Origin of the sequence: Serratia sp. CY56464 (genome assembly GCF_052168435.1) — a bacterium.
Taxonomy (GTDB): domain Bacteria; phylum Pseudomonadota; class Gammaproteobacteria; order Enterobacterales; family Enterobacteriaceae; genus Serratia; species Serratia marcescens.
The window spans coordinates 840,800-896,535 of sequence record NZ_JBJNMV010000001.1; the positions used below are offsets into that span (position 1 = coordinate 840,800).

General features: G+C 58.1%; 55 protein-coding genes and 1 pseudogene (2 of these 56 running past the window's edge). 34 read left to right on the top strand and 22 right to left on the bottom strand.

Annotated elements, in window-relative coordinates:
* A protein-coding gene (gene mdtH / locus ACJ8KE_RS04195; protein ID WP_016927420.1) for a multidrug efflux MFS transporter MdtH crosses the window boundary here: on the bottom strand, positions 1 to 726 show its 5' portion. It extends 480 nt beyond the left edge of the window; only the first 726 of its 1,206 coding nucleotides appear in the window; it begins with the start codon at positions 724 to 726; its stop codon lies beyond the left edge, outside the window.
* Positions 727 to 1,072: 346 nt separating this feature from the next.
* Here mdtH and rimJ point away from each other — a divergent pair, with 346 nt between their 5' ends.
* The 4 genes and pseudogenes from rimJ (at position 1,073) to murJ (ending at position 4,867) form a co-directional block, all read left to right on the top strand.
* Positions 1,073 to 1,657, top strand: a complete 585-nt coding sequence (rimJ, locus tag ACJ8KE_RS04200; RefSeq protein ID WP_028127485.1) for a ribosomal protein S5-alanine N-acetyltransferase — start codon at positions 1,073 to 1,075, stop codon at positions 1,655 to 1,657.
* 9 nt (positions 1,658 to 1,666) lie between these two features.
* Positions 1,667 to 2,312, top strand: a pseudogene (locus ACJ8KE_RS04205) (YceH family protein).
* On the top strand, positions 2,305 to 3,225 hold the full coding sequence (locus ACJ8KE_RS04210) for a Gfo/Idh/MocA family protein (protein ID WP_097101884.1): 921 nt from the start codon (positions 2,305 to 2,307) through the stop codon (positions 3,223 to 3,225). Before ACJ8KE_RS04205 ends, ACJ8KE_RS04210 begins: the two are co-directional and overlap by 8 nt.
* 106 nt (positions 3,226 to 3,331) lie before the next feature.
* Positions 3,332 to 4,867 carry a murein biosynthesis integral membrane protein MurJ gene (gene murJ / locus ACJ8KE_RS04215; protein WP_033640094.1) on the top strand — a complete coding sequence of 512 codons (1,536 nt, stop codon included), beginning with the start codon at positions 3,332 to 3,334 and terminating at the stop codon, positions 4,865 to 4,867.
* Between the two features lie 62 nt (positions 4,868 to 4,929).
* Here the strand turns inward: murJ and argS are convergent, their stop codons facing one another.
* Positions 4,930 to 6,660 carry an arginine--tRNA ligase gene (gene argS / locus ACJ8KE_RS04220; RefSeq protein WP_016927425.1) on the bottom strand — a complete coding sequence of 577 codons (1,731 nt, stop codon included), beginning with the start codon at positions 6,658 to 6,660 and terminating at the stop codon, positions 4,930 to 4,932.
* A gap of 828 nt (positions 6,661 to 7,488) precedes the next feature.
* Here argS and ACJ8KE_RS04225 point away from each other — a divergent pair.
* Positions 7,489 to 8,055 (top strand): VOC family protein, encoded by a 567-nt coding sequence (locus tag ACJ8KE_RS04225; protein ID WP_079451480.1) that lies wholly within the window; start codon positions 7,489 to 7,491, stop codon positions 8,053 to 8,055.
* On the opposite strand, the gene ACJ8KE_RS04230 is transcribed toward ACJ8KE_RS04225, so the two are convergent.
* Positions 8,052 to 9,200 (bottom strand): MalY/PatB family protein, encoded by a 1,149-nt coding sequence (locus ACJ8KE_RS04230; RefSeq protein WP_016927428.1) that lies wholly within the window; start codon positions 9,198 to 9,200, stop codon positions 8,052 to 8,054. The genes ACJ8KE_RS04225 and ACJ8KE_RS04230 overlap by 4 nt on opposite strands.
* Before the next feature lie 101 nt (positions 9,201 to 9,301).
* On the opposite strand from ACJ8KE_RS04230, the gene cutC reads away from it, so the two are divergent.
* The 3 genes from cutC to ACJ8KE_RS04245 all read left to right on the top strand — a co-directional run bounded on the left by cutC (position 9,302) and on the right by ACJ8KE_RS04245 (position 12,735).
* Positions 9,302 to 10,060: a copper homeostasis protein CutC gene (cutC, locus tag ACJ8KE_RS04235; protein ID WP_004932400.1), complete on the top strand. Its 759-nt coding sequence runs from the start codon at positions 9,302 to 9,304 to the stop codon at positions 10,058 to 10,060.
* 429 nt (positions 10,061 to 10,489) lie between these two features.
* Positions 10,490 to 10,894 carry a hypothetical protein gene (locus ACJ8KE_RS04240; RefSeq protein WP_028127482.1) on the top strand — a complete coding sequence of 135 codons (405 nt, stop codon included), beginning with the start codon at positions 10,490 to 10,492 and terminating at the stop codon, positions 10,892 to 10,894.
* The gene (locus ACJ8KE_RS04245) at positions 10,891 to 12,735 is read left to right on the top strand and encodes an FKBP-type peptidyl-prolyl cis-trans isomerase N-terminal domain-containing protein (protein WP_284065318.1); all 1,845 of its coding nucleotides are present in this window, start codon (positions 10,891 to 10,893) and stop codon (positions 12,733 to 12,735) included. Before ACJ8KE_RS04240 ends, ACJ8KE_RS04245 begins: the two co-directional genes overlap by 4 nt.
* Positions 12,736 to 12,772: 37 nt before the next feature.
* Here the strand turns inward: ACJ8KE_RS04245 and cmoB are convergent, their stop codons facing one another.
* The 5 genes from cmoB to ACJ8KE_RS04270 form a co-directional block, all read right to left on the bottom strand.
* On the bottom strand, positions 12,773 to 13,744 hold the full coding sequence (cmoB, locus tag ACJ8KE_RS04250) for a tRNA 5-methoxyuridine(34)/uridine 5-oxyacetic acid(34) synthase CmoB (RefSeq protein WP_033640100.1): 972 nt from the start codon (positions 13,742 to 13,744) through the stop codon (positions 12,773 to 12,775).
* Positions 13,741 to 14,484, bottom strand: coding sequence for a carboxy-S-adenosyl-L-methionine synthase CmoA (gene cmoA, locus ACJ8KE_RS04255; protein ID WP_033640101.1), 744 nt, complete (start codon positions 14,482 to 14,484; stop codon positions 13,741 to 13,743). The genes cmoB and cmoA overlap by 4 nt, the downstream gene beginning before the upstream one ends.
* 102 nt (positions 14,485 to 14,586) lie before the next feature.
* Positions 14,587 to 14,982 (bottom strand): MAPEG family protein, encoded by a 396-nt coding sequence (locus ACJ8KE_RS04260; RefSeq protein WP_004932387.1) that lies wholly within the window; start codon positions 14,980 to 14,982, stop codon positions 14,587 to 14,589.
* A gap of 102 nt (positions 14,983 to 15,084) precedes the next feature.
* Positions 15,085 to 15,900, bottom strand: a complete 816-nt coding sequence (locus ACJ8KE_RS04265) for a DUF72 domain-containing protein (RefSeq protein WP_110147580.1) — start codon at positions 15,898 to 15,900, stop codon at positions 15,085 to 15,087.
* A 53-nt stretch (positions 15,901 to 15,953) separates the two neighbouring features.
* Complete coding sequence (locus ACJ8KE_RS04270; RefSeq protein WP_306376826.1) at positions 15,954 to 16,532, bottom strand: hydrolase; 579 nt, start codon at positions 16,530 to 16,532, stop codon at positions 15,954 to 15,956.
* 254 nt (positions 16,533 to 16,786) lie between these two features.
* On the opposite strand from ACJ8KE_RS04270, the gene ACJ8KE_RS04275 reads away from it, so the two are divergent.
* From ACJ8KE_RS04275 to ruvB, 7 genes are all read left to right on the top strand, one after another.
* Positions 16,787 to 16,978: an FmdB family zinc ribbon protein gene (locus tag ACJ8KE_RS04275; RefSeq protein WP_033632845.1), complete on the top strand. Its 192-nt coding sequence runs from the start codon at positions 16,787 to 16,789 to the stop codon at positions 16,976 to 16,978.
* Between the two features lie 74 nt (positions 16,979 to 17,052).
* Positions 17,053 to 18,837 (top strand): aspartate--tRNA ligase, encoded by a 1,785-nt coding sequence (gene aspS / locus ACJ8KE_RS04280; protein ID WP_097101890.1) that lies wholly within the window; start codon positions 17,053 to 17,055, stop codon positions 18,835 to 18,837.
* On the top strand, positions 18,837 to 19,283 hold the full coding sequence (gene nudB / locus ACJ8KE_RS04285; protein WP_004932373.1) for a dihydroneopterin triphosphate diphosphatase: 447 nt from the start codon (positions 18,837 to 18,839) through the stop codon (positions 19,281 to 19,283). Before aspS ends, nudB begins: the two co-directional genes overlap by 1 nt.
* Before the next feature lie 19 nt (positions 19,284 to 19,302).
* Entirely contained in the window at positions 19,303 to 20,046 is a 744-nt protein-coding gene (locus ACJ8KE_RS04290; protein WP_004932370.1) for a YebC/PmpR family DNA-binding transcriptional regulator, read from the top strand.
* Positions 20,047 to 20,103: 57 nt separating this feature from the next.
* Positions 20,104 to 20,625, top strand: a complete 522-nt coding sequence (gene ruvC, locus ACJ8KE_RS04295) for a crossover junction endodeoxyribonuclease RuvC (RefSeq protein WP_004932367.1) — start codon at positions 20,104 to 20,106, stop codon at positions 20,623 to 20,625.
* A 112-nt stretch (positions 20,626 to 20,737) separates the two neighbouring features.
* A complete protein-coding gene (ruvA, locus tag ACJ8KE_RS04300) occupies positions 20,738 to 21,352 on the top strand; it encodes a Holliday junction branch migration protein RuvA (protein WP_016927436.1) in 615 nt (204 codons plus the stop codon).
* 19 nt (positions 21,353 to 21,371) lie between these two features.
* Positions 21,372 to 22,376, top strand: a complete 1,005-nt coding sequence (ruvB, locus tag ACJ8KE_RS04305) for a Holliday junction branch migration DNA helicase RuvB (protein WP_016927437.1) — start codon at positions 21,372 to 21,374, stop codon at positions 22,374 to 22,376.
* 61 nt (positions 22,377 to 22,437) lie between these two features.
* Here the strand turns inward: ruvB and znuB are convergent, their stop codons facing one another.
* Positions 22,438 to 23,223 carry a zinc ABC transporter permease subunit ZnuB gene (gene znuB / locus ACJ8KE_RS04310; protein ID WP_016927438.1) on the bottom strand — a complete coding sequence of 262 codons (786 nt, stop codon included), beginning with the start codon at positions 23,221 to 23,223 and terminating at the stop codon, positions 22,438 to 22,440.
* A complete protein-coding gene (gene znuC, locus ACJ8KE_RS04315) occupies positions 23,220 to 23,978 on the bottom strand; it encodes a zinc ABC transporter ATP-binding protein ZnuC (protein ID WP_004932357.1) in 759 nt (252 codons plus the stop codon). The genes znuB and znuC overlap by 4 nt, the downstream gene beginning before the upstream one ends.
* Before the next feature lie 78 nt (positions 23,979 to 24,056).
* Between znuC and znuA the strand changes: the two genes are divergently transcribed.
* From znuA to lpxM, 3 genes are all read left to right on the top strand, one after another.
* Positions 24,057 to 25,001, top strand: a complete 945-nt coding sequence (znuA, locus tag ACJ8KE_RS04320; RefSeq protein ID WP_028127478.1) for a zinc ABC transporter substrate-binding protein ZnuA — start codon at positions 24,057 to 24,059, stop codon at positions 24,999 to 25,001.
* 21 nt (positions 25,002 to 25,022) lie between these two features.
* Positions 25,023 to 26,345: a murein DD-endopeptidase MepM gene (mepM, locus tag ACJ8KE_RS04325; protein ID WP_028127477.1), complete on the top strand. Its 1,323-nt coding sequence runs from the start codon at positions 25,023 to 25,025 to the stop codon at positions 26,343 to 26,345.
* Positions 26,346 to 26,496: 151 nt separating this feature from the next.
* On the top strand, positions 26,497 to 27,465 hold the full coding sequence (gene lpxM / locus ACJ8KE_RS04330) for a lauroyl-Kdo(2)-lipid IV(A) myristoyltransferase (RefSeq protein WP_016927441.1): 969 nt from the start codon (positions 26,497 to 26,499) through the stop codon (positions 27,463 to 27,465).
* A gap of 49 nt (positions 27,466 to 27,514) precedes the next feature.
* On the opposite strand, the gene ACJ8KE_RS04335 is transcribed toward lpxM, so the two are convergent.
* The 3 genes from ACJ8KE_RS04335 to ACJ8KE_RS04345 all read right to left on the bottom strand — a co-directional run bounded on the left by ACJ8KE_RS04335 (position 27,515) and on the right by ACJ8KE_RS04345 (position 30,986).
* A complete protein-coding gene (locus ACJ8KE_RS04335) occupies positions 27,515 to 28,396 on the bottom strand; it encodes a leucine-rich repeat domain-containing protein (protein ID WP_016927442.1) in 882 nt (293 codons plus the stop codon).
* A gap of 85 nt (positions 28,397 to 28,481) precedes the next feature.
* Positions 28,482 to 29,924: a pyruvate kinase gene (pyk, locus tag ACJ8KE_RS04340; RefSeq protein ID WP_004932339.1), complete on the bottom strand. Its 1,443-nt coding sequence runs from the start codon at positions 29,922 to 29,924 to the stop codon at positions 28,482 to 28,484.
* A gap of 189 nt (positions 29,925 to 30,113) precedes the next feature.
* Complete coding sequence (locus tag ACJ8KE_RS04345; RefSeq protein ID WP_016927443.1) at positions 30,114 to 30,986, bottom strand: MurR/RpiR family transcriptional regulator; 873 nt, start codon at positions 30,984 to 30,986, stop codon at positions 30,114 to 30,116.
* 447 nt (positions 30,987 to 31,433) lie between these two features.
* Here ACJ8KE_RS04345 and zwf point away from each other — a divergent pair, with 447 nt between their 5' ends.
* The 4 genes from zwf (at position 31,434) to mdtI (ending at position 34,938) form a co-directional block, all read left to right on the top strand.
* Positions 31,434 to 32,909 (top strand): glucose-6-phosphate dehydrogenase, encoded by a 1,476-nt coding sequence (gene zwf / locus ACJ8KE_RS04350; protein ID WP_028127476.1) that lies wholly within the window; start codon positions 31,434 to 31,436, stop codon positions 32,907 to 32,909.
* A 150-nt stretch (positions 32,910 to 33,059) separates the two neighbouring features.
* Positions 33,060 to 33,701 carry a bifunctional 4-hydroxy-2-oxoglutarate aldolase/2-dehydro-3-deoxy-phosphogluconate aldolase gene (locus ACJ8KE_RS04355; RefSeq protein WP_197789173.1) on the top strand — a complete coding sequence of 214 codons (642 nt, stop codon included), beginning with the start codon at positions 33,060 to 33,062 and terminating at the stop codon, positions 33,699 to 33,701.
* A 552-nt stretch (positions 33,702 to 34,253) separates the two neighbouring features.
* Entirely contained in the window at positions 34,254 to 34,622 is a 369-nt protein-coding gene (gene mdtJ, locus ACJ8KE_RS04360) for a multidrug/spermidine efflux SMR transporter subunit MdtJ (protein WP_004932327.1), read from the top strand.
* Positions 34,609 to 34,938 (top strand): multidrug/spermidine efflux SMR transporter subunit MdtI, encoded by a 330-nt coding sequence (mdtI, locus tag ACJ8KE_RS04365; RefSeq protein WP_004932324.1) that lies wholly within the window; start codon positions 34,609 to 34,611, stop codon positions 34,936 to 34,938. The genes mdtJ and mdtI overlap by 14 nt, the downstream gene beginning before the upstream one ends.
* Before the next feature lie 61 nt (positions 34,939 to 34,999).
* Here the strand turns inward: mdtI and ACJ8KE_RS04370 are convergent, their stop codons facing one another.
* Positions 35,000 to 35,344 carry a RidA family protein gene (locus ACJ8KE_RS04370; RefSeq protein ID WP_015378124.1) on the bottom strand — a complete coding sequence of 115 codons (345 nt, stop codon included), beginning with the start codon at positions 35,342 to 35,344 and terminating at the stop codon, positions 35,000 to 35,002.
* Between the two features lie 133 nt (positions 35,345 to 35,477).
* Between ACJ8KE_RS04370 and ACJ8KE_RS04375 the strand changes: the two genes are divergently transcribed.
* The 5 genes from ACJ8KE_RS04375 (at position 35,478) to rnd (ending at position 41,967) form a co-directional block, all read left to right on the top strand.
* Positions 35,478 to 37,394 (top strand): ATP-dependent DNA helicase, encoded by a 1,917-nt coding sequence (locus ACJ8KE_RS04375; protein WP_239441918.1) that lies wholly within the window; start codon positions 35,478 to 35,480, stop codon positions 37,392 to 37,394.
* A 79-nt stretch (positions 37,395 to 37,473) separates the two neighbouring features.
* Positions 37,474 to 38,175 (top strand): tRNA (adenosine(37)-N6)-threonylcarbamoyltransferase complex dimerization subunit type 1 TsaB, encoded by a 702-nt coding sequence (gene tsaB / locus ACJ8KE_RS04380; RefSeq protein WP_049299182.1) that lies wholly within the window; start codon positions 37,474 to 37,476, stop codon positions 38,173 to 38,175.
* Between the two features lie 100 nt (positions 38,176 to 38,275).
* Positions 38,276 to 38,866 carry a Slp family lipoprotein gene (locus ACJ8KE_RS04385; protein WP_016927449.1) on the top strand — a complete coding sequence of 197 codons (591 nt, stop codon included), beginning with the start codon at positions 38,276 to 38,278 and terminating at the stop codon, positions 38,864 to 38,866.
* A gap of 209 nt (positions 38,867 to 39,075) precedes the next feature.
* Entirely contained in the window at positions 39,076 to 40,764 is a 1,689-nt protein-coding gene (gene fadD / locus ACJ8KE_RS04390) for a long-chain-fatty-acid--CoA ligase FadD (protein ID WP_016927450.1), read from the top strand.
* Between the two features lie 81 nt (positions 40,765 to 40,845).
* Complete coding sequence (rnd, locus tag ACJ8KE_RS04395; RefSeq protein ID WP_016927451.1) at positions 40,846 to 41,967, top strand: ribonuclease D; 1,122 nt, start codon at positions 40,846 to 40,848, stop codon at positions 41,965 to 41,967.
* A gap of 237 nt (positions 41,968 to 42,204) precedes the next feature.
* On the opposite strand, the gene minE is transcribed toward rnd, so the two are convergent.
* Genes minE through minC form a run of 3 tightly spaced genes read right to left on the bottom strand, consistent with a single transcriptional unit; the run spans position 42,205 to position 44,011 of the window.
* Entirely contained in the window at positions 42,205 to 42,474 is a 270-nt protein-coding gene (minE, locus tag ACJ8KE_RS04400) for a cell division topological specificity factor MinE (protein WP_004932303.1), read from the bottom strand.
* 3 nt (positions 42,475 to 42,477) lie between these two features.
* Entirely contained in the window at positions 42,478 to 43,290 is an 813-nt protein-coding gene (gene minD, locus ACJ8KE_RS04405; RefSeq protein WP_016927452.1) for a septum site-determining protein MinD, read from the bottom strand.
* A 25-nt stretch (positions 43,291 to 43,315) separates the two neighbouring features.
* The gene (gene minC / locus ACJ8KE_RS04410) at positions 43,316 to 44,011 is read right to left on the bottom strand and encodes a septum site-determining protein MinC (RefSeq protein WP_004932297.1); all 696 of its coding nucleotides are present in this window, start codon (positions 44,009 to 44,011) and stop codon (positions 43,316 to 43,318) included.
* Positions 44,012 to 44,147: 136 nt separating this feature from the next.
* Here minC and ACJ8KE_RS04415 point away from each other — a divergent pair, with 136 nt between their 5' ends.
* From ACJ8KE_RS04415 to ACJ8KE_RS04430, 4 genes are all read left to right on the top strand, one after another.
* Positions 44,148 to 44,420 carry a YcgL domain-containing protein gene (locus ACJ8KE_RS04415; protein WP_004932294.1) on the top strand — a complete coding sequence of 91 codons (273 nt, stop codon included), beginning with the start codon at positions 44,148 to 44,150 and terminating at the stop codon, positions 44,418 to 44,420.
* Between the two features lie 28 nt (positions 44,421 to 44,448).
* Positions 44,449 to 45,471 (top strand): lytic murein transglycosylase, encoded by a 1,023-nt coding sequence (locus ACJ8KE_RS04420; protein ID WP_049299183.1) that lies wholly within the window; start codon positions 44,449 to 44,451, stop codon positions 45,469 to 45,471.
* A 58-nt stretch (positions 45,472 to 45,529) separates the two neighbouring features.
* On the top strand, positions 45,530 to 46,186 hold the full coding sequence (locus tag ACJ8KE_RS04425; RefSeq protein ID WP_016927455.1) for a fumarylacetoacetate hydrolase family protein: 657 nt from the start codon (positions 45,530 to 45,532) through the stop codon (positions 46,184 to 46,186).
* A 122-nt stretch (positions 46,187 to 46,308) separates the two neighbouring features.
* Positions 46,309 to 46,755, top strand: a complete 447-nt coding sequence (locus ACJ8KE_RS04430) for a YcgN family cysteine cluster protein (RefSeq protein WP_004932284.1) — start codon at positions 46,309 to 46,311, stop codon at positions 46,753 to 46,755.
* Positions 46,756 to 46,868: 113 nt separating this feature from the next.
* On the opposite strand, the gene ACJ8KE_RS04435 is transcribed toward ACJ8KE_RS04430, so the two are convergent.
* The 3 genes from ACJ8KE_RS04435 to nhaB form a co-directional block, all read right to left on the bottom strand.
* On the bottom strand, positions 46,869 to 47,630 hold the full coding sequence (locus ACJ8KE_RS04435; protein WP_079451429.1) for an aspartyl/asparaginyl beta-hydroxylase domain-containing protein: 762 nt from the start codon (positions 47,628 to 47,630) through the stop codon (positions 46,869 to 46,871).
* Between the two features lie 702 nt (positions 47,631 to 48,332).
* The gene (gene dsbB / locus ACJ8KE_RS04440) at positions 48,333 to 48,863 is read right to left on the bottom strand and encodes a disulfide bond formation protein DsbB (protein WP_033640107.1); all 531 of its coding nucleotides are present in this window, start codon (positions 48,861 to 48,863) and stop codon (positions 48,333 to 48,335) included.
* 120 nt (positions 48,864 to 48,983) lie between these two features.
* Positions 48,984 to 50,549 carry a sodium/proton antiporter NhaB gene (nhaB, locus tag ACJ8KE_RS04445; RefSeq protein ID WP_016927458.1) on the bottom strand — a complete coding sequence of 522 codons (1,566 nt, stop codon included), beginning with the start codon at positions 50,547 to 50,549 and terminating at the stop codon, positions 48,984 to 48,986.
* Positions 50,550 to 50,792: 243 nt separating this feature from the next.
* Between nhaB and fadR the strand changes: the two genes are divergently transcribed.
* Complete coding sequence (fadR, locus tag ACJ8KE_RS04450) at positions 50,793 to 51,512, top strand: fatty acid metabolism transcriptional regulator FadR (RefSeq protein ID WP_025303107.1); 720 nt, start codon at positions 50,793 to 50,795, stop codon at positions 51,510 to 51,512.
* Between the two features lie 57 nt (positions 51,513 to 51,569).
* Here fadR and ACJ8KE_RS04455 read toward each other — a convergent pair whose 3' ends face one another.
* Positions 51,570 to 53,108: a SpoVR family protein gene (locus ACJ8KE_RS04455; protein ID WP_079451427.1), complete on the bottom strand. Its 1,539-nt coding sequence runs from the start codon at positions 53,106 to 53,108 to the stop codon at positions 51,570 to 51,572.
* 297 nt (positions 53,109 to 53,405) lie between these two features.
* Between ACJ8KE_RS04455 and zinT the strand changes: the two genes are divergently transcribed.
* The gene (zinT, locus tag ACJ8KE_RS04460; protein WP_016927461.1) at positions 53,406 to 54,056 is read left to right on the top strand and encodes a metal-binding protein ZinT; all 651 of its coding nucleotides are present in this window, start codon (positions 53,406 to 53,408) and stop codon (positions 54,054 to 54,056) included.
* Between the two features lie 46 nt (positions 54,057 to 54,102).
* On the opposite strand, the gene ACJ8KE_RS04465 is transcribed toward zinT, so the two are convergent.
* Positions 54,103 to 54,420, bottom strand: coding sequence for an antibiotic biosynthesis monooxygenase family protein (locus ACJ8KE_RS04465; RefSeq protein ID WP_016927462.1), 318 nt, complete (start codon positions 54,418 to 54,420; stop codon positions 54,103 to 54,105).
* A gap of 539 nt (positions 54,421 to 54,959) precedes the next feature.
* Here ACJ8KE_RS04465 and ACJ8KE_RS04470 point away from each other — a divergent pair.
* Positions 54,960 to 55,736 carry the 5' portion of a D-amino acid dehydrogenase gene (locus ACJ8KE_RS04470; RefSeq protein WP_028127472.1) on the top strand. It continues 528 nt past the right edge of the window, so 777 of the gene's 1,305 nt are visible here — the first part of the coding sequence; the start codon lies at positions 54,960 to 54,962; the stop codon falls past the right edge of the window.

Genomic DNA, 55,736 nt, shown 5'->3' on the forward strand with positions numbered 1-55,736 from the left:
CGGTGAGCCGGCGATTTCGTTAACCACGATCGGCATCATCAGCATCACCTGTACCGCCAACATGTAATAACCGGTCAGCGTCAGGACATAGGTGAGGAAGCGGCGATCGCGCACGACCCGCAGCATGCCTTCCTTCATCGGTATACGCACGGTAGAGATGCGGTAAGCCGGCAGTAGCCAAGCGTTCCAGCCAGCGGCGAGCACGAAGATCGCCGCCCCCACCCAGCAGACAAAGTGGAAATCGTACTGCAGCAGCCAACTGCCGAGCAGCGCGCCGACCACCGCACCCGCGCTGTCCTGCATCATCAGCAGCGAGAAAAAACGGCCGCGTTCATGCGGGCGGGTCAACTTGATTACCAAAGCGGTGCGCGGCGGATCGAATAACGTGCCGCCCAGGGCGGACAGCGCGCAGGAGAACCACAGGATCCAAGGCTCATCCGCCATCGCCATGGTAGCGAAACCGGCGGCGCGCAGCAGCATGCCGGTGACGATCATCGGCTTGGCGCCGAAGCGATCGGCGATGGCGCCGCCAAAGATGCCGAGCCCTTGTTGCAGCAGTTGGCGCAAACCCAGCGCGATGCCGACGATCAGCGCCGCCCATCCTAATTGATCGACAAAGCGGATCGAAATAAGCGGGAACACGACAAAGAAGCCTAAAACCACCAGCAGGTTGTCGAGCAACAGAAAATATTTACCCAAGCTGCGCGCTTGCGACACCAGAGACATGCATCACCATGAGCAATTAAGAGAGAGGGGGAAGGCAACCCCACCATTCTCTACCCAATTGCCGGACGGCGACAGGGGCGGAGTAGATAATATTTTTTTATCGTCAAGGTGTTACCTGCGCTGCAAAATAGGCGGAAAAACACCGTAAAACGCGTATTCGGTGATTTACTGAGCGACCGGGATTTTACCTCGAGGGCGGGCTACGGTTATATTGAATGCAGGGAAGTGCGGTTCTGAGGCGCTATTGGCTAAATAAAGTCATGGCATTAGATCGGCGCCGGATAATTAACCATGCGACTTCCCAATAAATACTTCTTATCGAACCGTTTTGACTGCGGGGGAAATGATGTTCGGCTACCGCTCTGCATCGCCAAAAGTACGTCTTACTACCGACCGGATGGTGGTCCGTTTAGTGCATGAACGGGACGCCTATCGTCTGGCGGATTATTATGCCGAGAACCGAGCCTTTCTCAAACCCTGGGAGCCGGTGCGCGACGAAAGCCACTGTTATCCTTCCGGCTGGCAGGCGCGTCTGGGCATGATCGCTGAAATGCAAAAGCAGGGCAGCGCCTACTATTTTATCCTGCTCGATCCGCAAGAGCAGGAAGTTCGCGGCGTGGCGAACTTCAGCAACGTGCTGCGCGGTTCGTTTCACGCCTGTTTCCTCGGTTATTCGCTGGGGGAGAAATGGCAGGGACAGGGGCTGATGTTCGAAGCCTTGCAGTCCGCCATCCGCTATATGCTGCGCCAACAGCGCATGCACCGCATCATGGCCAACTATATGCCGCACAACCAGCGCAGCGGCGCATTGCTGACGCGTCTGGGATTCGAACGCGAAGGTTACGCCAAGGATTACCTGCTGATCGACGGCCAGTGGCAAGACCACGTTTTGACGGCATACACCAATAAAGAGTGGCTCCCCCCACGTTGAGGCCAAACGATGAAATATGAATTGAACGCCAGAGAGGCTCGGGTTATCGGCTGCCTGTTGGAAAAACAGGTCACGACCCCGGATCAATACCCGCTTTCGCTGAATGCCATTACGCTGGCATGTAACCAAAAAACCAACCGTGAACCGGTGATGGATCTGAGCGAAAGCGAAGTGCAGCAGCTCCTCGATCTGTTGCTGCGCAAACATTTCCTGCGCACCCTCAGCGGGTTCGGCAACCGGGTAGTGAAGTACGAACAGCGGTTTTGCAACTCCGAGTTCGGCCAACTGAAACTTTCGCCCGCCGAACTGGCGGTGATCGCCACCTTACTGCTGCGCGGCGCGCAAACGCCCGGAGAGCTGCGCACCCGTACCAATCGGATGCACGAGTTCAGCGATGTCAGCGAGGTCGAACAGGTGTTGCAACAGCTGGCCACGCGAGAAGATGGCCCGTTCGTGGTGCGCCTGGCGCGTGAGCCGGGCAAGCGCGAAAGCCGATTCATGCATCTGTAGCGGCCAGATTGATGAAGCGCCGCCCGCGGCGTTCGAATCCGAGGACGACGGCGAACTGAGCGCCAGGGTTAGCGCATTGGAAAGCGAAGTGGCGGAACTGAAACGGCAGTTGCAACACCTGTTGGTGAGGGATGCGAATGACTAAATTGCGTGTAGGCGTGGTGGGATTGGGCAGTATCGCGCAGAAGGCTTACCTGCCAATCCTCGGTCAGGCGGCGGATTGGACTCTGGTGGGCGGTTTTTCGCCCAATCAGCAAAAAGCGAAGCCGCTGTGCGACAGCTACCGCATGGCCTGTTTCTCTCGGTTGGACAGCCTGGCCGAACAGTGCGACGCGGTCTTTGTTCACAGCAGCACCGCCAGCCATTTTTCGGTCATTGGCGAGCTGCTGAACCGCGGCGTGCACGTTTACGTCGATAAACCGCTGGCGGAGACGCTGGAGCAGGGCGAGCAGTTGCTTGAGTTGGCCGAGCGGCGGGGCAAAACGCTGATGGTGGGGTTCAACCGCCGTTTCGCACCGCTTTACCGGCAGCTCAAGCAGCAAATGAATCAGCCGGCCTCCATTCGCATGGATAAACATCGGGCGGACAGCGTCGGCCCGCACGATCTGCGTTTTACCCTATTGGATGATTACCTGCACGTGGTGGACACGGCGCTGTGGCTGGCGGGCGGAGGCGAGCAACTGCTGAGCGGCAGCGTGCGCGCCAACGCCGCAGGCGAAATGCTGTACGCCGAGCACCACTTCGCCTGCGGCGACACGCAGGTGACGACCAGTATGCATCGCCGCGGCGGCAGCCAGCGCGAAAGCGTGCAGGCGGTGACCGACGGCGCGCTGTATCAGTTGACCGATATGCGCCACTGGCTGCGTGAAGATGCGCAGGGCGAGTTGGAACAACCGGTGCCGGGCTGGCAAAGTACGCTGGTGCAACGCGGCTTCGACGGTGCGGTGCGGCATTTCCTTGATGCCGTCGCCAATCAGAGCGCGCCGGAAACCGGCGGCGAACAGGCGCTGCTTGCCCAGCGGGTGGTCGAGCGTTTGCTACGGGATAACTCTATGTAACATATGGCGGTAGCTATTCTTTTCCGGATGCGTAAACTGAGCCGATTGTTTCACTGACGCCTGCTGTTGCAGGCGTTGATATTTACGGTACCTATCAGACAACCACATGAACCTACTCAAATCCTTGGCTGCCGTCAGCTCGATGACGATGTTTTCGCGGGTGTTGGGCTTTGCCCGCGATGCGATCGTCGCGCGGGTGTTCGGGGCCGGCATGGCAACGGACGCCTTCTTCGTGGCGTTCAAACTCCCGAATCTGTTACGCCGTATCTTTGCCGAAGGCGCGTTTTCGCAGGCCTTCGTGCCGATCTTGGCCGAATACAAGAGCCAGCAGGGTGAAGAAGCGACGCGCACCTTTATCGCCTATGTCTCCGGGCTGCTGACGCTGGTACTGGCGGTGGTGACGGTACTGGGGATGTTGGCCGCGCCCTGGGTTATCTATCTCACCGCGCCGGGCTTTACCGATACGCCCGACAAGTTTGCCCTGACGTCGGCGCTGCTGCGCATCACGTTCCCCTATATTCTGTTGATCTCGCTGGCGTCGCTGGTGGGGGCGATCCTCAATACCTGGAACCGCTTCTCGATCCCGGCCTTTGCGCCAACGCTGCTTAACGTCAGCATGATTGGCTTCGCGCTGTTCGCCGCGCCGTATTTCCACCCGCCGGTGCTGGCGCTGGCCTGGGCGGTGGTAGTGGGCGGCGTGCTGCAACTGGGCTACCAGCTGCCGCACCTGCGCAAGATCGGCATGCTGGTGCTGCCGCGCCTCAAATTGGGCGATGCCGGAGTCTGGCGGGTAATGCGTCAGATGGGGCCGGCGATCCTTGGGGTGTCGGTCAGCCAAATCTCGCTGATCATCAACACTATCTTCGCATCGTTCCTGGTATCCGGCTCGGTGTCCTGGATGTACTATGCCGACCGCCTGATGGAATTTCCTTCCGGCGTGTTGGGTGTGGCATTAGGCACCATCCTGCTGCCGTCGCTGGCCAAAAGTTTCTCAAGCGGCAACCACGACGAGTATTCGCGCCTGATGGATTGGGGGCTGCGCCTGTGTTTCCTGCTGGCGCTGCCGAGCGCCATCGCGCTGGGCATATTGGCCAAACCGTTGACCGTCTCGCTGTTCCAGTACGGCAAGTTCAGCGCCTTTGACGCGGCGATGACGCAGCGCGCGCTGGTGGCTTATTCGGTGGGGCTGATGGGGCTGATCGTGGTTAAAGTGCTGGCGCCGGGCTTCTATTCGCGGCAGGACATCAAAACGCCGGTCAAGATCGCTATCATCACGCTGATCATGACGCAGGTGATGAACCTGGCGTTTATTGGTCCGCTGAAGCATGCCGGCCTGGCGCTGTCGATCGGCTTGGCGGCTTGCCTGAACGCCTCGCTGCTGTATTGGCAGCTGCGCAAGCAGAAGATTTTCCAGCCACAGCCGGGTTGGGCGCTGTTCCTCACTAAGCTGGTGATCGCCGTGCTGGCGATGTCGGCGGTGCTGATTGGCGTGATGTGGCTGATGCCGGCTTGGGATCAGGGCAATATGCTGGAACGTTTGCTGCGTTTGGCTGCGGTGGTGGTGGCCGGTGTGGTGGCCTACTTTGGCGTGTTGGCCGGGTTGGGCTTCCGCCCGCGTGATTTTGCACGCCGCGTCGCCTGAGCCGAATGCAAGAACAAAAAAAGGTCGCCTTGGCGACCTTTTTACTTTCCGCGCGGTGCGGCTTACATGCGTTCGACGGTTTCGATGCCCAGCGTATCCAGCCCGGTTTTCAGCGTTTTAGAGGTCAGCAGCGCCAGCTTCAGGCGGCTCTGACGGGTTTCTTCGCTGTCGGCGTTCAGGATCTGGCAGTGCTCGTAGAAGCTGGAGAACAAGCCGGCCAGATCATACAGGTAGCTGCACATGACGTGAGGCGTGCCTTCACGTGCAACGGTGGTGAGCACCTCTTCGAACTGCAGCAAGCGGGTAGCCAGCGCAATTTCACGCTCTTCGGTCAGCGTCAGCGGCAGTGTCAGGCTGCTTTCGTCGATCCCGGCGCGCTTGAATACCGATGCCACACGGGTATAGGCGTATTGCATATAAGGCGCGGTATTGCCCTCGAAGGCCAGCATGTTGTCCCAGTCGAAGACATAGTCGGTGGTGCGGCTTTTCGACAGATCGGCGTATTTCACCGCGCCGATGCCGACCACGCGGGCCACGGTCTTCATTTCATCTTGCGGCATGTCCGGGTTTTTGCCGGCGATCAGCTGTTCGGCGCGTTCGATGGCTTCATCCAGCAGATCGGAGAGCTTCACCGTGCCGCCCGAGCGGGTTTTGAACGGCTTGCCGTCTTTGCCCAGCATCATGCCGAACATGTGGTGCTCCAGCGAGACGGACTCCGGCACGTAACCGGCCTTGCGCACGATGGTCCAGGCCTGCATCAGGTGCTGATGCTGGCGGGAGTCGATGTAATACAGAACGCGGTTGGCGCCCAGAGTTTCGTAGCGATACTTGGCGCAGGCGATATCGGTGGTGGTGTAGAGGTAGCCGCCATCCTTTTTCTGGATGATGACGCCCATCGGGTCGCCGTCCTTGTTCTGGTATTCGTCGAGGAACACCACGGTGGCGCCTTCGCTTTCCACCGCCAGCCCTTTGGCTTTCAGATCGGCGACGATGCCCGGCAGCATCGCGTTATACAGGCTTTCGCCCATCACGTCGTCTTCGGTCAGCGTGACGTTCAGGCGGTTATAGGTCAGCTGGTTTTGCGCCATGGTGATGTCGACCAGCTTGCGCCACATTTTCAGGCAGTACTGATCGCCGCCCTGCAGCTTCACGACGTAAGCGCGCGCGCGCTCGGCGAACTCGGCGTCTTCGTCGTAGTGTTTCTTGGCTTCGCGATAGAACTGTTCCAAATCGGACAGGCCCATATCGCTGGCGTTTTCGTTCTGCATTTTTTCCAGGTAGGCAATCAACATGCCGAACTGAGTGCCCCAGTCGCCGACATGGTTGGCGCGAATCACTTTATGGCCCAAAAACTCCTGGGTACGCGCCGCGGCGTCGCCGATGATGGTGGAGCGCAGGTGGCCGACGTGCATCTCTTTCGCCACGTTCGGCGCGGAATAGTCGATAACGATGGTTTGCGGTTCAACCGGCGCAATGCCCAGCTTCGGTGCGTTCAGCACCTGATCGGCCTGGCGGGCGACCCAATCGCTGTTCAGGAAAATGTTGATAAAGCCGGGACCGGCGATTTCCACTTTACCGGCGACGTCGCCGAGATCCAGCAGTTGCACCACTTTTTCCGCCAGCTGACGGGGCGGCATGCCCAGCTTTTTGGCGACTGACATCACGCCGTTGGCCTGGTAATCGCCAAACTGCGCCTTGGCGGAAGGGCGGACCTGCGCTTCGCAATCGGCTGGCGCGCCAGCGGCGATCAGCGCCTGGCTGACTTTATCTGAAAGAAGAACCTGAATATTCACCGGGTTACCTTAATGACGAACGAGGGGCTGAAGCCAGCCCCTGCGGGATTCAACGGTGGCGGGCGCGATGGGCGACCGCCACAAAACAGCCTGTAATTGTAACCGATCTGACGAAGCCCGTCAGCAGTTGGCGCGGCCGCTGCGATGAAACAGTTGTCGGGTGCGGCGCGTTGATTGCCGGAAGGTGAAAGCAGAATGACCTGAACAGAATGTACGAAGGGGAGAGTTGCGAAGCTAGCGTTTTTTATTGCGGCGACCGGCATCCAGCGTGTTGACGCTGCGTGATTTGAAATGACGGTAGATGGCGTATACGGCGATAATTATCAACACCAAGGATATCGTCAGCAATAACATAATGATCATCTCGAATTTAAATTTCCTCCAAAGTAGCGGAGTTGTCTTGGTGAATCAATTGTCTGGGGGTAAATTAAGATAATCCTTAGCTTCCCATCAATTAATGGGGTTTATTTTCTTTTTTTACAATAGGTTGTGCTTATGGTTTTATGTGACTTCGATAAGTGAATCAGGTTTGATTAAACCAGACTATTCAATCGACTTGACCAATGGAGTGCAGAGAGTTTTGTGCAAAATAACTTAAATCATAACGTCATGAAGAGAAGGTATAATGGCTTGCGAAAAATCTTATTTTTTATTTTTCTGTTGCTTTAATAAGCTGTCATCTTAATAAGAAACTGGTTTTTATTCTCCCCGTCCGCAACCAAAAATCATTCTGAACCGCCGCCGAAAAACGTCGCCACGGTGGCGAGCGCTGCCGCCACCGTGTAAATTACGGCGTTTAACTTTGCGCTCCGTTGTTTTGAGGTTTCTATGACCACTCCCTTGCAGACCGTTGCCGAGCTTGACGATCTGGCGCTCGATTTGCCGCGTTTCGAGCAGGCGTTGCATCAATTTGCCGCCAAATTGCGGCTTGATCTGGCCGCGTTCACCGCCGATCACATCTCCCTGCGCTGTCACCAGAATGCCACCGCTGAACGTTGGCGCCAGGGGCTGATGCAGTGCGGGACACTGCTATCCGAATCGATGATCAACGGGCGGCCTATCTGTCTGTTCGATTTGTCTCAGCCGCTGGCCGTAGGGCCGTGGCGGATAGACTGCATCGAGCTGCCGTATCCTGGGGAGAAGCGCTATCCGCACGAAGGCTGGGAACACGTCGAATTAGTGCTCAGTGGCGATCCTCAGACGCTGTACGCTCGGGCGTTGAGCCACCTTGCCGATGAGGCATTGTTGGCGCCGGGGATCAAGCTGAAGCAAAGCTCGCCAAAAGGCGAGGGCGAGCGGCTACCGAACCCGACGCTGGCCATCACCGACGGAACGGTCACGATCAAGTTTCATCCGTATTCCATTCGAGACATCGTCGCCAGCGAACAAGGTTAGCCAGGCAGCGCCGCACAGGCTCGCGCCATGCGATCGAGCGCTTCATCGAGCAGGGCCCATCGGCAACCAAAGTTAAGCCGCACAAAGCGCCGATCGCCGAAATCCAAACCGGCGCTTAATCCAACGCCCGCGCGCTCGAAGAACTGATGCGGATTGTCCACCGGCAACGCGCCGCAGTCGATCCAGGCCAAATAGGTGGCTTCAATCGGCAACAACTTCAATCCCGGCATGGCGTTGATGCGTTCTGTCACCCGATCGCGATTGGCGCGCAGATAAATCAACTGCTCGTCCAGCCAGGGTTGCCCGTATTGATAGGCCGCCTGGGCGGCGACCAGCGCCAGCAGATTGACCTCCGGCACGATGCCGCTGCGCGCGCGTTTCAGCTTTTGTCGCAGCGCCTCATTAGGGACGATCGCCATCGAGGCGCCGAGCCCGGCGAGATTAAACGTCTTTGACGGCGACATCAGCGTCACGCTGCGTTGGGCCGCGTCTTCATTCAGGGTGGCGAAGGGGATATGGCGCGCGCCGGGCTCAAGCAGCAGTTCGCAGTGAATCTCATCCGAACAGACGATTAAATCGTGTTCGCGAGCGAACCGGTGGTGCTGCAACAGCTCCTCTCGGCGATACACGGTGCCACCGGGGTTCTGCGGGTTGCACAGCAACAGGAGTTTTTCGTTGCCGTTGAGCCGATCATGCATCGAGGAAAAATCCAGCCCCCAACGCTGGTTGACCGCTGTTAGCGATACCGAAAGGTGTTTACGCCCGGCGAATTTGGCCGCTTTGCGAAACGGCGGATAAATGAGCGAGGGGGCCAGCGTGCTCTGATGTTCTTCGGTGCAGGCTCGCACGCACAGGTTCAGGCCGCACACCAGGCCAGGCAGGAAAATGATCCATTCAGGCTTGATGTGCCAATCGTAGCGCTCTACCATGCGGCGGGTAAAAACCTCAATAAGATCAGGGGATGGGTGGGTGTAGCCGAATACGCCGTGTGCTACGCGGCGCTGCAAGGCTTCGATCACCGCCGGCGGTGAGGTGAAATCGCTGTCGGCGACCCAAAGCGGGATGATGTCGCTGCCGCGATATTTATCCCACTTAACGCTGTCACTGTGACTGCGGTCTACCCATTGATCAAAATTGAATGCCATAGTGATAACCCTGAGCCGGTTTATGCCTATGCATGAGCCTACGTGAGAAATGAAGAAATGAACAATTGCCGCCGTATGTTGGCCGTTATCTGGGGGTGACAATGATAAAACTGGAAGTTTGTTGCTTTAGCGTCGACTGTGCGCTGACGGCCGAACGGGCGGGCGCCGATCGCATCGAGTTGTGCGCCAGCCAGAGCGAAGGGGGATTGACGCCGAGTTATGGCACGCTGCGTCTGGCGCGTGAGCGGGTTTCGATCCCGGTGCATCCGATCGTTCGCCCGCGCGGTGGCGATTTCTGTTACGGCGCGGTGGATTTCGAAGTGATCAAACAAGACATCCGCCAAATTCGCGAGATGGGGTTCCCCGGTGTGGTGGTTGGCATGCTGGACGACGAAGGGCACATCGATCTGCCGCGCATGCGCGAAGTGATGAGGCTGTGCGAAGGCATGGCGGTGACGTTCCATCGCGCGTTCGATATGTGCCAGAATCCGATGGTGGCGCTGGAGCAACTGACCGAGCTGGGTGTGGCGCGCATTCTGACCTCCGGCCAGCAGCAGAGCGCCGAACTTGGCCTGCCGTTGCTGCGCGATTTGCGCCAGGCCAGCCAAGGCCCGGTGATCATGGCGGGGGCCGGTGTGCGCCTCAGCAATCTGCATAAGTTTGTCGATATCGGCCTGCATGAACTGCACAGCTCTTCCGGCCATCTGGTGCCGTCGACCATGCGTTATCGCAAGGCGGGCGTCACCATGTGCTCCGATAACGAGTTTGACGAATTTAGCCATTATTGCGTGGATGGCGAAATGGTGGAGGCGATGAAAAACGCGCTGGCCTTGGTTGATCCTCTGGCGCAAAGCGCATAAACACGCAGTTAGCCGCGTTTGACAACCGGTTTCCGGGCCGTAAGACCCCTTTGCGTGTCACTGAGTCCTCGGCGATCACGCAAGTACCAGGCCCCGGCGTTTTGCCGGGGCTTTTTTTATGTTTTGTAAAGACCATTAGCCGTTTCAACGCGGTATCTCGGTCGACCAACCCCCCATCTCTTCTTGCGATTGTCATGCCCTGCTGATAAGTTTGTGAATTAAAATCCTTTAAATATCATAATATTAAATGATTTTTTGATATGCATTGATGCAGTGAATTATTGGCGCCATGCCTCTCAATGCTGCGTCTGCATTTTCATGTCCGAACACGGCTTGGCTGATGGCCGGAACATCACAGCATCAATGAGGAGAGCCGTCAGCTCGACTGCAGAGCGCGTTGGCGGCGGACTTAACAAGGAGATAATGATAATGACCCGAACGGCACACTGTTGGACCGCTGCGCTTTTACTGACGTTGGCCCTGACCGGCTGCCAGACCGCCAAGCGGCCCGTTTCTACATTGAGTAAGCCGCCCAGCGCAGAAGAAGTTGCGGAGCAGGATAAGCGGCAGCGTGAGGCCGAGCGCATGCAGCAGTGCCAACGCGAACTGGATGCCATGCGCGGCATGGATAACGAGAAATATCAGAAATTCAAACGCGAGTTCGATACCTTGATGAGCGGTGCGGCGCAGTATGCCGGCGTGCGCCAACGGATCAATACGGGCACGCAGGAAACCGTCGATGCACTGTATCGTTATCGCACCAGCCGTCTGTGCGCAGACATCAGTTCTGCCATGATGACCGGTCTGGCTGAGCGCGGAGAACGCGCCCAATGATCCCTCGTGCGAGAAAGGCACTGCTGAGCCTGATGATATCGCTGGCGCTTGCGCCAACGCTGGCCGTGGCGGATGACGATGTGCCTGCATTATTGCAGTTTGCCGAGCGCTACCAGCAACAGGATGCACCGGCGGCTGACGCCGCGGTTACCCCGCCCCGGGAAATCCAAAAGCCGGCGTCCCGGCCGGTTCAACTTCGTGAAACGGCTGCGCAGAGAAAGCAACTGACGCAGTTGCAAAAGGCGCTGCGTGAGAAAGAGACTCGACTGGAACAACAGCAAGCCGCTATTCAATCACTGCAGCAGGAGCTGACCGCGCTGCGCGTTGCGTCATCCCTGACGGTTGCCGATAAACCGGCACCGGCTCCCGATCTGAGCGCGTTGAGCGACTTCGCCAGCGGCGTGCGACAGGCGCTGAACCTGACGCCGCAGGAGCGCAAGGCTCAGGCGCAGATCGCCGAGGCGCAAGCCGCGTTGGTGCGGCAAAAGCAACAAACCGCGGAGCGAGATCGGCGCATTGCCTTGCTGGAACAACGGCTGGCGGCCTTACCCAAACAGGCGGAAAACGTTCGGCAGCAGGTTTGGGAGGAGAAGCTGGCGGCGGCGCAAACCGCCAATGATAAAGCGCGTCAGCGTTATGAGCAGGACAAAAAAGCGGCCGCCGCTGAGCTGGAACGACAAAAGGTCGAGGCCGCCAAGTTGACGGATGAACTGCAGCGGCAGCTGGCGCAGCTGCAGAAAGAACAGGGCGTCCAACGACAGCAGGAGGGGCAACAAGAGAAAAGCCTGAAGAGGGCGCTGGAACAACAAAAAGCCGAAGCCGCCAAGGCGGTGGGCGAGCTTCAACAGCGGCTGGCGCAGCTGCAGAAAGAGCGTGATGACCAACGTCGGCAGGCTGAGCAACAAGAGAAAAGCCTGCAGGCGTCGTTGGCAAAGCAGGCGATAGAAGCCGCCAAAGCGACGGAGGAACTGCAGCGGCAGTTGGCGCAACTGCAGGAAAAAAACAAAGCGCAAACCGAGCAGGCCAAAATGCTGGAACAACGTCTGGCGGCGGTGACGGCGGAAAGCACGCAGGCAGCGCAGAAGAGGGATGAAGCGACGCAACGGGCGGATAAAACGGCAGCGGAGCTGGCTGCCGCCCATCAGGCTCAGCAAGCTTTGCAAGACGAACTGAGCGGGCTGAGATCGCGGGCCAAATGGTTGCCGGAAGTGAAAACGCTGAAGAAAAAACCGGAGCAACAGAGCTATGCTGCCGGCGTCGCCTTGGGGCGCGATATCCAAACGATGCTGGCTGAGCGTAAAAATTGGGGCATCACACCCGATAAAACCATGTTGCTGGCCGGCGTGATCGATACCTTCAACGGCCATTACCAGTTGAGCGATGCGCAGCTGACCCGCGCGCTGGCGGAGTCGGAAAAAGCGGTGAGTGACGCCAGAAACCAGGCGGCGAAGACGCAGACCAGCAAGGGTGAGGCGTTCGTTGCCGAGTTCAAAAAGAAGAAGGGCACGCAGAAATCGCCTTCCGGCTTCTGGTATCGCATCGATTATACGGGTGATGAAACCATTGCGGAAAACGCGCGGGTAGACATCGTGGTGAAAGAGAGCTTAACCGACGGCAGCGTGATTCAGGATATGGATCGCAGTGGAAAGGTGATGTCTCAGCCGCTCTCCGCCTATCCACCGTTGTTCCGCGAGGCGATCGGTCATCTGAAAAATCACGGTTCGCTGACGATGGTGGTGCCGCCGGCGTTGGCGTACGGTGAAACGGGCTATGCGCCGCAGATCCCTCCGAACGCGACGATGGTCTATGAGCTGCGGATTGTCGATGCCAGCAACGGGTAACTGGGGGCCGGCGCAGGCCGGCCCGATTAAGCGAGCGCTAGGGTTTTTTTGCAGTCAGCACGGCGCGCAGGGGCGCCGGATAGCCTTCCACCGTTTTGCTGCGATCGTTCGGATCGAGGAATTCGGCCAGTGATTCGCTGGTCATCCAGTCGGTGCGGCGCTGCTCTTCGAGACTGGTGACGCACATATCGGCAATCTTCACGTCGACGAAACCGCACTTCTCCAGCCAGCATTTCAGCGCCTCGGCGGAAGGAATGAAATACACGTTGCGCATCTGCGCATAACGATCGCCCGGCACCAGCACCTGGTGGCGATCGCCTTCCACCACCAGCGTTTCCAGCACCAGTTCGCCTTCAGCTACCAGCTGATTTTTCAGTTGATACAGATGATCGAGCGGCGAGCGGCGGTGATACAGCACCCCCATTGAGAACACGGTGTCGAACGCCGCCAAATCCGGCAATTGCTCGATGCCGAGCGGCAGCAGGTGGGCGCGCTGATCGCCGCCCAACAGCTTGCGCACCGCTTCGAACTGGCACAGGAACAGTTGCATCGGATCGATGCCTACGGCGAGATGTGCGCCGGCGCCGATCATGCGCCACAGGTGATAACCGCTACCGCAGCCGACATCGAGAATGGTGCGTCCGGCCAGCGGAGAAATGTGCGGCAGCACGCGATCCCATTTCCAGTCGGAATGCCATTCGGTATCGATATCGATGCCATACAGCGAGAACGGCCCTTTACGCCACGGCATCAGGGTGCGCAGCATTTTCTCGACGCCTTCAAGCTGGCCCGGCGACAGGCCGGGCTCCATCTCAGCGCGCACGCCGTGCAGCAGATCGAGACGGGTGGGGGTCAGCGTCGGCAAATGTTCCACCGAGTTGAACCACTGCTTGAATTTGCCGTGCAGCGATTCGCGTTGCCAGGCGCTCAGCTGTGCGGGCAGCGTATCCAGCCAGTGGCTGAGAGGGCTCTTGGCAATGCGCTGATAGAAATCACCGAATTCGATCATTGCGCATCCCCCGCTTTCAGGGCGATCAGTGAACCGAAGTTGAAGCACTGGAACCACACCTCAGCATGCTCGAATCCGGCCTGTTGCAGACGCGCTTTGTGCGCTTCCACTGAATCGGTCAGCATCACGTTTTCCAGCATGCTGCGTTTTTGGCTGATCTCCAGCTCGCTGTATCCGTTGGCGCGTTTGAAATCGTGGTGCATGTTGAACAGCAGCTCGCCGACTTCGGCGTCTTCAAAGCTGAATTTTTCCGACAACACCAGCGCACCGCCCGGGCGCAGGCCACGATAGATTTTCTCCAGCAGGCGCAGGCGATCGGCCGGCTCGAGGAACTGCAGCGTAAAGTTCAGTACCACCATCGAGGCGTCTTCGATGTCGATGTCGCGAATGTCGGCTTCGATGACGTCAACCGGCGTGTCGGCGCGGAAGGCGTCAATATGGCGGCGGCAACGTTCCACCATCGCCGGCGAATTGTCGACGGCGATGATAGTGCAGCCGGGCACCTTGATATTTCGCCGCATTGACAGCGTCGCTGCGCCCAGCGAGCAGCCCAGGTCATACACTCGGCTGTCGGGGTGCACAAAGCGTTCGGCCAGCATGCCGATCATCGAGATGATGTTGGAATAGCCGGGAACCGAGCGTTGGATCATGTCGGGGAACACTTCGGCGACGCGTTCGTCGAAGGTCCAGTCGCCCAATTTGGCGATGGGAGCGGAGAAAAGGGTATCGCGGTTTGGCATAGCGGCAAATCAGTTCAGAATTCGAAGCTGCGTAGTCTAACAGAAAAGCGCAAAAAAGCGGAGCGGAAGCAGGCGGCACGGCCGCCTGATGATAAAACGGGATCAGTGCAGGCTGAAAATCAGATCCCAAGGCAGATAGAAGATATTTGCCAGAACCATCAACAACAAAGAGATATAGGTCGCGGCCATGCCGGAACGGCGCCAGCGAACCTCACGGTTGCGTAAACCGTAGTAATGCACCAGCCGCCCGGCCATCAGCATCAGGCCGCAGAGGTGAATCATCCAGATTTCCGCACCGTTCATTTCCATGATCACCAGCAATACGGCAGCGATAGGAATGTATTCAACGGCGTTGCCATGCACGCGTATGGCGGTCTGCAATTCGTAGAAACCGCCGTCGCCGTAGGCTACGCGGTACTGCATCCTTAATCTGACTACGTCATAAGAGAGTTTGATCAACAACAATGCGCCGAGCACCACATAAAGCGCGCTTACCATTTTTAACTCCGTTCCCTAACCAAAACTGGCAGTCAGCATCATAGCCGTCATTGTATTCACTGTCGCGGGGAAATATTTGATGTTATTGGTCAGATTAATAGGTCAAAACAGTGCATCTTGTTCTGGCCAGTCTGGCGGCGCAGGCAAATCAGGGATCGCCAGGCGCAACTGCTGCCAAATTTTTTGCGCCTGCTGGGGCGAATCGCCGTTGTCCGGCGTATGAATAAACAGATAGGGCTGATGCTGTTGCTGCCACTGCGGCAGTTTTTGCTGCCAGGCTTCGAACCAGCGCAGGTTATCGGCCAACTGGTCACCGCCGATAAAGCGCACCAACGGTTGGTCGGCGGTGACCAGCGCGTGTACCGGCAGCTTCGGTTTTTTCTGCTGGGCATCGCGTACGGCAGCGGTGTTGGGGGCGGCGTGATGCACCGGGCGGCTGTCGAGGATCACCCGATTGATGCCGCGCTGGTGCAACCCCTGATTCAACGCGCGCTCTTCCTCGCCCTTGGCGAAAAACGCCGGATGACGCACTTCTACGCCGTAGGTGAATTCCTGCGGCAGGCTTTCGAAGAACTGCCACATGCGCGGCAGCTCATCGGGGCCGAAGGCGGCGGGCAGCTGCAGCCACAACTGGCCGATGCGCTGATGCACCGGGCTCAGACAGTGGTAAAACGCCTGCAGCTCGGCGGCGCAGTTGCGCAGGGCGGCCTTGTGGCTGATGTCCGACGGGAATTTGAAGCAGAAGCGAAAATCGTCGCCGGTCATGTCGCGCCAGCGCTGCACGATGTCCAGTTTCGGCAGCGCGTAGAAGGTGGTGTTGCCTTCCACGCAGTTGAAGTAGCGGCTGTAATCCGCCAAATCACGCAGCCCGATACGGTTCCAGGCTGCATGTTGCCACTGCGGCAGTCCGATGTAGATCACGGCGTCGTCTTCCTTTACTTGTGCTTGGATTATCAGGCTACAACTTAACGTTACCGGTCGAGCGCGGCAAGAATTTCGCCGGTGTCGCGCACCCGCGCCAAACGCGGGAAGATGTGTTCGAACGCGAAACGGTGCATTTCCGCGTTCTGCGCGCTGCAGACGTCTTCGGCGATCACCAGCTCATAGCCGTGTTCCCAGGCGGCGCGGGCGGTGGACTCCACGCCGATATTGGTGGATATGCCGCCCAAGACTACGGATTTGATGCCGCGACGGCGCAGCTGCAAGTCCAGATCGGTGCCGTAGAAGGCGCCCCATTGGCGCTTGGTGATCAAAATATCGTTGTCGCAGACCGCCAGCGGCGCGGGGAACTCCCACCAGGTGGCCGGCAAACCGCTGGCGGGCGCGGGAGCCGGTTTATCCACCGGTTGTTTCAGCGCCTCGGCGAAGGAGTCTGACCAACCGACGCGCACCAACAGCACCGGCGCGCCCAGCATGCGAAAACGCGCGGCCAGCAGGGCGGCGTTCGCCACCACCTGGTCGGCGCCGTGCGGGCCGCCGGCGTAGGGCAGAATACCGTTTTGCAAATCGATCAGCACCAGAGCGGTGGTTTGGGCGTCAAGTTTCAGCATGGATTTCATCTCGTTGCGAAGTGGATAAAAACTGTTCGGCGCGTCGGACGAGCTGCGTTCGGCGCAAAACCGGGGGAGAATCAGGCTACGTGAAAAAACTGTCGCAGGTTAATGGGAAATTTGTTAACCGATGTGTTGATTCGGACAAAAACGCGCCATTTAGTGCAGTAACAATGCTGTGTTCGCACTTATCGGGCGGATGAATTTCCTTTATAATGACTCCCTTTTTTCAACACTCTTTAATCCAACGACCTATGCCGATTTATGAATATGCATGTGGTGCTTGCAACCATCGGTTAGAGAAATTGCAAAAATTTTCCGATGCGCCGCTGGCAGACTGCCCGGCGTGTGGGCAGCCCGCGTTGACCAAGTTGATCTCATCCTCCGGCTTCCAGCTTAAGGGCACCGGCTGGTATGCGACGGATTTTAAACCGGGTAACAAGTAGAATTTATCAGATAACAGCCGCGCGACAGGGGCGCAGTAGCCCGGCGCGGCATCGGCTGTGTAAAAGGATAGCGTATGCGTACTGAATATTGCGGGCAGTTGAATCTGTCCCACGTGGGCCAGGAAGTCACTCTGTGTGGTTGGGTCAATCGTCGTCGCGATCTGGGCGGCCTGATCTTTATTGATATGCGCGACCGCGAAGGCATCGTGCAGGTGTTCTTCGATCCGGACCAGAAAGTGGCGTTCGACAAGGCCTACGACCTGCGCAATGAGTTCTGCATCCAGATCGTCGGCACCGTGCGTGCGCGTCCGGACAGCCAGATCAATAAAGATATGGCCACCGGCGAAGTGGAAGTGTTTGCCCACGCGCTTGAGATCATCAACCGCTCCGAGCCGCTGCCGCTGGACTCCAACCAGGTCAACAGCGAAGAAGCGCGCCTGAAATACCGTTACCTCGATCTGCGTCGCCCGGAAATGGCCGAGCGTCTGAAGACTCGCGCCAAAATCACCAGCTTCGTGCGTCGTTTCATGGACAGCCACGGCTTCCTCGACATCGAAACGCCGATGCTGACCAAGGCGACGCCGGAAGGCGCCCGCGATTACCTGGTGCCGAGCCGCGTGCACAAGGGCAAATTCTACGCGCTGCCGCAGTCTCCGCAGCTGTTTAAACAGCTGCTGATGATGTCCGGCTTCGATCGTTACTACCAGATCGTCAAATGCTTCCGCGATGAAGATCTGCGTGCGGATCGTCAGCCTGAATTCACCCAGATCGACGTCGAAACCTCCTTCATGACCGCCGAGCAGGTGCGTGAAGTGATGGAGAAACTGGCGCGTGAACTGTGGCTGGACGTGAAGGGCGTGGATCTGGGCGATTTCCCGGTCATGACCTTCGCCGAAGCGATGCGTCGCTTTGGTTCCGACAAGCCGGACCTGCGTAACCCGCTGGAGCTGGTGGACGTGGCCGACCTGGTCAAGGACGTCGAGTTCAAAGTGTTCTCCGGCCCGGCCAACGACGCCAAAGGCCGCGTGGCGGCGATCCGCGTACCGGGCGGCGCACAGCTGACCCGCAAGCAGATCGATGAGTACGGCGCTTTCGTCAACATCTACGGCGCCAAAGGCCTGGCCTGGCTGAAGGTCAACGACCGCGCCGCCGGCATGGAAGGCGTGCAGAGCCCGATCGCCAAATTCCTCAGCGCGGAAGTGCTGGAAGCTGTCCTGGCGCGCACCGACGCGCAGACCGGCGACATCCTGTTCTTCGGCGCAGACAGTTTCAAGATTGTCACCGATGCGATGGGCGCGCTGCGCCTGAAGCTGGGACGCGATCTGGGGCTGACCCAACTCGACAGCTGGGCGCCGCTGTGGGTGGTCGACTTCCCGATGTTCGAAGAAGACGAAGAGGGCGGCCTGGCGGCGATGCACCACCCGTTCACCTCGCCGCGCGACATGAGCCCGGAAGAGCTGGCCGCCGCGCCGGTCAACGCTATCGCCAACGCTTATGACATGGTGATCAACGGTTACGAAGTGGGCGGCGGTTCGGTGCGTATTCACCGCAGCGAAATGCAGCAGACGGTATTCAGCATTCTGGGCATCGACGAACATGAACAGCGCGAGAAGTTCGGCTTCCTGCTGGACGCGCTGAAGTACGGCACGCCGCCGCACGCCGGCCTGGCCTTCGGCCTGGATCGTCTGGTGATGCTGCTGACCGGCACCGACAACATCCGCGACGTCATCGCTTTCCCGAAAACCACCGCGGCGGCCTGTCTGATGACCGACGCACCGAGCTTCGCCAACCCGGCGTCGCTGCAGGAGCTGGCGATCAGTGTGGTAAAGAAAGTCGGTGCGGAACAAGAGAGCGAGTGATGAGTTACAAGCGCCCTGAATCTATCCTGGTAGTGATTTACGCGAAATCCAGTGGTCGGGTGCTGATGTTACAGCGGCGCGACGATACCGAGTTCTGGCAGTCGGTCACCGGCAGCCTGGAACAGGATGAGTCGCCGCCGCATGCCGCACGGCGTGAGGTCATGGAAGAAGTGGGCATCGATATCGAAGCAGAGCACCTGCCGTTGTTCGATTGCCAGCGCTGCGTGGAGTTTGAACTCTTTGTCCATTTGCGACATCGCTATGCGCCGGGAACCACGCGCAATAAAGAGCACTGGTTCTGTCTGGCGTTGCCCGAGGAGCGCGATCCGGTAATTACCGAGCATCACGCTTACCAATGGCTTGAGGCGGCCGAGGCCGTGAAGTTGACCAAGTCGTGGAGCAATCAGCAGGCGATTGAAGAGTTCGTGATCAATTCAGTCCAGTAGTTTTTTTCGGAGATTTTTTATGGCAGGTCATAGTAAGTGGGCCAACACAAAGCACCGTAAAGCGGCGCAGGACGCCAAGCGCGGTAAAATTTTCACCAAGATTATTCGTGAGCTGGTCACCGCCGCGAAGCTGGGCGGCGGCGATCCGGATTCCAACCCGCGTCTGCGCGCGGCGATGGACAAGGCGCTGTCGAACAACATGACGCGCGACACCATGAACCGCGCGATCGCGCGCGGCGTGGGCGGCGATGATGATACCAATATGGAAACCATCATCTATGAAGGTTACGGCCCTGGCGGCACCGCCGTCATGATCGAATGCCTGAGCGACAACCGCAACCGCACCGTGGCGGAAGTGCGTCACGCCTTTACCAAATGCGGCGGTAACCTGGGTACCGACGGTTCCGTGGCTTATCTGTTCACCAAGAAGGGCGTGATCACCTACGCACCGGGCCTGGATGAAGACAGCGTAATGGAAGCGGCGCTGGAAGCCGGTGCGGAAGACATCGTGACCTATGACGATGGCGCCATCGACGTGTTCACCGCCTGGGAAAGCCTGGGCGCGGTGAAAGACGCGCTGACCGCGGCGGGCTTCGAAGCTGAAGCGGCGGAAGTGTCGATGATCCCATCGACCAAGGCCGACATGGACGCGGAAACCGCGCCTAAGCTGCTGCGCCTGATCGATATGCTGGAAGACTGCGACGACGTGCAGGAAGTTTACCATAACGGTGAAATCTCCGACGAAGTGGCGGCGACGCTGTAATCCGGTAAAACGGGCGCCGCCGTTCGGCGGCGCCGTGCATGCAAGGTGGATGTAGATATGGCGATCATACTCGGTATCGATCCCGGCTCGCGCGTCACCGGCTATGGCCTTATTCGCCAGCAGGGGCGTCAGTTGAGCTATATCGCCAGCGGCTGCATCCGTACGGTGGTGGACGACATGCCGACGCGGCTGAAGCTGATTTACGCCGGCGTCAGCGAGATCATCACCCAGTTTCAGCCCGATTTCTTCGCCATCGAACAGGTATTTATGGCCAAGAACCCGGATTCGGCGCTCAAGCTCGGTCAGGCGCGCGGCGTTGCGATTGTCGCGGCGGTGAATCAGAATCTGGAAGTGTTCGAATATGCGGCGCGGCAAGTCAAACAAACCGTGGTCGGCACCGGCGCAGCCGAAAAGGCGCAGGTGCAGCACATGGTGCGTTCGCTGCTCAAACTCTCGGCCAACCCGCAGGCGGATGCCGCGGATGCCCTGGCCATCGCCATCACCCATTGCCATCTCAGCCAGAACGTGCTGCGGATGAGCGAAGGGCGGTTGAACCTGGCGCGCGGGCGTTTGCGCTGACGCGAAGCGATGATTGCTCAGGCTGGATATTCATCCAGCCTTTTTTATGTTATAAGCTTTACCAGCAACGGCATGGCAGGGCGCCATGCCCGGTCATTCTGCAGGAGGGTAAATGATAGGTCGTCTCAGAGGAAATATTCTGGAAAAGCAGCCGCCGCTGGTGTTACTGGAGGCGAACGGTGTGGGTTATGAAGTGCACATGCCGATGACCTGCTTTTACGAGCTGCCGGAACTGGGGCAAGAGGCCATCGTGTTTACCCACTTCGTGGTGCGTGAAGATGCGCAGCTGCTGTACGGTTTCAACGATAAGCAGGAGCGCGCGCTGTTCCGCGAGCTGATCAAGGTCAACGGCGTCGGGCCGAAACTGGCGCTCGCCATCCTGTCAGGCATGTCCGCGCAGCAGTTCGTCAGCGCGGTGGAGCGCGAAGAGATCACCGCGCTGGTCAAGCTGCCGGGCGTAGGCAAGAAAACCGCCGAGCGCCTGGTGGTCGAGATGAAAGACCGCTTCAAAGGGCTGAACGGCGATCTGTTCAACAGCAGCAGCGAGATCAGCCTGCCGTCCGCCGCGGAGAAAGCGCCTGAGGCTGACGCGGAGGCCGAAGCGGTCTCGGCGCTGGTAGCGCTGGGCTATAAGCCGCAGGAAGCCAGCCGCATGGTCAGCAAAATTGCCAAGCCGGGTGCCGACTGCGAGACCCTGATCCGTGACGCGTTGCGCGCTGCTTTGTAAGGCCGCTAAGAGGTAGATAATGATTGAAGCCGATCGCCTGATCTCCGCCGAACCGATCAATGAGGAAGAAGTCCTCGATCGCGCCATTCGTCCCAAGCTGCTGACCGAATACGTGGGTCAGCCGCACGTACGCGAGCAGATGGAGATCTTCATCCAGGCGGCCAAGCAGCGCGGCGACGCGCTCGACCACCTGCTGATCTTCGGCCCGCCGGGGCTGGGGAAAACCACCCTGGCCAACATCGTGGCCAACGAAATGGGCGTGAATCTGCGCACCACTTCCGGCCCGGTGCTGGAGAAGGCGGGCGATCTGGCGGCGATGCTGACCAACCTCGAACCGCACGACGTGTTGTTCATCGACGAAATTCACCGTTTGTCACCGGTGGTGGAAGAAGTATTGTATCCGGCGATGGAAGACTATCAGCTGGATATCATGATCGGTGAAGGGCCGGCGGCGCGTTCGATTAAGCTCGATCTGCCGCCGTTCACGTTGGTGGGAGCCACCACCCGTGCCGGTTCGCTGACCTCGCCGTTACGCGATCGCTTCGGCATTGTCCAGCGGCTGGAGTTTTATCAGGTGGCGGATCTGCAGCACATCGTCTCGCGCAGCGCCGGGTGCCTGGGGCTGGAGCTGTCCGACGAGGGCGCCCATGAAGTGGCCCGCCGCGCGCGCGGCACGCCGCGTATCGCCAACCGCCTATTGCGCCGGGTGCGTGATTTCGCTGAAGTGCGCGCCAACGGCGTGATCAGCGGTTCGGTGGCGGCGCAGGCGCTTGATATGCTCAACGTCGATGCCGAAGGCTTCGACTATATGGATCGCAAACTGCTGCTGGCGATTATCGACAAGTTTACCGGCGGCCCGGTCGGGTTGGACAACTTGGCGGCGGCGATCGGTGAAGAGCGCGAAACCATCGAAGACGTGATTGAACCGTTCCTGATCCAGCAGGGCTTTATCCAGCGCACGCCGCGCGGCCGCCTGGCGACGCAGCATGCCTACCGGCACTTTGGTCTCGAACGCGAAGAGTAAATTTTTAATCCGCCAATAAGAAAGGGCCGCAGATGCGGCCCTTGTCATATCCCGGCTTTAATCAAGCCTGCTGTTTTTTGAACAGGCTCAGCGTGAACAGCACGGCGGCGCTCAGCACTACCGAAGGGCCGGCCGGCGTATCGTAAAACGCCGAGAAGGTCAGGCCGCCGGTGACGGCCACCATCCCGAGCAGCACCGCGACGCCGGCCATCTGTTCCGGCGTGCGCGCGAAGCGGCGGGCGGTGGCTGCAGGGATGATCAGCAGCGAGGTGATGATCAGCGCGCCGACGAATTTCATCGCCAGGCCGATGGTCAACGCGGTGACCAGCATCAACACGGTGCGCGCCCGCGCCAAATTGACGCCATCGACGTGCGCCAGCTCCGGGCTGATGGTCATCGACAGCAGATCGCGCCATTGCCACCACAGCACCAACAGCACCACGGCGACGCCGCCGGCGATCATCACGATGTCGCTCAGCGTGACCGACAGCAGATCGCCGAACAGGTAGGCCATCAGATCGACCCGCACGTTGGACATCAACGCCACCACCACCAGCCCCAGCGACAGGGCGCTGTGGGCCAGAATGCCGAGCAGCGTATCCACCGAGAGCTGCGGGCGACGTTCCAGCCACACCAGGGCCAAAGCCAACAGCAGCGTAATGGCGATCACCGCATAGAAGGGATTGATGTCCAGCAGCAGACCAAAGGCGACGCCGAGCAGCGAGGCGTGCGCCAGGGTGTCGCCGAAGTAGGACATGCGGCGCCAGACCACGAAGGAACCCAGCGGCCCGGCGGCGCTAGCCAACAACACGCCGGCCAGCCAGCCGGGAAGTAAAAGTTCAATCATGCTTCGCGGCTCCCGGTTTTCTTCAAGACAATTCTTCCCTGCAGATCGTGGCGGTGATTGTGATGGTGGCGATACACCGCCAGTTGCTCTGCGCCGCGGTTGCCGAACATGGCGATGAATTCAGGATGCATCGACACCACCTCCGGCGCGCCGGAGCAGCAGATGTGCTGATTGAGGCACAGTACCTCGTCGGTTTTCGCCATCACCAGATGCAGATCGTGCGACACCATCAGCACGGCGCAGCCCAGCTCTTTACGCAGCTGATCGATCAGATCGTACAGCGCCAGCTGGCCGTTGACGTCCACCCCTTGCGTGGGTTCGTCCAGCACCAGCAGCTGCGGTTTGTTCAGCAGCGCTCGCGCCAGCAGCACGCGCTGGTTTTCACCGCCGGAGAGCTTTTGCATTGGCTGGTCGAGCAGGTGGGCGGCGTGCACGCGCTTGAGCGCCGGCAGAATGTCGGCTTTCTTTACGCCAGGTTTAAGACGCATAAAACGGCTGACGGTCAGCGGCAGGGTGGCGTCGAGGTGCAGCTTTTGCGGCACATAGCCGATGCGCAGATCGGGCTCACGCTCCAGCGTGCCGGCGGTCGGTTTGACCAATCCCAGCACCACGCGCACCAGCGTGGATTTGCCCGCGCCGTTCGGGCCAAGCAGCGTGAGAATACGGCCGGGTTGCAGGCTGAGGGAAATGTTCGACAGCACCTTGCGGCTGCCGAAGGCGACGGAGATATTTTTTAGCGTTATCAGTGTAGACATCTCGAGATTACAGGTTGCAGAACGAAGCGAATGTTATAATATCACGCCTTGTTGATGAAAACGATGGGATTACTGATGATGGCAAAGAAAAATAAATGGCTGCAGCGTACGCTGTTGGCCAGCGCACTGTTGATGGCCGGCCCGCTGAGCAGCGCTTCCGCTGCGGTGGTGACCTCGATTCGCCCATTAGGCTTTATCGCTTCGGCCATCGCCGACGGCGTGACGCCGACCGAAGTGTTGCTGCCGGACGGCGCTTCGCCGCACGATTTTGCGTTGCGTCCTTCGGATATCCAACGCTTGCGTTCCGCTGATCTGGTGTTGTGGGTCGGTCCGGACATGGAAGCGTTCCTGAACAAGGCGCTGGTGCCTATCTCGGCGACCCGAAAGCTGGCTGTCAGCGAACTGCCGGCGGTGAAGCCGTTGCTGATGAAAGGCGAAGAGGATGACGATCATGATCATGCAGGCGAAGCGCATAACCATGCCGATGACGATCATGGGCATCATCACGGCGAGTACAATATGCACGTTTGGCTGTCGCCGGAGATAGCAAAAGTGACCGCGATCGCGATTCACGACAGATTGTTGGAACTTATGCCGCAAAATAAGGACAAATTAGACGCAAACCTGCGCCAGTTCGAGAATCTGCTGACGCAAACTGACAAAAATGTTGGTAACATGCTTACGCCTGTGCAAGGTAAGGGTTATTTTGTTTTTCATGATGCTTACGGCTACTTTGAGAAACACTACGGTTTGAGTCCACTGGGCCATTTCACCGTCAATCCCGAAATTCAGCCTGGAGCACAGCGCCTACACCAAATTCGAACACAGTTGGTTGAGCAAAAAGCGGTATGCGTTTTTGCTGAGCCACAATTCAGGCCGGCCGTAATCAATGCCGTCGCCAAGGGTACCAAAGTGCGTTCCGGAACGCTGGACCCGCTGGGCACCGGCATCGCGCTGGGGAAGGACAGCTACGGGAAATTCCTGGCTCAGCTGTCAAACCAGTACGTGAGCTGCCTGAAGTAAAGCTTATGAGGATAATATCGAGTGCAGCAGATAGTCCGAACTATCGCTCTGGCGTATAACAACCTGCCACGGCCCCACCGCGTCATGCTGGGGTCGCTGACAGTCGTCACATTGGCCGTCGCTGTTTGGCGGCCTTTTGTTTACCACCCAGAACACAACCCCATCGCCAAGAGCGTCGAGTTAGAATCCAGCCAGATGCGGTCATTGCTCCCCGAAGCCAGTGAACCGATAGATGCCGACCAACCCACCCCCGATGACGAAATCCCGCAGGATGAGCTGGATCAGAAAGATGCCGGCGACGACGGCGTGCATGAATATGTGGTTTCCACCGGTGACACCCTTGGCAGCATTCTGACGCAGTACGGCATCGATATGTCGGATGTCACCTTGCTGGCTTCGCAAAACCGCGATCTGCGTAATCTGAAGATCGGCCAACAGCTGTCGTGGACCGTGAACGATGCGGGCGATCTGCAGCAGTTGACCTGGGAAGTTTCGCGCCGCGAAACCCGCACCTATGACCGCGTCGGCAATAGCTTCAAAGAGTCTAAAGAGGCGCAGCAGGGCGAATGGCGCAACAACGTGATCAGCGGCCGGGTCAACGGCAGCTTCGTCAGCAGCGCCGGCGACGCCGGGCTGAGCCGTAACGAAATCAATGCGGTGATCAAGGCGTTGCAGTGGCAGCTCGATTTCCGCAAGCTGCGCAAAGGCGACCAGTTCTCCGTGCTGATGTCGCGTGAGCATTTCGACGGTAAGAAATCGCAAAGCCAGCTGTTGGGCGTGCGTCTGCGCACCGGCGGCAAGGATTACTATGCGATCCGCGCCGAAGACGGCAAATTCTACGATCGCCAGGGCTCTGGCCTGGCGCGCGGCTTCATGCGTTTCCCGACCATGAAGCAGTTCCGCATCTCCTCCAACTTCAACCCGCGCCGCGTGAACCCGGTGACCGGCCGCGTGGCGCCGCACAAGGGCGTCGATTTCGCCATGCCGGTCGGCACGCCGGTGCTGGCGGTCGGCGACGGTGAAGTGGTGATCGCCAAGCGCAGCGGCGCAGCGGGCAACTATGTGGCGATCCGCCACGGCCGCCAGTACACCACGCGTTATATGCACCTGAAAAAACTGCTGGTGAAACCAGGGCAGAAGGTGAAACGCGGCGATCGCATTGCGCTCTCCGGCAACACCGGCCGCTCCACCGGGCCGCACCTGCACTTTGAACTGTGGACCGGCCAACAGGCGGTGAACCCGCTGACGGCCAAACTGCCGCGTTCCGAAGGGCTGGGCGGCAAAGACCGCAGCGATTATCTGGCGCAGGTGAAGGAAGTGGTTCCTCAGCTGCAGTTGGATTAACGTCCCCCTTTTTTCCGGCGCTCCGGCGCCGTTAATTTCATCGGCCTGATTGCGGGCCGATGCTGTTTTATCTGGGCGGTTCGCGGTTGTTAATTGCAAAATCGGTGATGGCAATTATGATTAGCCGAATCGCTAAGCGAAGAGCACGTGCATGCAAAACGAGAAGAAATCGAACGTAGAGTTCATCCCGCAGTTTCAAAAAGCCTTTTTATACCCGCGCTACTGGGGCGTGTGGTTGGGAACCGGCCTGATGGCCGGCGTTTCGCTGGTGCCTGCGCGTCTGCGCGATCCGGTGCTGGGGGCGGTCGGCAAACTGGCCGGCAAGCTGGCGAAAGGCGCGCGCCGTCGTGCCCGCATCAACCTGCTGTATTGCTTGCCGGAATTGCCGGAAAGCGACCGTGAGCACATCATCGACCAGATGTTTGCCTGCGCGCCGCAGTCGATGGTGCTGATGGCGGAATTGGCCTGTACCAAGCCCGAGAAAGTGCTCAAGCGCGTGCGTTGGCACGGTGAAGAGGTGTTGGACAAGATCCGGGCGGAAGGGCGCAACGTGATTTTTCTGGTGCCTCATGGCTGGGCGGTAGATGTGCCGGCGATGTTGATGGCCGCGCGCGGCCAACCGATGGCGGCGATGTTCCACAACCAGCGCAATCAGCTGATCGACTACCTGTGGAATGCCGTGCGTCGTAAATTCGGCGGCCGCATGCACGCGCGCAATGACGGCATCAAACCGTTTATCAGTTCAGTTCGCCAGGGGTATTGGGGTTATTATCTGCCCGATCAGGATCACGGCGCTGAGCACAGCGAGTTTGTCGACTTCTTTGCCACCTATAAGGCGACCTTGCCGGCGGTCGGACGGCTGATGAAGGTATGCCGTGCGGCGATCGTGCCGTTGTTCCCGGTGTACGACGGCAAAACCAGCATGCTGGATATCTATATTCGCGAGCCGATGGACGATCTGGCCGACGCTGATGACCCACGGATTGCCCGCCGTATGAATGAAGAAGTGGAAAACCTGGTGGGCCCGAATCCGGAGCAGTACACCTGGATCCTCAAACTGCTGAAGACGCGCAAGGAAGGGGAGATTGAACCCTACTCGCGCGACGATCTGTATCGTTAATCCTTTCTACCGCTAACGCCGGTCGGGCTACACCCCGGCCGGCGTCACTTCAGATGTGCACCATACAGCCGCGAGCCCGCAGGATGTCGACGATTTTAGGCGTGTGGGTGAAATCATTCCAGCGCAGATCCAGCTTGCGCAGCCGGCTCAGTTCGCCGAGGCTTTCCGGCAGGTCGCTCAGGCGGTTGGCGCGCAGATCCAGGCTTCTCAGCGCCGTCAGCTCACCGATATTTTTCGGCAGGCGCGTCAGCTGATTGAAACGCAGGTTCAGCTCGCTCAACCGCGGCAGCCGGCAGAAGGCTTCCGGCAGTTCGGCGATGGCGTTGTTGGCCGCGTCGAGTATCTCCAGCTCACCGAGCTGTGCCATTTCCGCCGGCAGCGCGGTCAGGGCATTTTTCATGATATGCAGTTCGCGCAGCGCGCGCAGTTGCCCGATTTCGCCGGGTAGATTGCCGATGCGGTTGTTGTATAAACGCAGCTCCTGCAATGCCGCAAGCCTCGGTATCGCCAGAGGCAAAACGGCCAGGCGGTTGTCGGTCGCATTGAGGTAAACCAGCTGCTGTAGCTGCGCCAGCGAGTGCGGCAGATCGCTAAAGCCGTTGTCGCTCAGATAGAGGTATTTCAACCGGTGCAACTGCCCCAGTTCCTCGGGGAGTTCGCTTGCGCGATTGTGGCCAAAGTCGAACATCTCAAGCTGTTGCAACTGGCCAATTTCCGGCGGCAGGCGGTCGAGCTGATTGCAGGAGATGTTCAGCACCTGTAGATTGCGGTGCCGGAAGAGGGGGGCGGGGATGGCCGCCAACTGATTGTCGTACAGGCTAACCTTGCGCAGCGCGTGGCCGGCTAACTGTGACGCGTCGAGCTGCGTCAGGCCGTGGCCATCGAGATCGAGCTCATCACCGCTCGCTGCGGGATTGCGTTGGTGGAGCATGGTGTTCTCCGTCGTTTATGGCGGTACCGGGGCAAAAAAAATGCCGGCCAACGTGAGCCGGCCGGCATGTCGTCTGCGGTGTGGATTACTCGACGCGCAGAATACGGCTGGTATTGGTGGTGCCGACGGTTTCCATCACGTCGCCCTGGGTGACGATCACCAGATCGCCGGAGACCAGGAAGCCTTTGTCGCGCAGGCGATTGACCGCTTCATTGGCGGCGATCACGCCGTCTTTGTGGCTGTCGAAATACACCGGTGTCACGCCGCGATACAGCGCAGTCAGGTTCAGCGTGTGCTCATGGCGCGACATGGCGAAGATCGGCAGGCCGGAGCTGATGCGCGACATCATCAGCGCAGTGCGGCCGGATTCGGTCATGGCGATCAGCGCGGTGACGCCTTTCAGGTGGTTGGCGGCATACATCGAAGACATGGCTATCGCCTCTTCGATGTTGTCGAACTGTACGTCCAGGCGGTGTTTGGAAACGTTGATGCTCGGGATCTTCTCGGCGCCCAGACAAACGCGCGCCATCGCCGCCACGGTTTCCGCCGGGTATTGGCCAGCGGCGGTTTCCGCCGACAGCATGACGGCGTCGGTGCCGTCCAGCACGGCATTCGCCACGTCCATGACTTCGGCGCGGGTCGGCATCGGGTTGGTGATCATCGACTCCATCATCTGGGTCGCGGTGATCACCGCGCGGTTCAGAGTGCGGGCGCGGCGGATCAGTTTCTTCTGAATGCCGACCAGTTCCGGATCGCCGATTTCGACGCCCAGGTCGCCACGGGCAACCATCACCACGTCGGAGGCCAGAATAATGTCGTCCATCGCTTCGTCGGTGCAAACCGCTTCGGCGCGCTCAACCTTGGACACGATCTTGGCGTTGCAGCCCGCATCGCGCGCCAGGCGGCGGGCATAGTTCAGATCTTCACCGGTACGCGGGAAGGAGACCGCCAGGTAGTCGACGCCAATCTTGGCGGCGGTCACGATGTCCGCCTTGTCTTTTTCGGTCAGGGCTTCGGCCGACAGGCCACCGCCGAGTTTGTTGATGCCCTTGTTGTTGGACAGCGGGCCGCCGACGGTCACTTCGGTAAACACTTTCATGCCCTGAACTTCGAGCACTTTCAGCTGAACGCGGCCGTCATCGAGCAGCAGGACGTCGCCCGGCACCACGTCGGCTGGCAGGCCTTTATAGTCGATACCGACTTTTTCTTTATCGCCTTCGCCTTTTGACAGGTTGGCGTCCAGCAGGAATTTATCGCCCACGTTGAGGAAGATTTTGCCTTCCTTGAAGGTGGAAACGCGAATTTTCGGCCCTTGCAGATCGCCGAGGATAGCGACGTGACGCCCCAGTTTGGCAGCGATTTCGCGCACTTTGTCAGCGCGAGCCTGGTGATCTTCCGGGCTGCCGTGGGAGAAGTTAAGCCGAACTACGTTGGCGCCGGCGGCAATGATCTTTTCCAGATTATTGTCGCGGTCTGTAGCCGGACCCAGGGTGGTAACGATTTTGGTTCTTCTGAGCCGTCTGGACATGTATTACTCCGTTGACTGGTGAAGCAAATATTGGTGTTGCGATAACGTCGGATAACGAAACCAGGCGTGAAATGTAATTTTACAACACTGATATTTCACCCGGGTTACCCGCATGAGCATGTTAACAGGGTACCGCCTCTGATGCCGTCATTCAAATGTCTGTTGAACGGCGATTTTTTCTTCGTCGGGTCACGAATCAAAACTGTTGGGAATGACCACGCCTTTATCAAAGCGCGATTCTTTGAGCGCTTCTTTGACCCGCTTCAAGTTATCTCTGAATTTAGCCCCTCGGCGCAAGGTAAATCCGGTGGCGAGCACGTCAATGAGCGTTAATTGCGCGATCCGCGACACCATCGGCATGTAAACGTCGGTGTCTTCGGGCACGTCGAGCAGCAGGGCCAGGGTCGCCGCCTGGGCGAGCGGGGTGTCGCGCGAGGTGATAGCCAGCACCGTGGCGTCGTTCTCCCGCGCCAGGTGGGCCATCTCCACCAGATTCTTGGTGCGGCCGGTGTGTGAGATCAGCACCACCACGTCGCCTTCGCCGGAGTTCATGCAGCTCATGCGCTGCATGACGATGTCATCGAAGTAGACCACCGGAATGTTGAAGCGGAAAAATTTGTTCATCGCATCGTGCGCCACCGCCGCGGAGGCGCCCAGCCCGAAGAAAGAGATCTTTTTTGCCTGGGTGAGCAGGTCAACCGCACGATTGATTGCGGCAATATCCAAATTTGCCTTTACTGTATCCAGGCTGGCCATTACCGATTCGAAGATCTTGCTGGTATAGGAATCGACGCTGTCATCTTCCTCAACGTTACGGTTTACGTAGGGCGTGCCGTTAGCCAGGCTTTGGGCGAGATGCAGTTTGAAATCGGGAAAGCCTTTGGTATCAAGGCGGCGGCAAAAGCGGTTGACGGTAGGTTCGCTGACGTCGGCCATGCGCGCCAGCGTGGCGATGCTGGAGTGAATGGCGGTCTGCGGGGAGGCCAGGATCACCTCGGCGACTTTCCTTTCAGATTTGCTCAGGCGTTCCAGATGGCTCTGGATTTTGTCCAGCGTATTCATATAACGAGAGTCACTCATGGTTTTATCCCTGTGGCTTTCAAGCAACAGCGTCGAATTTCGCCCGTGTTCGCCGTGCAAGCAGACGCCAAACGAGCGGCTGTAACCTGGAATCGATAGGGTATGTCGATTTCAAACAAAGGAGAAATCAATGCCGGTTTAGTGAAAATATACTACGTGCTGGTAACCGTTGGCAGTCTCGACACGGCGTATGCAGGGTTTTTTCACCAGAATATGACCTGTGTCTAACTTTCATAATGGTAACAGAGCGTCAAAAAAGACGAAAAATTACAGTTTTGCCCGTGGTGAGGGCGTTGGCGTAGATTGGCGCTTTCCACTGGAATCTTGAGGCCTTTTTTTCTGCTTTGCTCCGGGTTTGCTGGCCGTAGTCAAACAGAGTACATTAGTAATGTAAGAAAATTACAAATATCCTGCAACGAGGAGATGAACATGGCGGTAACCTCTACAGCCCAGGCGTGTGACCTGGTTATTTTCGGCGCGAAAGGTGATTTGGCGCGCCGTAAGCTGCTGCCTTCCCTGTACCAGTTAGAGAAAGCCGGACACATCCACCCGGATACGCGGATCATCGGCGTCGGCCGCGCGGAGTGGGATAAACAAGCCTATACCGAAGTGGTCAAGGAAGCGCTTGGCACCTTCATGAAGGAAAAACTGGATGATGAACTCTGGGCCACGCTAAGCGCGCGCCTGGACTTCTGCAACCTGGACGTCAACGACAGCAAGAACTTTACCAAATTGGGTAAAATGCTGGATCAGAAGCACCGCACCACCATCAACTACTTCGCCATGCCGCCAAGCACCTTTGGCGCCATCTGCAAAGGGCTGGGCGAAGCCAAGCTGAACCATGAGCCGGCGCGCGTGGTGATGGAGAAACCGTTGGGCACCGATCTGGCGTCCTCCCGCGTGATCAACGATCAGGTGGCGGAGTTCTTCAATGAGTCCCAGGTCTATCGCATCGACCACTACCTCGGCAAAGAGACGGTGCTGAACCTGTTGGCGCTGCGTTTTGCCAACTCGCTGTTCGCATCCAACTGGGATAACCGCACCATCGATTCGGTGCAGATCACCGTGGCGGAAGAGGTGGGCATTGAAGGGCGCTGGGGCTATTTCGACCAGGCCGGCCAGATGCGCGACATGATCCAGAACCACCTGCTGCAGATCCTGACCATGATCGCCATGTCGCCGCCGGCGGATCTGACGACCGACCGCATCCGCGACGAGAAGGTCAAGGTGCTGCGCTCACTGCGCCGCATCGATCAGACCAATGTCCGGGAAACCACCGTGCGCGGTCAGTACACCGCCGGCTTCGTCCAGGGCAAGAAAGTGCCGGGTTATCTGGAAGAGGAAGGGGCGAACAAGAGCAGCAGCACCGAAACCTTCGTCTCTATCCGCGTGGATATCGACAACTGGCAGTGGGCCGGAGTGCCGTTCTACCTGCGTACCGGTAAACGTCTGCCGACCAAATGTTCGGAAGTGGTGGTGTACTTCAAAAACCCGCCGCTGAACCTGTTCAGCGATTCTTACCAGCAGTTGCCGCAGAACAAGCTGACCATCCGTCTGCAGCCGGACGAAGGCATCGAAATTCAGGTGCTGAACAAGGTGCCGGGGCTGGATCACAAGCACCGTCTGCAGACCACCAAGCTGGACCTGAGCTTCTCGGAAACCTTCAACCAGGAGCACGTGGCGGACGCCTACGAGCGCCTGCTGCTGGAGACCATGCGCGGCATTCAGGCGCTGTTCGTGCGCCGCGATGAAGTGGAAGAAGCCTGGAAGTGGGTCGACTCCATCATGGACGCATGGAAAGCCGACAACGAGGCGCCTAAGCCTTACCAGGCGGGCACCTGGGGGCCGGTGGCCTCGGTGGCGATGATCACCCGTGACGGCCGCTCCTGGAACGAGTTCGAATAATGCGTAATGCCGGCGGCCTGTCTGCCGGCTTTTTTTTGCCTGCGATCTGCGCGTGGGCCACATCACTTACGGTACGGCCGGACGTCCGCGCATGCGGAGCCCTGTGGCAGGGGCGTGCCATTGTTAACCGCGAGTAATGGAGAAATAACGATGAAAAACTGGAAAACCAGCGCCGAGCAGATCCTGACTGCGGGGCCGGTGGTGCCTGTTATCGTGATCAACAAGCTGGAGCAGGCGGTGCCGCTGGCGAAAGCGCTGGTTGCCGGCGGCGTGCGGGTATTGGAGGTGACGTTGCGCACCGCCTGCGGACTGGAGTCTATCCGCGCTATCGCCAAAGAGGTGCCGGAGGCGATCATTGGCGCCGGTACGGTGATCAACCCGCAGCAACTGCGGCAGGTGACCGAAGCGGGGGCGCAGTTCGCCATCAGCCCGGGGCTGACCGAAGCCTTGCTGCAGGCGGCGACGGCGGGGTCAATCCCGTTGATCCCGGGCATCAGCACCGTATCTGAACTGATGCTGGGCATGGATTACGGCCTGCGCGAATTCAAATTCTTCCCGGCGGAAGCCAACGGCGGCGTGAAGGCGCTGCAGGCGATCGGCGGCCCGTTCCCGCAGGTGCGCTTTTGCCCGACCGGCGGCATTACGCCGAACAATTACCGCGATTATCTGGCGCTGAAAAGCGTGCTTTGCATCGGCGGTTCCTGGCTGGTGCCGGCGGACGCGCTCGAAAAAGGCGACTATGCGCGCATCACTGAACTGGCGCGCAGCGCCGTCAGCGGCGCCGCGTTGTAACCCGCACCAGGCCTGGGGTTGGCGCTTATTTGCGCACCCGCGAATACCGCAAGGCTCAACGCTCCGTTGGGCCTTTTTTAATTTTTATCGTGATTAACTTTCTTATTTTTAACCCGTTTTTTTCTGCTTTTTTATGAAAACGGCAGTTTGCTTTCTTATTTTGGCTGTGGTAAAAATATCTCAGTTGAAAATTTTACTTTTATGAGGATATTGGGCAAATCGCACGGTGTGCGGCTGATAATAGAGAACTATTATGATGACTATTAACGGAACTACCCTCAGAACCTCTACGTGCCAACTCTTCCTGTCTGCGATCCTTGCCAGTGAGCATCACTGGTGCAGCGAACTATAGCGTCTTTCTCCCTTAACCGGTGCTGGTAGCGGGCTTACGCCTTCGCTCTACCGTTCAGCCGGGCAAACATCCTTTTTGCGTTTGGGTCAGTTTATCCCCAGGGATCTCTGCGTCTTGCGCGCCGTACTGCGGCCGTTCGACGAGATAAATCGGGATAAATATGCCTTGGCGCGCGTTATTCGCCGTTTGGGAGAAAAATTATGATTTATTGGATATTTTTAGGTTTGGCCATCATGACCGAAATCATCGGCACCTTGTCGATGAAATACGCCAGTGTCAATGGCGGCATGATCGGGCATATCGTGATGTACGTGATGATCACCGCGTCTTATGTGTTGCTGTCAGTAGCGGTAAAACGCGTGGCGTTGGGCGTGGCTTATGCGCTGTGGGAAGGCATCGGCATTCTGTTCATTACCCTGTTCAGCGTGCTGTGGTTCGACGAGCCCATTTCGGCGCTGAAGGTACTGGGTCTGGCTACGCTGATCGCCGGTATCATGCTGGTGAAATCCGGTACCCGCAAAGAGCGAAAACAGGTCAGCCCGCGAGGTGACAACCATGCAACAGTTTGAGTTGTACCACATTGGGTTCCTGGGATTGGCCATCGTGCTGGAAATCATCGCCAACATCTTCCTGAAGATGTCGGACGGTTTCCGTAAAATTTGGCTGGGATTGCTGTCGCTGCTGTCGGTGCTCGGTGCGTTCAGCGCCCTGGCGCAGGCGGTGAAGGGCATCGATCTGTCAATCGCTTACGCGTTGTGGGGCGGTTTCGGCATCGCCGCCACCATCGCCGCAGGCTGGATCATGTTCGGCCAGCGGTTGAACGCCAAAGGTTGGATTGGCCTGGCGTTGTTACTGGCGGGGATGGTGATCCTTAAACTGTCCTGATAGCGGACAATAAAAAACCGCAGGCGTTGCCGTCTGCGGTTTTTTTTCGTCTGCGCGTGGCTTACAGCGCGGCGATGATTTTGATTTCCACCTTGTACTTCGGATTCATCAGCTGAGCCTGCACGGTGCAGCGCACCGGCGCGCTGCCGGCAACGACCCAGGCGTCCCAGGCGGCGTTCATCGCGGCGAAGTCGGCGGTATTGGCCAGGAAAATGGTGGCATCCAGAATACGGCTTTTGTCCGAGCCTACGCGCGCCAGCAGCACGTCGATGGCGGCGAGGGCGTTGGCGGTCTGCGCGGTCGCGTCATCATCCAGGTTCTCCGGCACGCTGGTGTAGTAAACGGTTTCGTTGTGCACCACGGCTTCGGACCAGCGCTGATCGGGATCAATTCTTTCGATATTCATTTGCTTATCTCCATATCATAGTCCCGCTAAGGGTAGCACAGCCGGTGATGAAAAAGCGCGGCGATAAAGTGGGTGGTAGCCGGGCGGCAGGCTTGGCATAATCACCGCTGAATGACACCGGCAGAGAGACAGCGTGACAGACGATTTTGCAACAGACGGCGCATTGGCGCAGGCTATCAAGGGATTCAAACCGCGTGAGCCGCAGCGGCAGATGGCGCAAGCCGTCATCGAGGCGATCAATTTCAAGCAGGAGCTGGTGGTGGAAGCCGGCACCGGCACCGGCAAAACCTTCGCTTATCTGGCGCCGGCGCTGCGCGCCGATCGCAAAGTGATCATCTCGACCGGTTCGAAAGCGTTGCAGGATCAGCTGTATGCGCGCGATCTGCCCACCGTCGCCAAGGCGTTGAAGTACAAAGGCAAGCTGGCGCTGCTGAAGGGGCGCTCCAACTACCTGTGCCTGGAGCGGCTGGAGCAGCAGTCGATGGCCGGCGGCGAACTGGCGGGGCAGACGCTGATCGATTTGGTGCAGCTGCGCAAGTGGTCGTCACAGACCAAAGAAGGCGACATCAGCACCTGCAGCGAAGTGGCGGAAGACAGTTTCGTTTGGCCATTGGTGACCAGCACCAATGACAACTGCCTGGGCAGCGATTGCCCGCTGTATCAGGATTGCTTCGTGGTCAAGGCGCGCCGCCGTGCGATGGATGCGGATGTGGTGGTGGTGAACCATCACCTGTTCCTGGCGGATATGGTGGTGAAAGAGGGTGGTTTCGCCGAGCTGATCCCGGAAGCCGAGGTGATGATTTTCGACGAGGCGCACCAAATCCCCGACATCGCCAGCCAGTATTTCGGCCAGCAGCTCACCAGCCGCCAGCTGCTGGATCTGGCGAAGGATATCACCATCGCCTACCGCACCGAGGTGCGCGATGCCGCTCAACTGCAAAAAAGCGCCGACCGTCTCAGCCTGAGTACGCAAGATTTTCGCCTGAATCTGGGAGAGCCGGGGTTCCGCGGCAATCTGCGTGACGTGCTCGGCGAACCCAACGTGCAGCGCGCTCTGTTGCTGCTCGATGATGCGCTGGAGCTGTGTTATGACGTGATGAAGCTGTCGCTGGGGCGTTCGGCGCTGTTGGACGCCGCCTTTGAGCGCGCCACGCTGTACCGCGCGCGCCTCAAACGCCTCAAGGCGGTGACGGAACCGGGCTACAGCTATTGGTATGAGTGCAATTCGCGCCACTTCGTGCTGGCGCTGACGCCGTTGACGGTGGCCGACCGGTTCCGTGAAATGCTGGACGAGAAGCCGGGCAGCTGGATCTTTACCTCGGCCACGCTGTCGGTCAACGATCAGCTGGGCCACTTCACCGAACGGCTGGGGCTGACCAAGGCCAAAACGCTGCTGCTGCCGAGCCCGTTCGACTATGCCAAACAGGCGTTGCTGTGCGTGCCGCGCTTTTTGCCTTCGCCGAATCAGCCCGGCGGGGCGCGCCAGCTGGCGCGCATGCTGCGGCCATTAATCGAAGCCAACAACGGCCGCTGCTTCTTCTTATGCACCTCGCACCAGATGATGCGCGAGTTGGCGGAAGAGTTCCGCGCCACGATGACGCTGCCGGTGCTGTTGCAAGGGGAAACCAGCAAAGGGCAACTGCTCGCGCAGTTCGTCGCCGCCGGTAACGCGCTGCTGGTGGCGACCAGCAGCTTCTGGGAAGGGGTGGACGTGCGCGGCGATGCGCTGTCCTGCGTCATCATCGATAAGCTGCCGTTCACTTCACCGGACGATCCGCTGCTGAAGGCGCGCATTGAAGATTGCCGCCTGCGCGGCGGCGACCCGTTCAATGACGTGCAGTTGCCGGATGCGGTCATCACCCTGAAACAGGGCGTCGGCCGTTTGATCCGCGACACCGACGATCGCGGCGTGCTGGTGATTTGCGATAACCGTCTGGTGATGCGCCCTTACGGCGAGGTGTTCCTCAATAGCTTGCCGCCCACGCCGCGTACCCGCGATCTGAAGCAGGCCATCGCCTTCCTGCAGGCCGCCGATGCGTCGGCCACGTGAAAGATGAAGGGCTTACGGGGCTGTGCTACAATGCGCGCCCTGTATGAAAAACCCAGTTTTATTCCCGCCAGAGGTTGGCATGTCCACGCGAATTTTAGCGATCGATACCGCGACGGAAGCCTGTTCCGTCGCCGTCTGGAATCAAGGCGAAACCCACGCCCTGTTTGAGCTGTGCCCACGTGAGCATACGCAACGAATTTTACCTATGGTGCAGCAGGTGCTGGCGGAAACCGGTCTGGCGCTCAACCAGCTCGATGCGCTGGCCTTCGGTCGCGGCCCCGGCAGCTTTACCGGGGTGCGCATCGGTATCGGCATCGCTCAAGGCCTGGCGCTGGGCGCCGATCTGCCGATGATAGGCGTTTCCACGCTGCAAACCATGGCGCAGGGCGCCTGGCGCGTCAGCGGCGCGGAGCGCGTGCTGGCGGCGATCGATGCGCGCATGGGTGAAGTTTACTGGGGGCAGTTCGAGCGCCAGGCGGACGGCAGCTGGTTGGAAAGCGAAGGCGAGGCCGTGCTGTCGCCGGCGCAGGCGCTGGAGCGTGCGCAGCGCCTGCAGGGCGAATGGGCCCATGTTGGCACCGGGTGGCAAACCTACCCCGACTTGGTCAAGGGTTCCGCGTTGAGCCTACGTGACGGCCAAATGCTGTTGCCGCAGGCGCAAGACATGCTGCCGCTGGCGCTGCAAGCCTGGCAAGAAGGGCTGGCGGTAGCGGTGGAAAACGCCGAGCCGACCTATCTGCGCAATGAAGTCACCTGGAAAAAACTGCCGGGCCGCGACTGATCGCGGCGTATTGTGCTGATGTTGATGCCGGGCGATGAGGGGCTGCAACTTGAACGATGAAACGCGGTCAAAGTTACAGCCATTTCAGGAGATTGCGACCATGTTAATCCGCACTGCAAGTAAAAAGCTGTCGCTGCTGGCCGTCGCCTGCGGCGCGCTGGTTTTATCCGGGTGCGTCACCGTACCGGATGCGATCAAAGGCTCCAGCCCTTCGCCGGTGACTCAGCTTTCCTCGGTACAAAATGCACCCAACCTGTTTACCGGCGCGGAAGCCCGTTTCGGCGGCACCGTGGTAAACGTCGCCAACGAACAAGGGCGCACGGTGCTGGAGATTGCGGCGGTGCCGCTCGACAGCGGTGCGCGGCCGATACTGGGCGAACCGTCGCGCGGCCGCTTGCTGGCCACGGTAAACGGCTTCCTCGAACCGGTCGATTTCAAAGGCCAGCTGGTGACCGTCGTCGGCGCCATTACCGGCCTGAAAGAGGGGCGAATCGGCATGACGCCGTATCGCTTCGTGACGATGAACGTGACCGGTTTCAAACGCTGGCATCTGGTGCAGCAGGTGGTGATGCCGCCTGCGCCAATGGGCCCCTGGGGCTGGCGCGGAGGTCCGTGGGGACCCGGTTGGGGCGCAGGCTATGGCTGGTATAACCCTGGCCCGGCACAGGTGCAAACCATCGTAACCGAGTAGCATACGCTTGATGTGAACACATTTGACAGGGCGGCTCAGGCCGCCCTTTTGTTTTTTGGGATAAGGAATATCCGACAATTAGTGACGTACATCGCAACCTGAATAATGTTTAAAACCCGAACTGGTCTGCTGAGTTAAAATATTGTTATGGTTAGGCTGCGAGTTTGAGGGCTGCGATGATAATTAGTAATGATTTCAGGAGTAATACCTTGGATAAGGTCTGGTTAAAACGGTATCCGGCAGATGTGCCCGCAGAGATTGATGCCGATCGCTATTCGTCGTTGATCGAAATGTTTGAGCATGCCGTGCAGCGCTATGCCGATCAGCCCGCCTTTATCAATATGGGCGAGGTGATGACCTTCCGCAAACTGGAAGAACGCAGCCGGGCTTTCGCGGCTTACCTGCAAAATGAACTGGGCCTGAAGAAGGGCGACCGCGTCGCGCTGATGATGCCTAACCTGTTGCAATACCCCATCGCCCTGTTCGGCATTCTGCGCGCCGGCATGGTGGTGGTCAACGTCAACCCGTTGTATACCCCGCGAGAGCTGGAACACCAGTTGAACGACAGCGGCGCCAGCGCCATCGTCATCGTCTCCAACTTTGCCCATACGCTGGAAAAAGTGGTGTTCAACACTCAGGTCAAGCACGTGATCCTGACGCGCATGGGCGATCAGCTGTCGGCTGCCAAAGGCACGCTGGTCAACTTCGTGGTTAAATACGTCAAGCGCCTGGTGCCCAAATACAACCTGCCGGATGCCATTTCATTCCGCAGCGCGCTGCAGCGCGGCCGCCGTCTGCAATATGTAAAACCGGACATCATTAATGCCGATCTGGCCTTCCTGCAATACACGGGCGGCACCACCGGTGTGGCGAAGGGCGCGATGCTGACGCACCGCAATATGCAGGCCAACCTCGAGCAGGCCAAAGCCGCCTATTCGCCGCTGTTCCGCGAAGGGCAGGAACTGGTGGTGACGGCGTTGCCGCTTTATCACATTTTCGCGCTGACGGTGAACTGCCTGCTGTTTATCGATCTGGGCGGGCGCAATTTGCTGATCACCAACCCGCGCGATATTCCGGGGCTGGTGAAGGAGTTGGGTAAATACCCGTTCACCGCCATGAGCGGGGTGAATACCTTGTTCAATGCGTTGCTGAACAATGAAGAGTTCCACAAGCTCGATTTCTCTACGCTGCGTTTCTCGGTCGGCGGCGGCATGTCGGTGCAAAAAGCGGTGGCCGAGAAGTGGGAAAAAACTACCGGTAAACACCTGCTGGAAGGCTATGGCCTGACGGAGTGCGCGCCGCTGGTGGCCGGTAACCCTTACGATCTGAAACACTACAGCGGCAGCATCGGCCTGCCGGTGCCGTCGACGGACATTCGGTTGGTGGACGACAATGGCCACGATGTGCCGCCGGGCGAACCGGGCGAACTGTGGGTCAAAGGGCCGCAAGTTATGTTAGGCTATTGGCAGCGCCCGGAAGCCACCGACGAAGTGCTGAAAGACGGCTGGTTGGCGACCGGTGATGTGGTGACCGTGGACGAGCAGGGGTTTGTGCGCATCGTTGATCGCAAGAAAGACATGATCCTGGTCTCCGGTTTCAACGTTTACCCGAACGAGATCGAGGATGTGGTCAGCCAGCATCCGAAAGTGCTGGAATGTGCGGCGATCGGCGTGCCCAGCGAGGCCTCTGGCGAAACGGTGAAGATCTGCGTGGTGAAGAAAGACGCCTCGCTGACCAAGGAAGAGCTGTTGACCCATTGCCGTCGGCACCTGACCGGGTATAAAGTGCCTAAAATTGTTGAGTTCCGCGATGAACTGCCGAAGTCTAACGTCGGCAAGATTTTGCGGCGAGAACTGCGCGATGAGTTAAAAACGCCGAAGCCGGCCGATGCCGCCTAGGCGTCGCTCTCGCGCCTGACTATCAACAACGCCGGTGAATGCCGGCGTTGTTGTGTTTGAATCCTACAAGAGAATGATGTTTTGAATTATCAGTTGATCACTACCGATGCCGGATTGCAGCAGGTCTGCGAGCAGGCGAGAAAGCATGCCCAGATTGCGCTGGACACCGAGTTTGTCAGAACGCGCACCTACTATCCGCAGTTGGGCCTGATCCAGCTCTACGACGGTGAACAACTCTCCCTTATCGATCCTCTCCCGATCAAGCAATGGCAGCCGTTTGTCGACCTGCTGGCCGACACCGCCGTGGTGAAGTTCCTGCATGCCGGCAGTGAAGATCTCGAAGTGTTTCTCAACGCCTTTAAAACGCTGCCGACGCCGATGGTCGATACCCAGATCCTGGCGGCCTTTACCGGCCGGCCGCTCTCCTGCGGCTTCGCGACGCTGGTGGCGGAGTACATGAAGGTTGAGCTGGACAAGAGCGAGTCGCGCACCGACTGGCTGGCGCGCCCGCTGACCGAAAGGCAATGCGTGTACGCGGCCGCCGACGTGTTCTATCTGCTGCCGATGGCTAAACAGCTGGTGCAGGAGACCGAAGAGGCCGGTTGGACCGCGGCGGCCAATAATGAGTGCCTGCTGCTGTGTCAACGCCGTAGCGAGGCGCTGGCGCCGGAAGTCGCCTACCGCGAAATCAGCAATGCCTGGCAGCTGCGCCCGCGTCAGCTCGGTTGTTTGCAGAAGTTGGCGGAATGGCGGCTGCGCCAGGCGCGTGAGCGCGATCTGGCGGTGAACTTCGTGGTGCGTGAGGAGAACCTGTGGCAGGTAGCGCGCTATATGCCGTCTTCGCTGGGAGAACTGGATTCTCTGGGGCTGAGCGGGCCGGAGATCCGTTATCACGGCAAAACGCTGCTGGCGCTGGTGGCGGAGGCCGAAGCGCTGGAGGAGTCCGAGTTACCGGCGCCGTTGGCCAACCTTATCGATCAGCCGGGCTACAAGAAGGTGTTCAAAGACATCAAGGCGGCGATCGCTACCGTCAGCGAGCAAAGCGGGTTGAGCAGCGAGCTGCTGGCATCCCGTCGCCAAATTAACCAATTGCTGAACTGGCATTGGAAACTGAAGGACGGCGAAAGTCGCCCTGAATTAATCAGCGGCTGGCGCGGCGATTTATTAATGGCGCCGTTGCAGGACATCCTGAAAGATTATTAATCGCTGATTATCACCTGGGCAGGGTAGGGAAACTCTGCTCGGGTGAATATAGGCAGGAAATAATGCGTTGAAGGTAAATCTGGCCAGAATTTACTTTAAACGAGGCGGCGGCAAAGTTAATTGGGAATAGTCCCAAAGGGAAAAATCGCTTTTTTGCTACCGATAAAGCTTAATAACTGGATGCACATACAGTTACCCCCTGCATAAAATATACAGGGGGTAATTAATGCGTCGCAATCATTTAGCTGCTTCTTCCGATTCCGGCAATGTCACGTTAAGTTCAAGTACCGAAATATCGTCCCCTTTCTGCTCGAACTGCACGTGCAGCATTTCAGGATCGATCTGAATGTATTTGCAAATAACCGCCAGAATATCGCGTTTCAGATCAGGCAGATACGGGGGCTCACTGTCCCCGCGGCGACGCTCTGCGACGATAATCTGCAGCCGTTCCTTGGCTATATTGGCTGTCTGTTTTTTGCGGGACAGAAAGAAGTCTAATAAGGCCATGGTTTATCCCCCAAAAAGGCGTTTCAGGAAACCCTTCTTCTCTTCTTCAATGAAGCGGAATGGGCGTTCTTCCCCCAACAAGCGGCAAACGGTATCGTCATACGCCTTACCGGCGTCTGACTCGGCATCCAGAATGACAGGCTCACCCTGGTTGGAAGCGCGCAGCACGGACTGGTCTTCCGGGATCACGCCCACCAGCGGAATGCGCAGGATTTCCAGCACGTCTTCCATGCTCAGCATGTCGCCACGGCTGACGCGGCCCGGGTTATAACGGGTCAGCAGCAGGTGTTCCTTGATAGGCGATTCGCCTTTCTCGGCGCGGCGTGATTTGGAAGAGAGAATGCCCAGGATACGGTCGGAGTCGCGTACCGAAGACACTTCCGGGTTGGTGGTGATGATAGCTTCGTCGGCGAAATACAGCGCCATCAGCGCACCGGTTTCGATACCGGCCGGTGAGTCGCAGACCACGAAGTCAAAATCCATCTCGCCGAGATCGTTGAGGATTTTTTCAACGCCTTCGCGGGTCAACGCGTCTTTGTCGCGTGTCTGCGAAGCTGGCAGGATATAGAGGTTTTCAGTGCGTTTGTCTTTGATCAACGCCTGATTCAGCGTGGCATCGCCCTGAATCACGTTCACGAAATCATAAACTACCCGACGTTCGCAGCCCATGATCAGGTCAAGATTACGCAGACCGATATCGAAATCGATCACGACGGTTTTCTTGCCTTTCTGGGCCAGGCCGGTAGCGATGGCCGCGCTCGAAGTGGTCTTGCCAACGCCCCCTTTACCCGATGTAACAACAATAATGCGTGCCATGAAATGGATTCCTTGTCAAAAGGGCTTAATTTAAAGGTTGTATGGTTAAAGCGTTATCCAACAGGCTGAGTCGTACGGCCTGCCCGACGTAATCGGACGGGATTTGGTCGCTCAACCAGTACTGCCCTGCGATAGAGACTAGCTCAGCCGCCAGGTGGGTGCAAAAAATCTGACATTGCGTGTCGCCTGACGCGCCTGCCAGTGCGCGACCGCGCATCATGCCGTAGACATGAATATTGCCGTCGGCAATCAGTTCGGCGCCGGCGCTGACGCTGCTGGTCACGATAAGATCGCTGTTGCGGGCGTAAATCTGTTGGCCGGAACGGACAGGCGTACTGATGATGCGCGTTTTGGCGGGGGCGTTATCCGCCACCACAGGCGCTGGCGCAGGCTCCGGCGCCGCCATTTTCTGGCCTTTGCCTTCGCTCAGCAGCGGCAGCCCTGCGCGGGCTATCGCGCGCTTTTGACGCTCATCTCTGCAACCGCTGATACCCACAACGCGCAGACCTGCCGCCGCGACAGCCTGTTGAAGTTCTTTCCAGTTCGCATCGCCTTCCAGCGTTGCGACGTTGATAACAACAGGAGCGTTTTTCAGAAAAGCGGGCGCTTGCTCAACTTTTTCCTGTAACGCCTGGCGTATTACCTCGGGCTGCGAATTATGCAAATGAACAACCGATAGGGTAAAACTGCTGCCTTTTAGCTCAATTGGCGATTGTGACATCTATCCTGACTCAGTCTCAGCAACTTTAAATCCCCGGAATACCACTCGGGGTGCGATATTCCGATGTACTATAAGCATGTTATAGTCAGAGTTATATCCAGGCAAGACGCTCCCTCAATTAAATAGAGTTAAAAAAATGCTTTGTGTGATCTATAGAAGCCCGAAACGCGATCAAACTTATCTTTATGTCGAAAAAAAAGACGATTTCTCTCGTGTGCCGGAAGAGCTGATGAAAAGTTTCGGCGTGCCGCAATTCGCCATGATGCTGTCGCTCGATGAGCGCAAGAAATTGGCCTCGGCGGATATCGAAAAGGTGAAGCAGGCGTTGAAAGACGAAGGCTATTATCTGCAGTTCCCGCCGCCGGTTGAAAACCTGCTTAATCAGCATCTGGCGGGCGATAAGGCCTGAGACAGTCGCCACGGCCAGGGGAGGCGCGATGACACGTTCGGCGAGAAAGACCGTATTGGCCGCCTGGTTGGCGCTGGGCGGAGTGCTGATGCCCGGCGCATCGCAGGCGGCGCAGGAGACGACGCTGGCGGCGAGCGGCCGCGATCCGGCGCAGTTCCCGGCGTATGTCGATCAACTTAAGCGCCGGGCGCGGGAACAGGGCATCAGTCAGGCGACTCTTGATCGCGCGTTTGCGCAAATCCACTTCGTCGATCGAGTGATCAAGGCCGATCGCAATCAGCCGGAGCAGAAGATCACCCTGGACGATTACCTGCGGCGGGTGATGTCACCCGCCAAGGTGCGCCAGGGGCGAGAACGGTATCGGCAGCGCCATGCGCAATGGTTGCGGGCCAGCGAGCGCTATCGGGTGCCAGGGCGTTATATCATCGCGTTGTGGGGGATGGAGAGCGCCTACGGCAAGATTCAGGGGCGGGAAGACGTGGTGTCTGCGCTGGCGACCTTGGCGTTTGAAGGGCGCCGTGAAGCTTTTTTCAGCCAGGAACTGATGGCGGCGCTGCAGATAGTCGAGCAGGGGCACGTCGGCGATACGCCGCTGAAAGGCTCCTGGGCCGGCGCGATGGGGCAATGCCAGTTTATGCCGAGCTCCTTCTTGCGCTACGCGGCGGATGGCGACGGCGACGGGCGCATCGATATCTGGAACAACATTGACGACGTTTTCGCGTCTACAGCCAGCTATCTGTCCAAAGAGGGCTGGCAGCCCGGCATCGGCTGGGGGCGCGAGGTCAAACTGCCCGCCGGCTTCAATCCGACCGAACTGGGTTTGAAAGACGCGCAGGCGCGCAGCGTCAACGACTGGCAGAAACGCGGCGTGCGCCGTGCGGATGGCAGTGCGTTGCCGCATGCCGTGCAGCGCGGTTGGATTATCGCGCCGGATGATCTGCAGGGGCGGACGTTCCTGGTCTATGATAATTTCCGCACCCTCATGCACTGGAATCGCTCTTACTATTTCGCCCTCGCCGTGGGTATGATGGCAGACGCGATCGGGCATTGATCCGGCACACCAATAATCGGCTTGGCGCGCCAAGCCTCTACAGTTTGGGAGAAGCGGTATGTATCAACATAGAGACTGGCAGGGTTCGCTGCTCGATTTCCCGGTGAACAAGGTGGTCTGCGTCGGCAGCAACTACGCCGATCATATCAAGGAAATGGGCAGCGCGGCGTCCGTCGAACCGGTGGTGTTTATCAAACCGGAAACGGCGTTGTGCGATATTCGCCAGCCGGTGGCCATCCCCAAAGAGTTCGGTGCGGTGCATCATGAGGTGGAGCTGGCGGTATTGATCGGCACACCGTTGAAACAGGCCAACGAAGATCGCGTTGCGCGGGCGATCGCCGGTTATGGCGTGGCGCTCGATCTGACGCTGCGCGATCTGCAAGCAGGCTTTAAAAAGGCTGGCCAGCCGTGGGAAAAGGCCAAGGCCTTCGACGGTTCCTGCCCGATGTCGGGATTTATCCCGGTGGCGGAATTCGGCGATCCGCAAAACGCCGAGCTGTCGTTGACCGTCAACGATCAATTGCGCCAGCAGGGCAATACGCGCGACATGATCACGCCAATTCTGCCGCTTATCAGCTACATGAGCCGCTTCTTCACGCTGCGCGCCGGCGACATCATCCTGACCGGCACGCCGCAGGGCGTGGGCCCGATGGCCTCCGGCGACATGTTGAAAATCAGCCTGAACGGCAAAACGCTCAGCACCCGGGTGATCTGACCTCTCTTCGCCGCCGGCATCGTCGGCGGCAAAGCTTGCATCTTGCCGCTAATATGTCTATATAGTCCCCCCTCGAACCTGTGCGCAGGTGACTTATCCATTTACCGAAACCGGACGCTAACATGTCACAACTCGCTTTTTGGCAACAGAAAACGCTGGCGGAAATGTCAGAACAAGAGTGGGAATCGCTGTGCGACGGGTGCGGGCAATGCTGTTTGAATAAGCTGATCGACGAAGATACCGACGAGATTTATTTTACCAACGTAGCCTGCAACCAGCTCAACATCAAATCCTGCCAATGCCGTAACTATGAGCGGCGCTTCGAGCTGGAAGAAGACTGCATCAAACTGACGCGCGAGAACCTCACTACCTTCGATTGGCTGCCGCCGACCTGCGCCTATCGCCTGATCGGCGAAGGCAAGCCGCTGTTTCCCTGGCACCCGCTGATCAGCGGCTCCAAAGCGGCGATGCACGGCGAGCGCATCACGGTGCGGCATATTGCGGTGCGCGAGAGCGAAGTGGTGGACTGGCAGGATCATATCCTCAACAAGCCGGACTGGGCCAGGTAACGCGGATGCCTTGACAGATGTTGCTCGGCAACACGAGTTTTAATGCCAGAGGGCGGCGTGTTAAGACATCCCGCCCTCTTGGCTATTGAGCTCACGCGCATGAGACTCTTGCTTCACGCTTTTTTGTCGCGGCGATGCCAGTTAGCCAGATTTTTCAGCGGCTGCTTCACATACGGGCTGGCCTTGATCAGGCTGAACAGCAGTTTATTCACCACCGTACCCACTTTGTCCATTGGCCGGTCGACATCGAGAAACAGCACAGCGCGCAGCTCGTCGGTATCATTGCGAACTTCGTGTTCGTAGGAATCATCAAACAAAATCACCTTGCCTTCATCCCAGTGCAGAATTTGGTCGTCAACGCGGATCCAGAGCTTGTCCCGATCCTTTGGCACGATCAATCCCAGATGCGCACGCACGACGGCTCGAGTCGGGCCTTTGTGAGGCACGATGTGATAGTGCGGTTTAAGAATCGAAAACATGGCGGTGCGCATGCCGGGGATCTCGCTGACCGCCTCTGCTGTGCGCGGGCAGATGGCGCAGTTTTCATCAACCCGTTGCCCGTAGACAAACAGCCCGAAGGTTTTCCAGTTATCGCCTTTAGAGATGCGTTTCTGATCCGGTGATATTTGGTGGAACGCTGGGATATCCTCCGGGTGTTCCAGCAACCGATCCAACTCCTCGCGAATGGCCGGCCAACGGGCTTCCAGCGCCGTCACCCAATTAAATTCATGATTGCCGATCCGCGGCGTGGTGGAGATGAGCGAATGGCGAGTCTGAAATTCGCCGTTCCAGCGCAGGAATTTTTTCCCGGCTTTGAGCAGCATGCGCCGCAGGAAGGGGCGCTGAGACGAAGGCGGCAATGTGGTATCCGGCATAGTATCGTGTCCTTGATGTCATATGATGTGCTGTAGTCAGCCAAAACCTGGCTCACAGGAAGAAAGGGCGAAAGTCAACACGTCATTCAGCATAGGGAAAGCATCGCGAACGATTTTAATCTTTAGTGCGCGAATGGCGTTGATGCTTGGTGCCGGATAGAGAGAAATTCCAACAATTTATTTAACGATGGTAAGGGCTTGCGTGAGGGGGGAAGAGGGGAAAAAAGCCCCTGCAAAGATGAGGGGCAAGACACACAACAACACCAGGGAAATCGGTAGTACTCACTTTGCCGATACTATAAGGATTTTATGGGTAAACTTCACCAAAATATTGTGCTCTGAATGTGACAAAGGTGCAGTCGTTCATAAGTAACGGTAATTTATTGATGCTCGAAGGCTGAAAGGTATGTGCCAGAGCGGCCTGTTTTTAGTCGCCGATATGGCAGAAGTTTAATGTTATGTAAATTACGCCCTTAGCCGTGCCGGGATGCTTCTTTTTAAACGATAAGTTGGGTAATTTGGCCGCTCTCCCGCAAGTTCGAGAGTATAACAATGAAAATGATCCGCCTGTTTGCCGTAGCTGGAGCGCTGATCGTGCTCGTTTACTTCCTTACACATACCTGAGGTGGCTTTATCTCGGAATGTGACAGCAATAACTAAAAAAACGGCGCCTTCCGGCGCCGTTTTTTGTTTGTCTGCCGATCAGCGGCCGAACAGGTCGCGGCGGCGTGGGCGAACAAACTGCGCGACCAGCACAATCAGCGCCACCAACAGATAGGCACCGAAGATGCCGACCAACCATTGCGGCATTTCCAACGTCAGGAATTGCCATTGACGCACGGAGCAGTCACCGGAAGCGTGAAACACCGCCGGCAGCCATTTGTCCAGCGGCAGCCAGGACGGGAAGCTGACGAAGAAATCGCAGGTATTGAATGGCGAAGGATGCAACTGGATCATGGTGTGCTTCCACGCCAGCTGTACGCCTTCCCAGGCGCTGTAGATCCACAGCAAGATCGCCGCGTAGCGCAGCGGAGTTTTCGGCGCGATGGCGCCCACCAGCGAGGCGCCGAGGATGCCGAACAGCGCGCAACGCTCGTAAATGCACATCACGCACGGCTGCAGCAGCATAACGTGCTGGAAATAGAGCGCGACCAGTTCCAACACCAACGCTGTCAGGGCCATCAGCAGCCAGGCGCCGCGTCCTTGTGAACAGCGGTTAAAGAATTGCAACATATCTAGATTCTTCCATGCAGTAAGCAATTGAACCGGCAGTGTAAACCAATTCCTCTTCGCTGCCAGCCACCTGGGCCGGATTCAGCGTAAAAATAGTCGGTTCACCCTGCCGGCGCCGTCTCAGTGGCCGACGGCGTCGATGGACGGCAGCGTCAGCCAATGCCACTGCGTCAACAGCTCGGTCGCCGGTTCCAAGGTGAACTGGACGCACAGCAGGCCAACCACCGTCAGCACCACCGTATAAGGCAGGGCCATCCATACCATGCGGCCATACGACAAACGCACCAGCGGCGCCAATGCCGACGTCAGGAGGAACAGAAACGCCGCCTGTCCGTTAGGGGTGGCGACCGATGGCAGGTTGGTACCGGTATTGATGGCGACCGCCAGCAGCTCGAACTGCTTCAGCCCGATCGCGCCGGTTTCCAGCGCGGTGCGCGCCTCGTTGATGTAAACCGTGCCGACGAACACGTTGTCGGAAACCGACGACAGCAGGCCGTTGAACAGGTAGAACAGCGAAAGCTGAGAGGCGGGCTCGGCGCGCAGCACAAACTGGATCACCGGGCTGAACAGGTGCTGCTCGATGATGACCGCGACCACGGTGAAAAACACCGTCAGCAGCGCGGTGAACGGCAGCGCTTCCTGGAACGCTTTGCCGATGGCGTGCTCGTCGTTCACGCCGCACAGGGAGGTGGCGAGGACGATCACCGACAGGCCAATCAGCCCCACTTCAGCCAGGTGGAAGGCCAGCGCCAGCACCAGCCAAACGCCGATCAGCGCCTGCATCACCAGTTTGAGCCGTTCTTGTTTGCTACGGCCCGCAGTGGCCTTGCGGTCATACTCTTTCAGCACGTCGCGCACCGCTTCCGGTAGCTGCGCGCCGTAGCCAAACAGGTGAAAACGTTCTACCAGCCAACACACCAGCAGGCCGCACACCAACACCGGCAGCGTGACCGGCGCCATACGCAGGAAGAAATCGATAAAACCCCAGCCCGCGTTTTTGGCGATGATCAGGTTTTGCGGCTCGCCCACCATGGTCATGACCCCGCCGAGCGCGGTGCCGACGCCGGCGTGCATCAGCAGGCTGCGCAGAAAGGCGCGGAATTGCTCCAGCGTCTGTTTGCGCTCTTCGCCGGTAAAATCGCTGTCATCGCCAATGTCGCCGTCAGGGCGGTTTGACGTCACGTTGTGATAGATGGAATAGAAGCCGGTGGCCACGCTGATCACTACCGCCACGACCGTCAGCGCGTCGAGGAAGGCGGAAAGGAAGGCGGCGGCCAGGCAGAACGCCAGCGACAGCAGGGTTTTCGAACGGATGTTGAGCAGCAGCTTGGTGAACACGAACAGCAGCAGCTGCTTCATAAAGTAGATGCCGGCCACCATAAAGATCAGCAGCAGCAACACGTCCAGATTATGTTCGATTTCCTGCGAAACCTGCGCCGGGCTGGTCATGCCGATGGCCACGGCCTCGAGCGCCAGCAGGCCGCCCGGCAGCAGCGGGTAGCATTTCAGCGCCATCGCGAGGGTAAAGATGAACTCGGCCACCAGCAGCCAACCCGCGATAAACGGGCTGGCGAAAAAGAACACCAGGGGGTTGATCGCCAGAAAAATGAGAATGGTCAGTTTGTACCAGTCGGGAGATTGCCCCAGAAAATTTTTGAGCAGGGCGCTACGCAGGGTTGTTTCCATTGTGCTCTATGCATCCTTCAATCAGTCGTAGCACGTACCCTAACAATGCGGTGGGGGCGTGCGCAACCTGAGCTTGTTTTACCATGAGAAAATTCCTCCGACCGGTATTTTTGCTCGTTTTTTGCCACGTTATGCACACTTTCGTTTATTGTTTTTCGCTCACGCTATGTCATGTCAGCACGATCTGGTATGATGAGCTGATTACTTTTACTGATTTTATCGTCGCAACGGAACGTCAAACACATGGTCATAAAGGCGCAGAGTCCTGCCGGTTTCGCGGAAGAGTACATTATTGAGAGTATTTGGAATAATCGCTTCCCCCCTGGCTCTATTTTGCCCGCGGAGCGTGAGCTTTCGGAGTTGATTGGCGTCACGCGCACCACGTTACGTGAAGTGTTGCAACGTCTGGCCCGCGATGGCTGGTTGACCATTCAGCATGGCAAACCGACCAAAGTGAACAATTTTTGGGAAACGTCCGGCCTCAATATCCTTGAGACGGTGGCTCGTCTCGATCACAAAAGCGTCCCTCAGCTGATTGATAACCTGCTGTCCGTGCGCACCAATATCGCGTCGATCTTTATTCGCGCCGCGGTGCGCAATCATCCGGAGCAGGCCCAGGAAGTGTTGGCGAAGGCCGCCGAGGTTGAAGATCAGGCGGACGCTTTCAATCTGCTCGATTACGAGATCTTCCGCGGTCTGGCGTTCGCTTCCGGCAATCCGATCTACGGCCTGATCTTCAACGGTCTGAAAGGGCTGTACACCCGCGTGGGCCGTTACTACTTCTCCAACCCGGAAGCGCGCAAGCTGGCGCTGACCTTCTACAGCAAGCTGTCCACGCTGTGCCATGAGAAGCTGTACGACCAGGTGATGGACACCGTGCGCAACTACGGTAAGGACAGCGGGGCGATTTGGCAGAGCATGCAGGGCACCATGCCGAGCGATCTGACCGAAGCGCGCCGTTAATCGCGAGTCAATGAAAAAGAAAGGGCGCCATTTTGGCGCCCTTTGTCGTTGCGGCGGTTACAGCGGCGTAGGCCGCGGCGGGCAGCGATCGAGCAACTCTACACTGCCGTCTTCATTTTGTTGCTCGAGGATCACGTCGAAGCCCCACAGGCGATGCAGGTGCTTCAACACGTCGCGGCGGCTCTTATCCAGTGGCGCGCGTTCCTGCGGGATGTAACGCAATGTCAGCGAGCGGTCACCGCGCAGATCCACGTTCCAGATCTGAATGTTCGGCTCATGGTTGCTCAGGTTGTATTGCGCCGACAGCTCCTGGCGGATCGCCCGGTAACCGGCTTCGTTATGGATCGCGGCAATCTCCAGATAGTTGTTGCGATCGTCGTCCAGCACGGTGAACAACCGGAAATCACGCATCACTTTGGGTGACAGGAACTGGCTGATAAAGCTCTCGTCCTTGAAGTCGCGCATGGCGAAGTGCAATGTCTCCAGCCAGTCTTTTCCGGCGATGTCCGGGAACCAGTAGCGGTCTTCTTCGGTCGGCGATTGGCAGATGCGCTTGATGTCCTGGAACATGGCGAAGCCCAGCGCATAAGGGTTGATGCCGTTATAGTACGGGCTGTTGTACGGCGGCTGATACACCACGTTGGTGTGGCTGTGCAAAAACTCCAGCATAAACCGCTCGGTCACTCGGCCCTCGTCGTACAGATGGTTGAGGATGGTGTAATGCCAGAAGGTGGCCCAACCCTCGTTCATCACCTGAGTCTGCTTTTGCGGGTAGAAATACTGGCTGACTTTGCGCACGATGCGCAACACCTCACGCTGCCAGGGTTCCAGCAGCGGTGCATTCTTTTCGATAAAATAGAGGATATTTTCCTGCGGTTCGCTCGGATACCGGCGCGCCTGCTCCGGCGACTCTTCACGTTCGACGCGTGGCAAGGTCTTCCATAACGTATTCACCTGGCTTTGCAGATACTCTTCGCGGCTTTTCTGGCGCGCTTTCTCTTCCACCAGGGAGATTTTCTGCGGGCGCTTGTACCTGTCGACCCCATAGTTCATCAGCGCGTGGCAGGAGTCCAGCAGTCGCTCCACTTCATCGACGCCGTAGCGTTCTTCGCATTGGCTGATGTAGTGGCGGGCGAACAGCAGATAATCGACGATGGAGCTGGCGTCGGTCCAGCTGCGGAACAGATAGTTATTCTTGAAGAACGAGTTGTGGCCATAGCAGGCGTGCGCCATCACCAGCGCCTGCATGGTGATGGTGTTTTCCTCCATCAGGTAGGCGATGCAGGGATTGGAGTTGATGACGATTTCATACGCCAGCCCTTGCTGGCCCTGTTTGTAGCGCTGTTCGGTTTCGATGAACTTCTTGCCGAAGGACCAATGGGTATAGTTGATCGGCATGCCGACGCTCGAATAGGCGTCCATCATCTGCTCGGAGGTGATCACCTCGATCTGATGGGGGTAAGTGTCGAGTCGGTAATGCTTGGCGACGCGGTCAATCTGCTCCAAATACACCTGCAGCAGTTCGAACGTCCAGTCCGGTCCATCGCTCAGACGTTTATCATCCTTAACCTTTTCTTCATGTGTTGAAGTAGTCATCAGCGCACCCTCATTATTCACGGGTCTTGCTCAAACGGCAGACCCTGTAACAAGCATAGTTCAAGTCATAATTAACCATTGCAAATCAGTGAAATAAAAATGCCGGTACGCAAAGGAGCGAACGGCGGTCGATCCGGCGCCCGTCCCGGCAGAAGGCGGCGCGGCACCGCACTCCCTCTTCGAGTATAACCCTGCGGCAGGGGGGCGCAACACAATGCCTGTTGCACGACAAGGATTGAAAATTGTTATGTTATATTGTAACTTTTAGTTTTCATGGTAACGGACAAGGAGCGCATTTTGGCGAGGCATTTTGGCAAACTGGCGGTGGCGCTGGCCGCGCTGTTTATCAGCGGGCAGGCGTGCGCCCACGGGCATCATTCACACGGCAAGCCGCTGACGGAGGTGGAAAAAAAGGCGGAGGCGGGTGTATTCGACGATAAGGACGTCAAAGATCGCAACCTGGCGGATTGGGAGGGGGTGTGGCAATCCGTGTATCCCTATCTGCTCAATGGGGATCTTGACCCGGTGTTCAAGAAGAAAGCGGCACAGGACAAGCGCAAGACCTTCGCCGAAGTGAAGGCGTATTACCGCAAAGGGTACGCCACCGATGTAGATACCATCGGCATTGAAAACGGCGTCATGGAATTTCACCGCGGTGACCAATCCAGCGCCTGTCAGTATAAGTACGCCGGGCATAAGATCCTGACGTATGTTTCCGGTAAAAAGGGCGTGCGTTATCTGTTTGAATGCCAGGATGCCGGCAGCCTGGCGCCGAAATTCGTGCAGTTCAGCGATCACATTATCGGCCCGCGCAAATCGGCGCATTTCCATATCTTTATGGGCAACACGTCGCAGGAAGCGTTGCTGAAAGAGATGGATAACTGGCCGACTTACTACCCATTCCAACTGCAAACTAAAGAAGTCGTGGATGAGATGCTGCATCATTGATGCTGCTCGCTCCCGCAACCACAAGCCCGCCTGTGTGGGCTTGTGCTCAGTCAAACGGTCTGATTTGCAGGTAATCGTCCGTCACTTCCATTTCAAATAGCGTTTTATCTGCCAACAAGGTCGCACGCATTCGTTCCCGGGCTTGCCGGTAGCGTTCATCCAATTGAATATCACCGGCGCTTTCCCATGCGACTCGGCTTGGCCATTGCGCATAGCCGATAAACTGCCCGCCCATATCCCGATGCAGGCGCGAGCCGAGGCTGCCGCGCTGCAGATAGATGCCTTGGGTCAACGCTAGCCAAGCCTGGCGAAAGGCGTGTTCGTGTCCGGGTTTGACTGAAAACTGGTAAATGGCGATGAACATAAGGCGTTCTCCACAATAGCGACAGTGTGAACTTTAGGCGCTGCTTCTGGCTTTAACGTTCATATCGTGCTGCAGCGTTCAACATAAGCGGGCGGGCTAAGGGCTCGGGTGTTTTATTCCAGTAGTGAAAGCAAGGTTAACGGCAGCTGAAATTTTGCGCGATTTTTCTGCTGCGGAGGGAGGCGGCTCTCTTTGTTTGTTATGTTGGTATTTTTTATTTTATTGGGTTTTTGTTCTGTTTAATTGTTGGCTGGTATTTTTATATTCTGTTAAATCAATGTTACTTATCACGCCTTTTTTGAGTGCTATCATTGATAGCGTTGATATCAATTCAGTGGCGGTATGACGCCATAATCCCCTCTAAACCGCATCTTATCGCTATTTTCAGACGGCTATTGCAAATGCATGGCTCATCGACGATAAATTAATTGTGAATATTGTCACGTTTGATGACGAAGTTGTTGGACGGATTTTTTCACTGAGTTAATTTCCTGTGAGCAGAAGATTATGCTTTGTGAAGCCTTGAGCTGGAGTCAGCGATGCGAGTGGTAATTTTAGGTAGTGGAGTGGTGGGCGTAGCCAGTGCCTGGTATTTGGCGAAGGCGGGGCATGAGGTGACGGTGATCGATCGTCAGCCAGGCCCCGCACTGGAAACCAGCGCGGCGAACGCCGGGCAGATTTCACCGGGTTATGCCGCACCTTGGGCGGCACCGGGCGTGCCGCTGAAGGCCATCAAGTGGATGTTCCAGCGCCATGCGCCGTTGGCCATCCGCCTCGACGGCAGCAGCTTCCAACTGAGCTGGATGTGGCAGATGTTGAAGAACTGCAACACCGAACACTACATGACCAACAAAGGCCGCATGGTGCGTCTGGCGGAATACAGCCGCGATTGTATCAAGGCGCTGCGTCAGGAAACCGGCATCCAGTACGAAGGTCGCCAGGGCGGCACGCTGCAGCTGTTCCGCACTCAACAACAGTTCGAAAACGCCGCGAAAGACATTGCGGTATTGGAAGATGCCGGCGTGCCTTACAGATTGCTGGAAGCCGGCCAACTCGGCAGCGTCGAGCCGGCGCTGGCGCAGGTGGCGCACAAGCTGACCGGCGGCCTGCAGTTGCCGAACGACGAAACCGGCGATTGCCAGCTGTTTACGCAACAGTTGGCGAAGATGGCAGAGCAGGCGGGCGTCACTTTCCTGTTCAACCGCAGCGTCGATCGTCTGCTGGTGGAGGGCGACAAGATCGCCGGCGTGCAGTGCGGCGAGGAAGTGTTCAAGGCCGACAGCTATGTGGTGGCGTTCGGCTCGTACTCCACGGCG

Coding starts and splice junctions, on each gene's coding strand:
- cmoA (WP_033640101.1), bottom strand. CDS start 14,484: ATGCCAAACCGCGATACCCTTTTCTCCGCTCCCATCGCCAAATTGGGC.
- ACJ8KE_RS04455 (WP_079451427.1), bottom strand. CDS start 53,108: ATGACTACTTCAACACATGAAGAAAAGGTTAAGGATGATAAACGTCTG.
- dsbB (WP_033640107.1), bottom strand. CDS start 48,863: ATGTTGCAATTCTTTAACCGCTGTTCACAAGGACGCGGCGCCTGGCTG.
- pyk (WP_004932339.1), bottom strand. CDS start 29,924: ATGTCCAGACGGCTCAGAAGAACCAAAATCGTTACCACCCTGGGTCCG.
- ACJ8KE_RS04430 (WP_004932284.1), top strand. CDS start 46,309: ATGTCACAACTCGCTTTTTGGCAACAGAAAACGCTGGCGGAAATGTCA.
- ACJ8KE_RS04355 (WP_197789173.1), top strand. CDS start 33,060: ATGAAAAACTGGAAAACCAGCGCCGAGCAGATCCTGACTGCGGGGCCG.
- ACJ8KE_RS04425 (WP_016927455.1), top strand. CDS start 45,530: ATGTATCAACATAGAGACTGGCAGGGTTCGCTGCTCGATTTCCCGGTG.
- ACJ8KE_RS04270 (WP_306376826.1), bottom strand. CDS start 16,532: ATGCTGAAACTTGACGCCCAAACCACCGCTCTGGTGCTGATCGATTTG.
- mdtI (WP_004932324.1), top strand. CDS start 34,609: ATGCAACAGTTTGAGTTGTACCACATTGGGTTCCTGGGATTGGCCATC.
- mdtJ (WP_004932327.1), top strand. CDS start 34,254: ATGATTTATTGGATATTTTTAGGTTTGGCCATCATGACCGAAATCATC.
- ruvA (WP_016927436.1), top strand. CDS start 20,738: ATGATAGGTCGTCTCAGAGGAAATATTCTGGAAAAGCAGCCGCCGCTG.
- minE (WP_004932303.1), bottom strand. CDS start 42,474: ATGGCCTTATTAGACTTCTTTCTGTCCCGCAAAAAACAGACAGCCAAT.
- aspS (WP_097101890.1), top strand. CDS start 17,053: ATGCGTACTGAATATTGCGGGCAGTTGAATCTGTCCCACGTGGGCCAG.
- ACJ8KE_RS04415 (WP_004932294.1), top strand. CDS start 44,148: ATGCTTTGTGTGATCTATAGAAGCCCGAAACGCGATCAAACTTATCTT.
- lpxM (WP_016927441.1), top strand. CDS start 26,497: ATGCAAAACGAGAAGAAATCGAACGTAGAGTTCATCCCGCAGTTTCAA.
- znuC (WP_004932357.1), bottom strand. CDS start 23,978: ATGTCTACACTGATAACGCTAAAAAATATCTCCGTCGCCTTCGGCAGC.
- ruvB (WP_016927437.1), top strand. CDS start 21,372: ATGATTGAAGCCGATCGCCTGATCTCCGCCGAACCGATCAATGAGGAA.
- cmoB (WP_033640100.1), bottom strand. CDS start 13,744: ATGATCGAATTCGGTGATTTCTATCAGCGCATTGCCAAGAGCCCTCTC.
- nudB (WP_004932373.1), top strand. CDS start 18,837: ATGAGTTACAAGCGCCCTGAATCTATCCTGGTAGTGATTTACGCGAAA.
- znuA (WP_028127478.1), top strand. CDS start 24,057: ATGGCAAAGAAAAATAAATGGCTGCAGCGTACGCTGTTGGCCAGCGCA.
- minD (WP_016927452.1), bottom strand. CDS start 43,290: ATGGCACGCATTATTGTTGTTACATCGGGTAAAGGGGGCGTTGGCAAG.
- murJ (WP_033640094.1), top strand. CDS start 3,332: ATGAACCTACTCAAATCCTTGGCTGCCGTCAGCTCGATGACGATGTTT.
- nhaB (WP_016927458.1), bottom strand. CDS start 50,549: ATGGAAACAACCCTGCGTAGCGCCCTGCTCAAAAATTTTCTGGGGCAA.
- ACJ8KE_RS04385 (WP_016927449.1), top strand. CDS start 38,276: ATGTTAATCCGCACTGCAAGTAAAAAGCTGTCGCTGCTGGCCGTCGCC.
- ACJ8KE_RS04345 (WP_016927443.1), bottom strand. CDS start 30,986: ATGAATACGCTGGACAAAATCCAGAGCCATCTGGAACGCCTGAGCAAA.
- ACJ8KE_RS04465 (WP_016927462.1), bottom strand. CDS start 54,420: ATGTTCATCGCCATTTACCAGTTTTCAGTCAAACCCGGACACGAACAC.
- minC (WP_004932297.1), bottom strand. CDS start 44,011: ATGTCACAATCGCCAATTGAGCTAAAAGGCAGCAGTTTTACCCTATCG.
- ACJ8KE_RS04240 (WP_028127482.1), top strand. CDS start 10,490: ATGACCCGAACGGCACACTGTTGGACCGCTGCGCTTTTACTGACGTTG.
- zwf (WP_028127476.1), top strand. CDS start 31,434: ATGGCGGTAACCTCTACAGCCCAGGCGTGTGACCTGGTTATTTTCGGC.
- ACJ8KE_RS04435 (WP_079451429.1), bottom strand. CDS start 47,630: ATGCCGGATACCACATTGCCGCCTTCGTCTCAGCGCCCCTTCCTGCGG.
- ACJ8KE_RS04245 (WP_284065318.1), top strand. CDS start 10,891: ATGATCCCTCGTGCGAGAAAGGCACTGCTGAGCCTGATGATATCGCTG.
- tsaB (WP_049299182.1), top strand. CDS start 37,474: ATGTCCACGCGAATTTTAGCGATCGATACCGCGACGGAAGCCTGTTCC.
- ACJ8KE_RS04260 (WP_004932387.1), bottom strand. CDS start 14,982: ATGGTAAGCGCGCTTTATGTGGTGCTCGGCGCATTGTTGTTGATCAAA.
- ACJ8KE_RS04225 (WP_079451480.1), top strand. CDS start 7,489: ATGACCACTCCCTTGCAGACCGTTGCCGAGCTTGACGATCTGGCGCTC.
- ACJ8KE_RS04370 (WP_015378124.1), bottom strand. CDS start 35,344: ATGAATATCGAAAGAATTGATCCCGATCAGCGCTGGTCCGAAGCCGTG.
- ACJ8KE_RS04275 (WP_033632845.1), top strand. CDS start 16,787: ATGCCGATTTATGAATATGCATGTGGTGCTTGCAACCATCGGTTAGAG.
- ACJ8KE_RS04290 (WP_004932370.1), top strand. CDS start 19,303: ATGGCAGGTCATAGTAAGTGGGCCAACACAAAGCACCGTAAAGCGGCG.
- fadR (WP_025303107.1), top strand. CDS start 50,793: ATGGTCATAAAGGCGCAGAGTCCTGCCGGTTTCGCGGAAGAGTACATT.
- ACJ8KE_RS04230 (WP_016927428.1), bottom strand. CDS start 9,200: ATGGCATTCAATTTTGATCAATGGGTAGACCGCAGTCACAGTGACAGC.
- ACJ8KE_RS04335 (WP_016927442.1), bottom strand. CDS start 28,396: ATGCTCCACCAACGCAATCCCGCAGCGAGCGGTGATGAGCTCGATCTC.
- znuB (WP_016927438.1), bottom strand. CDS start 23,223: ATGATTGAACTTTTACTTCCCGGCTGGCTGGCCGGCGTGTTGTTGGCT.
- rimJ (WP_028127485.1), top strand. CDS start 1,073: ATGTTCGGCTACCGCTCTGCATCGCCAAAAGTACGTCTTACTACCGAC.
- ACJ8KE_RS04420 (WP_049299183.1), top strand. CDS start 44,449: ATGACACGTTCGGCGAGAAAGACCGTATTGGCCGCCTGGTTGGCGCTG.
- ruvC (WP_004932367.1), top strand. CDS start 20,104: ATGGCGATCATACTCGGTATCGATCCCGGCTCGCGCGTCACCGGCTAT.
- cutC (WP_004932400.1), top strand. CDS start 9,302: ATGATAAAACTGGAAGTTTGTTGCTTTAGCGTCGACTGTGCGCTGACG.
- ACJ8KE_RS04210 (WP_097101884.1), top strand. CDS start 2,305: ATGACTAAATTGCGTGTAGGCGTGGTGGGATTGGGCAGTATCGCGCAG.